The following is a 51,818-nucleotide window of genomic DNA, read 5'->3' as shown; positions in this document are numbered from 1 at the left end:
GCTTTGAATGTGAAAGCGTCGAGGCATTAATACGCTGGAACCACCCCACTCTTGGCCCCATAAGTCCGGCCGAGTTCATACCCCTGGCCGAAAAAACAGCATTGATGCATAGTTTAACTATATGGGTACTTGAAGCCGTTACAGCTCAAGCTAACCAATGGAAGAACCAAGGAATAAAACTGCGCATCGCTATGAATGTGACTGTTAGCGATCTTGAAAACTCAAAATTTGTCGACGCAATTGTTGCCCTCATAGAAAAAGGCGAACTCGATCCAAAAGCTTTAGAGCTCGAATTTACCGAGAGCATGCTTATGACTGACCCCAATACAGTTATAGCCCAGCTAGAGCGAGCTCAAGGATTGGGAATTGAGGTTTCAGTAGATGACTTCGGTACCGGATATAGTAACTGGTCGTACCTGAGACAACTCCCAGTTAACACGGTTAAAATCGACCAATCACTGATCAGCAACCTCCACGCAAATGAAAAAGACAAACGCCTAGTTAGAACTTTAATTGAACTTGCCAAAGGATTGGGATATCGGGTGGTAGCAGAGGGCGTTGAAACGGAAAAGACCCTTTCTCTGATTAGCCGATGGGGCTGCACAGAAGCCCAGGGTTACTTGATCACTAAACCACTGAGCGCAGCGCTACTGACTCAGTGGTTGGAAAAGGGAGGGTTTCACCCTTAATTTTGGCACGGCAAGAGAACCGAATATTGGCAACGGCGAGACACGGGCTTGCGATTTCTAAACCTGCTCTACGCAGCAACGGTGTCAATTAAACCTTCTGCGTCGAGCAGCTCCTGGACGGCAGTCAACGCCTCGTTGACCTGGTCGTCCAGTGCCCTACGAATACATGAGCGCCACCGGTACCGTGTCGACTCCGGCTTACCGTCGTTGCCCCAATTGGTGATGTCATACCAGGCTGCAGGTAGGACGGCCGCGGAACGCTTACCCTCGGCCCCGACAACCTGAGGAATGGCCCAAGTCAACACAGCACATTCACGAAAACGTTTCGGCGCGGGCGTCTTCACCGAATTCAACAGTTCCAGTATGGCGCCGTGCTTGCGCTCTTCGTGGGTAGAGTACTTTGCCACCAGGGCGCGCCAATGCGCAGGGGTCAAAGCTTTGTGCAGCCGCCCAAACACCCAGCAATCCTGAAGAAACGCAGCCTCCTTGCCAACGATCTCCCCCTTCTGCTTCGCACACTGCACCTTGGGCTCAAAGTCGCAGCCGCCGGCGGAAGTGATGGTCTCGGCCGCGAGAGCTCGAACTACTGCTGAAACAACGTTGCGATAGGTCATGCGGCCTTCTCCTTTAGCTTTCTGGTCTTCGCTCGATATTCGGCCTTGATGGCCTTGATCTCATCCACGGTGTACTTGCAGGCCGGGTGCAGCCCCTCCAGCCAGGCGACCTTCTCGGCGCCGATGCGCTGCACCAGGCGGATGCGGTACTCCACAGCGTTGCCGGATAGGTTGCGATTGCACTTCACACACTGGCGGTGGATGTTCAGCGGCTCGAAGCGCAGCTCTGGGCAGGCACCCACGGATCGGTAATGCCCAGCGTCCCACCGGCTGCCGGTCATGAGGTCGTTGTCGTTCGGAGTGGAGTCACAGCTAATGCAGGGCAGGTGCGCGTCACGCAGGCGCACGTACTCATTCACCGCAGCCTGAGCTTCGCGCAGGTGGTCCGCCCTGCTCTTCAGCTTCTCCTTGCGCACCTTGATGTCCCGGCGACCAACATCAGCTAGGGCCTTCTTGGCGCTCGCCTGCCCCTTCTCCGACCTGCCGTAAGCGATAGCGCACTCGATCTCGCCGCACACCGCCTGCGAGCCGCGGGCAGGCGTGAACATCACTCGGCACTCTGGGCAGCGTTTGCGGCGTGGCCCACCGGACGTGAGCGGGGTTTTGCGTTGTAATGGGGTGCGCTTCATGCGGCCTCCTTGAATGCTTCGAACTCTGCCATTTCGGTCAGGCGCTCTTCCGTGAGCGTCGGCCAGTCATGCAGCACCAGGTACGCGCAGCACTGGCGCCAAAAATCTTGGAATGTCTCCTCCCCCATCGAATCGTAGGAAAGGCTGCGGGGTGTCTTACGGGTGAGTTGGCCCAGGCCAGGGATGTCGAACTGCTCCTCGTCGCAGTACACGCCCGACTCCAGTTGCAGGGCCTTAATTGCGTCGTGGGACTGCTTGCCAGAGAACCGATCGATGTTCTGGCTCAGTACCCGACCCAGGCCGTGGACCAAACCGTTGAACCTTGGATTGCGTGGCTGCTTGAGTTCGGCGCGGATCTTGGTATTGATCCGGAAATCACGCTCACGAAGGATCGATCGGTCAGCGTCGGAGGACGGCACGAACGCGGCCACCTCCCTGCCGGTGGCAGGATCAATCAGGCGGCGCAGCACCAGATACACGGGCATTGGGCGAGGCTTAGCTGGCTTGGTCATTGCGCCGCCCTCTTCTCTTCCAGTTCCTGGACCTGTTTGATCAGCAGCGCCCGGCGATCCGCCAACTCGTTGGCCGCTGCAATCCGTATCTCATCCTTTCGCTCTGCGCTGGCCTTGCGCATTTCAAGCATCGAGCTCTTAACGATCTCAAGCTTTGCGCGAATAGCGGGTTCCGGCCGGGTGACGGTACCGGTGAGCAAGCCAGCGATCGCGCGACCGTCTTCGGTGACCGGCTCGACGCTCAGGTCTGCCAGGTACTTTTGGCCGTGCTCGCGGGGAATACGCTTCAGCTCCATGGCCTTGGTTACGGCCTGGATTCGACGGTTGGCGTCGAAACCCACGGACACATGCCAGTTGACCGGCTTCGCATCCTCACGGGCCTGACTCACGAACCGCTGGTAGGCGTCGATGAACGCCATGCGAGCACCGATCTTGTCGCCACCATCCAAGATGGGTTTCGCGGCAGCCAGGGCCAGTTGGATCTCATCGGTCAGCACCACAGTTTCGAATTCATCGTTGGTGGTCATGGCGATTGCCCAGGCCTCGTCCTTGCCCGGGCGCCCGTCAGAGGACTGGACGCGTTGCAGGATGTCAGCCATAGCCAGCTTGCCCTTAACCTCGAAACGGCAGGCCTTCAAGGCGGCTTTGACGACGGGTACCGGGTACGCGCAGAGGTCTTCGGCCATCATCGCGGCAGTGCCTGGGTTCATTTCCTGGCCCATGGCCTCGGCTGTGGCGCAGATGGCGGCGGCCAGCCCGGCAACCTGCTGGTCATTCATTTCAGAGGTATTCATTGCGGTCACCTGCTTGGCGTTTGGCCAGAACCATCTGAGCGGCCTGCTCCGCTGCGGACAGGTTGGCCTCGGTTCGTTCCATCTGGCGGGCGGTAGTGCCGTTGACGCGCTGCCCGGTCACCCACTGGGTGTGGTAGCTCTCGGCGTTGGCCAGCAGCTCGTTGAGGCTGTGGCACTTGCGCAAAACGGCGGCATCGTTGGTTTTCAGGTAATGCGCGGCGACGTGGTGAGCGACATCGGCGCCGAGTCGGTCGACCAATTGGCCGAGCTGACCACCAACCTTGGCGTTCCAAACAGGCCATGCGCCGAGGTAGCGTTTGCGGTAGGCCATTGCGTAGTTCGCCCAGACCTTGAACGTTTTGCAGGTCTGGTCTTTGGGGCCCGGCATGTCGGCAGGGATCTCAACCCGTGGGGCGTCGATACGATCAACCACGAGAACCAAGCCGCGGGATTGAGCCGGCTTGCCGGTGGCGTCCTGCAAGGACTGACTGGTGTCCTGATCTGTATCCTGATGATTGGTATCCTGATTTGTCGGAGATTTTTCCGACCCTTGCCCGGATTTTTTTCCGACCTTGCTCGGAGATTTATCCGAGGTAGATCGGATATTTTTCCGACCCTTGTTATTTGGCGGGGTCGGATATTTTTCCGACCCGTCGAGCTTCTGGTTCCACTCGATGGCCTTCTCTGTCAGCCTGAAAAGCGTGATGTTCGAAGTACTGGAAAGCTCAATCAAACCGGCTTCTTCCAGGGCCTTCAGCATGCGGTAAGCGGTGTCGGGCTTATCAGTGAGTAGCGGCAGCTCCTCAGTGATCTTGGCCTTGCTCAGCGCGAAGAAGATCCCGTCATCGGTCTTGATTGGCTTGGTCCAGCTCGGACAGCCGTAGACGAAAGCGAACAGTAGGGCCTGCTGAGCATTCAGCCCCCACTCCAGCGCCTTCACCTGGTTAATCGTGACGGTGTATTGCATGTCAGGCCGCCAAGGGGTCTGAATGTGAGCTAATACGCGCCACGTTTTCAGATTGCGGAAAACGTGGCGCGAGATCTGTAGCGCTATTGATATTTGGTTGGATTTGCATATAATCGGCCTCACAAAGTGTTATCGAATTAGCCGACCTCGACCGTCGGCTTTTTTGTGCGTGTAATTCAGCGCCGAAGCACCAACCTCCCCACCCTGCTCCCCGCTTCGCCTCTCTTAAAACCCACTGGATAAAACTCCAGCGACTTCAGGTTTCTTACTTCGCAGGCCGTCTGAGCCGATACTGGCAACATGGATTGGCGAATACGGATCTCACTAGCTCGCGAGTCGCTGAACCTGGCCTGGAAATGGCTTGATCTCTTCAGCCTTGTATTTCCCATTCCCTTGCTCGATCACATAAACCTCGCGACCAGCTCGCAGTGCTTTGCTGATTCCGCCTTGGGTCATGCCGAGCTCTTCGGCAGCCTTGATCTGCCCGACCCTTGTCACAAACTCTTTAAGTGGTGTGCGCTGCATACGTTTTCTCCTGCGCGATGCACACGCAAGTATTACTTGCGGTCTTTATTAAGTCAATATCGGCGGTCTTAGAATGTTAATACCTGAAGTCATACAGTTGCTCGATGAAAACAACTGACAAAAAGCCAGGCAAAAAGCGCCCCCTCACAGAAGTAGAGGCGGCGGAGTGCGCGGCGCTGAACGCTATTTACAAGGCAAAGAAGAAGGCCCTTGGCATCAGCCAAGAAAAAATCGCAATGGAAGGATTGAAGGCAAACAGCCAAAGCGCTGCGAGCCACTACCTAACCGGCAGAAACGCATTAAATATCGAGGCAGCAGCAGTCTTCGCCCGCTATTTACAAGTTCCAGTTTCTGATTTCAGTGAGCGCCTGGCGGCGGAAATAAAGGGGATCAGCAGTTCGTCTGACTCCAATGTCCGCGATGCACAACAGCCGACAAAATCATTCCGCTACCCAGTAATCAGCTGGGTTGCCGCCGGCGCCTGGGCGGAGGCCGTTGAGCCCTACCCGGCCGGCTTTTCTGATAGCTATGAGTTCTCGGAGTACGACTCAAAGGGGATGGCGTTCTGGTTGAAGGTGAAAGGCGACTCAATGACGGCGCCCGCCGGCCAGAGCATCACCGAGGGCACGCTGATCCTGGTGGACACAGAGGCTGAGGTTGCACCAGGTAAGCTGGTGGTGGCCAAGCTGCCGGATAGCAATGAGGCGACGTTCAAGAAGCTGGTCAGCGATGGCGGCCGGCTGTTCCTGAAGCCACTGAACCCGAGCTACCCAATTGAGGCGGTAGACGAGAATTGCCGGATCGTGGGCGTGGTTGTGCAGGCGCTGCAGAAGTTTTACTGATCAACGAAGTGTCTTGACTATGCCTCTTGGTATAGCGAGCTGACAGGAGGTCAGCATGGAACAGTTCACGAATACTGTAACAAAGCGCATAGGTATTGTTCTTTTGCTCGTTGGCCTGATTACCCTGTCAGTTGGTCTTTACGATATGGGTGGGCGCTATTTGAGCTCATCGCGTTTTTTCGATCGCTGGTTAGATGTGATCGCTTGGAATAAATATCGCATCAGGGAGTACCCTGCGGTCTTTTACGGTAGCTACCTTGTGATCATTGGACTCTTCTTGTCCGCCCTGTATGACAAGGTCACCGGACGACTAGTAAATTGGATTTTGACTGGCCGAGCTGAACGAGATAATTGATCATGCCTCTCAATAGGCCCAACCAGCATCTGCGCCGCGACCTCAAAGCTATCGCTTCAAACCTTGAGCAGTCCTGCGTAAGCCTGGGTAAGCTGGCGGAAAAGCTCAGCGACGCCGATGCCATAGCACTAATAGGCTTGGTCGGCACGCTCCATGAGGAAGCTGACAGGCTTGTGGGCTACGCAGATGAGGTGAAGGCCGGCCGGATAAGCCGGGCTTCGAAACAGACAAAATGACTGCATGGCGAGAGCAGAGCTTCTGGAGCAAGTTTTGGGTCTGGGCTTGGTTGGCGTTGCTCATGGTGCTTCCTTTTATTTCCGACGCGGGTCCTAGTTGTTGGGGTTCATCAGGTCGAAAGCGAGTCTTCAGCCCTGGCTTCGTTGTGCTCTGCACCATCGTGGCGGTGGTTGAGCTGATAGCGCTGAACCACTTCTATGGCGCGGGCGGATGAGGTGAAGGCGGGACAGATAAATCGCAGCAAGCCCGAGTAAGCGCATGGTTTGGCGCGGAGGGATGCATTGATGCGTAAATTCTCGAACTTTGGATAGCGGCGCCAAGAGGCATTCCTGACTCAAACGGAGTAACGATGAAACAGCTACCACCCGAAATCGCCAGTAAGAATGTCACCCATGGCGAACTGTTCGAGCTTTTCAGCCCATTGGAGGATGCAATCGTTAAGCTAACGAGCGCCGCGTTAGACCTTGCGGTTGTCCATAGGAACCACTCTGATGACGAGCAAATACAAGCCCTGGGCGAGTCCGCGTTTGAGGAGCTTAAGGGTGTCATTGAGTTGCTGAAAACGTACGGGGATACCAAAGGTCGTATACTCTTGAATGCTGGAGCGCAAAAAAATGAGTGACAATATTCACTACCTTGAAGAGCGCTTCAAAAATGCCGAAAAATTTCTTCCCCATCCAGACAGGCATGGCGGGAGCGGCGGCGGAGGCGGCGGTACTGGTGGCGGTGATTTTATGGAAAAGAGAATTGAGTCTATTGAGAAGTCACTCCCTGAAATAAAGGAGCGGTTGGCGCGCGTCGAGACAAAAATTGATTCGATTGAAAAGCATATGGTTACCAAGGCCGACCTTCTGGAAGAGACTGGCGGGCTGAACCAAGCCATAGCCAATTTCAGAACAGACATTCAATCGCTTGAAACCAGGCTTCTTAAGTGGTTTGTAGGCACTGCGGCCGCGCTTTCTGCGGTCGCCTTTGGAGTGGCGCGGCTGATCCACTGATCATTAAGACGCCATAGTAGGCCCGGCCCAGCGCCGGGCTTCTTGTATCTGGCGATCGCCCAGTTCTGCTACGGTGTCGCCCTCTGATAGCAATGGAAGCATCGAAGAATGAATTCATGGAAGGCTCTGGGGATTGCCCTGCTAGCATCGGTCAGCACGCAGGCCGTGTCAGGTGATGGCGCCAACCCTATCGCCGCTGCGATATTTCTCACAATCTCCGCGCCAACCATTTTAATTGGGGCGACGACATCTCTCACGACCGAGCCGCCTAAAATTTTCAAGTCAGCCAAGACTGACGCCCTGGCGTTCATAGGTTCGGACGGCGAAATTCGCGGCGCCCAGTTTGAGCAAGCCTCCAGGTACTACCGCTCGACCAGCCCGCCGCCGCTGATGTCAGACACCCAACTCGCCCGGGCGATCGCAACTTCGTTCTGATACCGACCGCGTCACCAAACCTTTCGTTTCTGCGACATCCTTTTCACCTGGCATTTACAGGGCCTGGGCAAAACTCCCCCTACTCCTTTGAAGAATTCCCTTTAGGTCCGCACACAAGCGGGCCTTTTTTTGCCCGCTGCTACGCTTTCCACGTCATCGAGTGGAGCGAACGCCATGCACTCCCACGAATACTGACTAGCCTGAGTAAACAGATAATCAGGCCCAGCGCCGGGCTTCTTGTTTCTGCCTTTTCACGCTCGGCTCCTCTGGTCATCTCAATTCCTAGTGAAACCGCTTAAGCCCGCCTTCAGCAGCCTGATCCATTACGGCATACCTTGTTACAACCATTCGCCCGTAGGCAGCCCCCGTAGAGAACTTCAAACTTTCACCCTAGTCCTAATGCTAGGCGTGCTTTAAACCGTGAGCGCCTGCTGACAACCCATAGAGGTTCACAAAATGAAAATGACACTACCCGCCCTAGCTTTGGGTGTCCTCATTTCGCAAGGAGCGATCGCAGCCGGAGATGGCACAGCCGCTCTTGGAGGCGGCGTTGGTGGTGCGCTAGGCAACATCGTAGGCCAACAGCTCGGAGGCTCGACAGGCGCAGCGGTAGGCGCAGGCGTAGGTGGTGCTGCCGGTAGTGCTGTTGGTGCTCAAAAAGGCAATAGAGCTGAAGCTGCATTAGGTGGCGGTATCGGCTCGGCTGGTGGCTCACTCATTGGTAATCGCCTGGGCGGCACAACTGGCTCGACTATCGGTGCAGGGCTCGGCGGCGCTGCGGGTGGTGCTCTAGGAAACAACCTGGCGGACGATGAGAGCAATCATCGATCGGATGGTAAGAAGCACAAAGGCAACAACAAGCATAAACACAAGAACAAACATCGTTAGTTTCTGACGCATTACATCGAAGCCCGGCCCAGCGCCGGGCTTCTTGTTTCTGTCCTTACCAGTTAGGATCGGTGATCGCATCCGTATGGAGGGGGCTGCATGAAACCCATCGCAACCAAGCTCGTCAAAATCACCGCACTCATGAGTGTGTGCGTCAGCGTGAGCTATGTGGCCCATGTCGTGAGCCGAGAAGTGGCTTACGTCCATGCGAAGGTGAACAGATCGACTAGCACTGACACGCCACGGCAAGAGCTTCGATGGCCGGAAGCCGTTGCTCTGCCAGAGTTGCGTGTCCCTCCATTGAAAGCTGACCAACTGGGCGCTGATGATTAATTAATCTCGCAGAGTTTGACGTCCGACATTTCACAAACCTTTCACAGCTGAACGCATATGGTTACCCCAGCTCCTAAAGAAAATCCCTTTAAGCCCGCTAATCCCCATCGCGGGCTTTTCTTTGCCTGCGATTTGGATCTAGATTGCGCTCGCCGATCGGGCTAGATCGCCTTCCACCTTTTTGCTTTGAGAAAGCTCAGGCAATTCCTCGCGTGCAGCAATACATGCCCAGCTTTTCCTAGCTCCGGATTTCCTTAGCAAATGGCTTATGCATTTATGCATAAAATCTGTTGCCGTCCTATTGCCAATGCATGCCAGCAGGAATACTGTTTATTTATACAGTTTTCGCAAGGAGCGAAGCATGAGCCAGGCACCCTACCCCGCATCGAAACCACGAAATTCCTACGAGCTTGTTGGCCGCCGCCTGCAAGGCTTGATCGCCTCTCCCCGGGTACAGCGGATTCAATTGGTCGAGGTATCCAGGCGCGACGATGAAAGCCCTGAAGCCTGGCGCCAGGTCATCCAGGATATCGGCGACACAGCCGGTATCAGGATCGATCATTTGGATGACGGTGCCGTCAGAATCGGCTGGCGTGAGTACTGCGATTCATAAATTAGCCCGCCAGTGAGCGGGATTTTTATTACCTGTGAATATTTTTATTACCCGCGGTCTTGACTGATAATATTATCGCTAGTAATGTTTATCTCAAGCCAGCAACGAACATTGCCGGCCAGCAGCGAGAGCTGCGCCGCTCTTTAACAGTCAGCGCAATACAGAAATACCAACAGACCGCATTGCCTCTACCGGCGACCGGCGATCAGACGGGTCAGATAGCCCGCCCACGACAGGAGAACCCTGTACGGCTGATCGAGAGCGAAACGCTCGAACCGTGCGAATGACCTGGCAAGCAATGCGCCCCGCGAATCCCAGCGGAAGAAGGGAGATTCAACTGAACAGAATTAGCGGTCCCGATAGCCTCGGCTGGGAACGCCGGACCTCATGCACCCTGCCCCACTCAACCAGGGCATTCAGAGCTGTAGCGTACATGTTGTAAGGACCTGTGATCCACGGCGAACAGATGCTGTTTGACGCCGTGAGTAGGAAGCTCGAAGCCCACCCACAGATAGCCAGCCCTGCAATCAGCAGCGGGCAACCGGCGCACATCACCGCTGACGCAACAACCCCGGCCTGTCGCCAGTAGCGAGGCCGGGGGTTTCACCGATAGGCCTTGGCAACAGGGCCTAACGGGAAACCAACCCGGGAGTCACGACGATGGAAGCAACAATCATCAACGGTTCATGGAAGGGTCACCTCGGACGTGGCCTGGCGCCGCGAGAACTTCAGTTCCTGCTTTGGATTGCCCAGGGCTTCACCTCGAAAGAGATCGCCCGCGAAGCAGGGATTGAGGCAGGCACCGTCAAGAAGCGCCTGACCAATGCGATGTTCAAGCTGGGCGTGACGAAGCGTACGGCGTTAGTGGCTGAGGCCATGAAGCGCCAGATCATCACGCCGGTTTGCTTTGTACTGGCGGCGCTGCTTGCCATGCACTCAATGATCAGTGACGACTCAATGCGTCGTGATCGCAGGGCACCGGAGAGGCGAATGGCTCAGGTTCGGATGGTGCGCCGGACGGAATGTCCTAGGTTGACCGCTTAACAGAGGCCACCAGGACAGCCTGTCGTTAACTGTCTGGTCAGCTGCGTGCGGGCCAGTTCCGGCACCTGCGGCCTTTCAAACATCAATGATGACAAGTGTCCCGTAGCTCCCAGACAAAACTGCATGCGGAACACCAGCTTCAGCCAGATAGATTTGTCCTTCTCCCACTCGCACGGATTCACCATCGACTCCCAGCAATAACTGCCCGGAGATGACTAACAATCCCTCAGTGTAGTCATGCACCTCTGCTTCAACGGACATTTCATCCATGCGCAGAACTTTGATATTGGAGCCGCCTACCCGTCCTAGAACGGTGGACTTCCAAGCTTGAGGCAAGGCCTTCGAGATCAAATCAAGATCCACCAGGGACATAGAAAACTCCTTATTTCGAACTTCCCTACTTATACCCCTCCCCACCTCTACCCGTCAGCACTTACCCCGCGCCCATCGGCAACCAGCGGAAGGCATGAGTGTTGACGAATACAGGTGAACAACCCGCCACTTTGGAGGCGACCATGTCAGCACTACGCAAGGCTCAGTTTGAGCACGACGAACAACTGCCGCCTCCGGTGAGCGAAACCTCTCAGCAATTGGCTCGCAGCGAATGGCTATACAACGCAGCCGAAGAGCTGGCCAGAGGTGGCAGCGTGGTGTTCAAGCGCCACCTGCACCCGCAGCAAGGCGTCACGGCCTACCAGTTCGCACTGGCTGTCGATGAGTACGCCAACAACCTTCTGGCCGACTGCGGCGTCGACGCTCCAGCCCTGGGCTACTTGCTGATCGCTGGGATGGCGGGCTCAAGGGTGAAGTCGGAAGCACTGGAGCTACTCGGCCGAAGCGACCACCCACTTGGGAAGCTCGGCGAGATTGCCGAACGCCTCCTTCAACCTCTGGCTGATGACGCTCTGATCGCCCAGGCCGAGGACAACGAACTGTGAGCCCCTACGTTGAGATCGATAAAGCGCTGTTTGCGCTTAAAGATCCAGATAAGCCCGCCCTCGACGAGATCTTGGCCGAGGGTTTGATCGTGCGTCACTTCACCTCGGGCGCCATCAACGCAGAAGAATTTCATTGGTATAGCGCACGCCTCCTGGATGTAAGCCGGCGGCGTAAGGAGAAGGCATGACTACCGCACCGGTTAAATCACTGGTCGACGAGCAGCTCGAAGATATCAGCGCTCATAACCTTCGCGAGGCCTACAGCCTGGCCGAACGCCGCGGCTTCTTCGGTGCGCCAGTTGAGCAGTACGCAGAGCCTGGTTATGGCGGTCGAGTGCTTCAGGTGCTCCGCTATAGAGTTCAACAGCAGAGCTAAACCTACGTCCGGCCCGCCCTTCAATATCCCCCAAGCACCCAATAATTTTGAACGCTGCGAACATCGCGGCAAGGAATCCCCATGTCCGCAGAGAGAAAGCCCAGCCCTATTGTGGAAGATGCTGAGTCGAGTGTGGTTACCACTATCGATCCCCGTCGCTCGCAAAGTGTGTCGACTGATATTTCAGCTCAAAGCAGTGATGCCGCCAGCATCATGTCCGTGATCATCCAGGTCGCCACCAATCCAAATGTCGATGTCGGAAACATGGAGCGGCTGATGCAAATGCACGAGCGTCACGTCGATCGACAGGCGTCAGTTGCATTCAGTATTGCGATGGTCAGCGCCCAGAAACGAATCAAGCCGGTGACACGTAATGCTCTCAACAAGCACACGGCCAGCACCTACGCCAGACTTGAAGATATCGACCGAGAGATCAGCCCGATTTTCACGGAGGAAGGCTTTTCGCTTTCCTTCGGAACTGCTGACTCTCGCCTGCCAGGCCATCTTCGCGTCACCTGTGAATGCATGCACGCAGGCGGCCATACGAAGCTATATCAGCTCGACCTTCCAATTGACGCTGCTGGATCAGGCGGAAAGACAAACAAGACCGGAGTGCAGGCGAACGGCTCAACTATCAGCTATGGCCGGCGATACCTGACCCAGATGATTTTCAACGTCACCACAACAGATGACGACGATGACGGGAACTCGGGAGCCCCCCTTCCCAAGGATTCGCCACCAGAGCCTGAGGCCCTTCCACCGTATCCAGCTGAAAAGTTCGCTGAAAACTTCCCTAAGTGGGTTGCCATGATTCTGGGCGGGCAAAAGACAGCGGAGCACATCGTCGTGATGCTTGGACTGAAAGCAACCCTGACCGAACACCAGAAAAAAACCATTCTCGCAATCATCGCCCCATCACAAGAAGGAGACGCGACATGAAAATTCATAACGTAGTTCAAGGCTCTGCCGAGTGGCACGCTCTGCGCGCGCAGCATTTCACAGCCTCTGAAGCTCCCGCCATGATGGGCGCATCGAAGTATCAAACGCGGACCGATCTGCTGGCGATTAAGAAGACCGGGATCACGCCCGACGTCACGCATTCCCAGCAGTTCATCTTCGACAAAGGCCACGCTACTGAAGCCCTGGCCCGCCCACTGACTGAGGCGTTGATCGGCGAAGAGCTGTATCCGATCGTTGCGACCGAGGGCAACCTGCTGGCCTCCATGGATGGCGCCACGATGCTCGGCGAGACACTGTTCGAGCACAAACTGTGGAATGAGTCAGTCGTGGCCCAGTTGAAAGCCGGCGACCTGGCTCCGCACTACTACTGGCAGCTTGAGCAGCAACTGCTGGTAAGCGGCGCTGAACGAGTGATCTTTGTTTGCTCGGACGGCACCCCGGAGAACTTCGTGCACATGGAATACCGGCCCGTCGCCGGGCGCGCGGCCCAGTTGATCGAAGGCTGGAAACAGTTCGAGGCAGACCTGTCCAACTTCGAAATGGCCGACGCTCCTTCAATCGTAGTCGGCAAGGCACCTGATGAACTGCCAGCCCTGCGCATCGAGCTGACCGGCATGGTCACCGCCAGCAACCTGAAGGTGTTTGAAGATTCGGCACTGGCCGTCATCGACTCGGTGAAAACCACGCTCTCCACCGACCAAGACTTCGCCGACGCCAAGAAGGCGGTCAAGTGGTGTGGCGATGTCGAGGAGGCTGTCGCTGTCGCCAAGAAACAGGCTCTGTCGCAGACCCAAAGCATCGACGAGCTGTTTTCGTCGTTGGATCGCATCAGTGCCCATGCTCGCGAGACTCGCCTGAAGGTCGACAAGCTGGTGAAGGCTCAAGAGCTGTTGGTGAAGACCAACATCAAGCAAAAAGCCGAGCTGGCACTGGCGGATCACATTGCCGCAATCAACAAGACCCTTGGCAAAGTCACGCTGCCTCCTGTCGTTTCGGACTTCGCCGGCGCCATGAAGAACAAACGCACAATTGCCAGCCTCCAGGACGCAGTTGATACCGAGCTGGCCCGGGCGAAGATCGATGCAAGTCAGGCAGCGGAAAGTATTCGCTTGAATCTGACCAGCCTGGCGGAGCTCGCCGTTGATTACGCCTTCCTGTTCAGCGACGTGCAGCAACTGGTGACCAAGGCCAATGATGACCTGGTGACGCTGATCAAATTCCGTATCTCGGAACACCAGAAGGCGGAACAGGATAAGGCCGACGCGAAGCGAATCGCCGACGAACAAGAGGCCCAGCGCCTGGCAGCCTTCAAGTCAGATCCGGTCGTGGAGAAAGTTTCGACATCAGAGCCCGTCCGCACCGCTCCTGTCCAGACGGCGGCCCCCGTAGCCCAGGCCACAACGTCAGTAACGAGCCATGCGGTCGAGCAGGTAGCGCTGCAGGCCAACGTGACGGACTTCGAGGTTCTGGTGAAAGCCGTGGCATATGGTCAGGCGCCAATCACCGTCCTCCTGGTCAACTGGGAAGCGCTCGACACGATGGTCGCAGAGCAGGGATCAAGCTTCAGCATGGCCGGGGTGACGCTGGCCAAGGCGGCAGCATGATTAGCAACCACCTCAGCCTGGTTAAGCAGCAGCGTCAGCACGCAGAATCAATATCGGTGCGCACGGCGCAGTTCCTGGCAGCCGGCGGAACGATCTACCTGGGCGAAAGCCCGGCGATCAACCCTCCACCGCCGAAGCGCTCCACCAAGATCGATCCCGAAACCATCCTCAAGCGCCGCAAGCCGCCTATCACAGCGGCAGAACGTAAGGCGCTGCGCAAACTCGCGGAGGCATTGTGAGCAAACGCAAGGCGCATAACCTGCAGGCCCGCATTGCCCGGTCGTGCCGGTCGTTGCTGGCATCCAACCGCGTCGCCGTCGTGAACATCGACCCCTGCGGCCGCCAGGGCATGATCAATTACAAGTCGCTGAAGAACATTGCGCCGGGGAAGATTGGCCAGGCCGTCTGCAGCATTCCCCACCGGTGGACGATCTACCTCAGCGCGCTTTGCATCGACGCCCGCGGCGACCGCTACAGCAAATCGGTGGAGGTGGCGCCCGATGGCGTTTATCTCTCCGACCACCTGGAAGACGTGATCGAGCACTGCTACAAGAAGCTGCGCGACGAGGCGAATCAAAGCCAGATGGTGGCTTCAGGTTGGATTGCCATTCCCGAGGCTTTATCACTGGAAGAGGCGCACGCCGCGCGGATCTTCGAAGCGGTCGGCGCGTGGAATCAGCAGAAGGTCGCTACATGCGCCGAATAGCCTGCACCCAGCAACGCAAACATCAAACCTGGCTCGCACTGCCGGCCAGCGGAATAGAAGAGGCAGGCCATGGCAGCCGAACAGAAGGAGCGCACGGCAAAGCTTGCCGAGAAGCGGCAGGAACTGGGCGAGCAGGAGTTGCGGCACACGGTACCGCACGGCACCCGGCAGATGCTCGACGAGTTGATGCTCTGGCATAAGGTCGAGGAAGTCAGCGAGGCGGTGCAACTGCTGGTGCTGAATGGCCGGGCCGAGGATCTGCCGCCGGCGCCGCCGAAGGTCAAAGGCACCTCCGACATCATTCGCCATTACTTCCGTCAGGGGATGCGCGACCGCCTTGCAGCACTCACCGCAGACCTGGGCGAAAAGAAGGACCGCGCGACGATCTGGCGACTGATCGTGCATGCACACTCACTGGGCGCCGAGAGGTCCGCATCAATGTTCGAGATTAAGCGCCACGGAATCGACATAACTCAAAACGTGGCGCGTAAATTACGGCAGGCTGGCTTTGCCGAATCACTCCAAATGAACGCCGAAGAAGAAGGCGACGAATAGTCCAGCCCGCTCACCGCACAAGGTCATGCATCCTCGGCAAACAAACGATCTTTAATCAGCTGAACGGCCTTGTGAAAGCCCCGTTCCTCTTTGGCCTCATGAAGAGGCACGGTTCGCTCGCTGTGATCGCCCTTACGGGTTATGTATTCGATCACGTAGCTGAACTGATGAGTCTCTTCATCGAACTCCAAATAAAAGAACTGCTCATCACCCATTTTATCCAGATAACCGACCTGCTTTCGCATGTTCACTCCTTGATCCGACCCAGTGCCAGACATCTGTCATACCCCAACCAAAACCAAATTGCCACCACCGGAAGCCGGAGGGCGGCGCCTGACTGGAGATAATCCATGAGCCACAACTGCGCATACGTTCGGCAGCACTATCAGGTGCCCGCCGAAGTCGGCCGCCGCGTCATCGCCAACGGTGAGCCTGGCGTGATCATGGCCGACCGTGGCCACTACATCGGAGTCATCCTCGACAGCGACCCGAAGAAGCGCATTCGAAACTACCACCCAACTTGGGAGATGCAGTACGGCGAGATGGCAGAGAAGCTGCCACTGAAGCGCTACCAGGTTTTGGTCGCTGGCTGGGACTGGTGGGACATCACCAACCGAACAATTGTTGATATGTTCGCCAGCACGCCTTCACAGGCCAAGTACAAGGCCTACGAGAGCTGCGAGTACCACGACATCGAGTGCATCTTCGGCTTCAAGGTTCGCCGGGCCTGACCCTCCGGCGCTGCCAACCCCAGCTATTTTCCCAGCAAGTGCTTGTCGATGGCCTCTGCCGCCAGAGTTCTCGCAGCGGTCATGGCATCGCTCTCTGTCTCCCAGCCCTGGATCGATGCTCCAATTTTTTCCTCTTTCTGAGACAGTGCGGCGGACACGTCAAACCGAAGAACGGCGCCCGAAGAGCTCAGGAAATAGGTAACTTCAACGTTCATACCTCGATATGCGAAGTCTGCTTTTTTTAGTTCTAGGTTGACCAACTCTTTCTCCTTTATCCGGCTCCATGCCGGTCACCCGTAATACCCCATCTCAACGAATCACGCCAGCCGCCTTGGCCCTAACGCTTTTTGTTCGTATCGGGAATAAAGCTACCCAAGAAAAAGACAGTCGCAGGCCCTATGAGCCAAGCGGCGGTCGTTCCCGGACTGACAATAGGTAAGGCGATAGCAATTGCAAACAAGCCTACCCCTGTCCATAGCCGCTTACGCGGCGTGAACCACTCGCGGAACACTTCAAGCTTTTTACTGGCCATTGCCACTCTCCCCGACAACTCACTCGAAAAGATTATCACTTCTATCAACGAATCACGCCAGCCGGCGAGGCAGGCGCACACCTGGAGATAACCCATGAGCACCTTTGCAGTGTTTGGAATGACCCTCGATGTCGCCAAGACAGAGGCCCGCAAGAAGACGGCTGGCACCAGGAAGAACGCCAAAGCTCCTGGCGGCGTCGAGCCGATACCGGAAGCCGAGTGGCTGGAGCTGGTCGCCAAGCGTACCGAGAAGATTATGGGGGGGGTACGGTCCGCCAGCTCTCACCGCTCTTCGATGCCCCGCAGTACGCCGAGCAGTTCATTGAGTTGGCCCGCAAGACGCTGAGATGCCGCGACATGCAGATCAGAGCCAAGGCTGTGCTGGTGGACGCCAAGGGCAAGCCGATCATCAACCCCAAAACAAAGGCGCCCCGCGTGGGGTTTTCGGAGTGGCCGCCGAAGCAACAAGACCAGGCCGCATAGCCGGCATCAATGTGGCTACATATCAAAAAATCCACGCGGGGACGAATGGCGCGTGATAGTCCATAGCCCATCCTCTTTTCCGGTAGACAGATGAATGTTTTTTGACCTGCCGCACAAGTCGGAAACGCGCTCAGGGCTCATGCATACGCCTCTACTGATCGCCTTGGTCGTTCTAAAGGATACCGCATCCGGCTTTACCGATTCCGCAACCAGCCATTTGTAGATCTTCCGCGCATCCCAAACATCTACGACCTTGAGCCGGAGGCTGTTGGCAAAAAAACCGATTAACGCACAGCCAATGTTAATGGCAACGCTGGTCAGGGTTGACTCATCCATAAGTAATTCCTTTTGAGTCTGCAAAAATTGAACAGAGAATGCCTCATGGCCATCACTTACGGAAGCGTGTGCAGCGGCATCGAAGCCGCGACACAAGCGTGGCACCCGCTGGGCATGCGCGCCGCCTGGTTCGCCGAGATTGAGCCATTCCCCTCGGCGGTCCTGGCCCACCACTACCCGGACGTGCCGAACCACGGCGACATGACCAAGCTGGCCGCTCTGGTGCTGGCCGGCAAGATCCCGGCGCCGGACGTCTTGGTCGGCGGCACCCCATGCCAGGCCTTCTCGGTCGCAGGTATGCGGGAAGGCCTCACCGACCCGCGCGGCGCCCTCACCATCAAATACGTGGAGCTTGCAGATGCAGTTGACTATGTTCGAGCAGGCCAGCGAAAGCCCGCCAGCGTTATCGTCTGGGAGAACGTCCCCGGCGTCCTCAGCGACAAAGGGAACGCCTTCGGATGCTTTCTTGGCGCGCTTGCTGGGGAGGACTGCGAGCTGCAGCCTCCAAGGAAGAAATGGCAGGACGCTGGTTGTGTGTATGGACCCAAAAGAACAATCGCGTGGCGGGTCCTGGACGCCCAATATTTCGGCCTGGCCCAACGACGCCGTCGTGTGTTCGTTGTCGCAAGTGCTCGAGACGGGTTCGATCCCGCCGAGGTACTTTTTGAGCGCGAAGGCGTGCGCCGGGATACTGCGCCGCGCCGAAGCGAGAAAGCGGACTCTCCCGCCGGCACTCTTAGAAGCACTGACGGCGGCAGCGATGTCGATCACGCAGTAGCAGGTCATCTCCAGCCAACCGCATTCGGCGGCGGCGCCAACTGCGAACAGACCGAAGTAGCTACGGCTCTCAGCGCGCACCCTGGCGGTACAAGGATGGATGCTGAAACCGAAACGTTCGTTGTGACCGCACCGCTCACAACAAACCAGTACGGCGACCATGAAAGTCGGGAAAGCCTGCTGGTCGTGGCCGGCACGCTTCAGGCCGGCGGTAAGGCGGCCGGCAGCGCAACCCAACAGGATGCCGAATCAGGCTTGCTGGTGGTGCATGGCACGCAAGACCCTGGTGTCAGCGAAAGGCTTGCCTTTGCCCTGGGCCGGAACAACGGGCAGGAAAACGCAGTACTCGCGTTCTCCTGCAAGGATCATGGCGCAGATGCTGGAGTAATCGCACCTACGCTGCGCGCAATGAATCACTCAGGCAGCCACGCCAACGCCGGCGGCCAGGTGGCCGTGTGTATCACCGGTGATGTCACACACACCCTGAAGGCTGAGGGTTTCGACGGCAGCGAGGACGGTACCGGGCGCGGCCAGCCGATTGTTGCATGTCGAGAAGTGGCCCAGACGCTGACCTGCAACTACGGGAAGCAGGTCGACAACACTGATTCAGCCCTGGGCCCCAACGTAGTGTCCTTTACCAGCTCAGTGCGCCGCCTCACGCCGAGGGAGTGCGAACGCCTTCAGGGCTTCCCCGACGACTACACGCGCATCCATTGGCGAGGAAGGGTTTTGGGTTTGTGCCCAGACGGTCCCCGCTACAAGGCAATCGGTAACAGCAAGGCCGTAACCGTGGTTCGCTGGATTGGCCGGCGCCTGCTGCAACAGCTGGCGGTCAACTAGAAAAGAGCTGGTAGTAGGCGATTTCAGCCCTGGAAATTACTGCAGGCAGTCCAGCTGCAATGAAGCCATTGATGCACGCCCTAGTAGCTGGCACGTTGAATCGATTGCCTCGTTCCCTCATCTCGGCCAGCACCGTTGATGAAATTAGGTACTTCCCACAGCCCGGGCATTCGACATCCCTGAACTCGCCTACTGAATACCGCTCCTTGCCCTTTCCGCCGCAGATAACACATACGTAATTATCCATCACCACCTCCGTTTGGCTTGTAGCAGAACTTTAGCTCATCCCCTATCAAACTCCACCGCCCGGGCATGGCCCGGCAAGGATTCCCGATGCCTACAGAAAACCAAACCCCCAAGCCCGCGCTGAGCCTTGCTACCGGCTGCGACCTGGATGCTGCTACCTGGGCCGACTTCGTGACCCGCCTTCGCCATGACTGCGTTGGTGCTGGCGTGCATGATCACTGCACCTCTGAAGCGACCTTCATCGTCCAGGCCAGACGAATCGTCTACGGGATAGACACCGACTACAGCGACAAACGCGTGCTTATCAATCACTGCAATGAGGGTGAGTGGTTCTCGCCAAAGGATTACTGGGACGAACAAGACGAAGATGAGCGGGCCTCCTTGAACAAGGCTATGCAGGCTTGGTCAGGATGCCAGTTCATGAAGGCGGACGAGTCGGATCAGTGGTACGTCCTCGGCGAGCTGGAAGGACATGCGGTCACTGGCTGGTGCGAAAACTGGGAGTACATCAACGCGCACTTCACCAAAGACGCCGCCGAGGCATTCATCCGGCGCAAGAAGCACGACTATGGCAAAGGCATGCGGGTCTACGTCGAATCCCAGTATTACGCCTGGGAGTTCAACGCCATCAAGGAAGCGATCCTTGACGGCACGCTAACTTATATACCGAAAGTAATTGAGTAATTCTAGAAAAAGAAAATCGATGGATAATTAATACTGTTCCAAATCATCCAGCTCAGTAATCCATTTCTGCAAAGAAATTATGTTTGCATCTAACTGTTGGAGCATGCCAGGCGTGAGAACCGAATGGGTGCTGTCCATTATTGCAGCTGAAAACTCTCCATAACTGGCAACTTCTCGCATCCCCACGACGAAATGAACCATTTCAACACTCAGCGCCACCACTGAAAGTTCTCTAAGCATTGCAGCAGCCTGCTTGGCATCGTGAGCAGAAGCCCTGGCGCCGTCGAGTGGGGTAAATGAGCCTCTACGAAGTTGAAAATCCATAAGCCCCTTACGCAATCGCTTCTGAACGCCCAGCAAATGATCCATGAGAGCCCTTGTGGCTTGCAACCCGTCAGATCGAACCTTCAAATCTTTATCTTGAAGTTGCTTCTGCTGTTGGTAGCCCTGATAAGCAGGCACAGATATTGCCACGATCACCGCTAACAACCCACCGATTGCCTGGGCCCATCCCGCACTATCTGGCGGCAACCACCCATTTTTTACCCAGTAGGCAACAGAGCCGACAAGAACCCAGCTGCTTGAGCTAAGAAATATAAGGGCCCAAATCAATGTCACCGCGTAACGGGCTACCGTCCCTGAAAAATGATTACTCAATCTACGACGTTCCAAACGACCAAAATTATCCGGTGAGAATACCTCTGTAAATATGCGGGTAACTAGTTTTTTTAGTTAGTGCAAAAACCTGTAACCCCTACTCCCTTCAAAGTCAGCCGCTATAGCAGCAAGGAATCCGCATGTCTCAAGCGAAGGAACGCCCCATTCTGTTCTCGGCGCCGATAGTGCGCGCCATCCTGGAAGGCCGGAAGACGGTCACGCGCCGGGCAATGAAGTGCCAGCCCGACGCGGATGCCAGCATCACGGTTGAGTCGTACAACGTGGCAGTAACCAATCGTCGCGGCTACCAAGAGGCAGGGCCAGAGATATTTGGCGCCTGGTGGCGTGATGGCGAGTCTGGGTGCAAGTGCCCCTACGGCAAGCCAGGCGACCGGCTGTGGGTGCGCGAGACTTTCATCGATCTGCGCGGCACCGGTGTTGAGCATCGCCCAGACCCGGACGGCCCGCTCCAGCGCTACGCCTACGCTGCCGACTGCCGCCCTGGGTCACACAGCGACGAGGCAAGGAAAGACTTCGGCCTGAAGTACAAGCCCAGCATCCACATGCCTCGCGCTGCCTGCCGCATCCTGCTGGAGATCACCGACGTGCGCGTCGAGCGGTTGCAGGACATCACCTACGAGCAGGCGGCTGCCGAGGGCGTTCACCGAGGCCCGCTACGCGAGTGGTGCGCGAGCGACGAAGGTGGCGCCTGCCACAAGTACCCGGTGCCCGCCTTCCGCGATCTCTGGCAATCCGTCGGCGGCAACTGGGACGCCAACCCGTGGGTCTGGGTGGTCGAGTTCAAGCGGGTGACGCCATGAGCGATTCCCCGAAGAGTCTCGGCTGGATGGACCACGGAAAGACAGATTGCGGCCTCTTGGTAATGAGTCGATGGGATAGCCCGGATCGCGATGACAACGCCAAAGACCTGCAGCGCTTTGTGAAAGATGTGAAGCGAAGCGGGCTCAACCACTCCCGCATTGAGCGCTGCGAAGGCGATCAATTCCCGGAATGGGTTGGCGAGCTCCATTGCGACGATACGCAATGCCAGTGCCGACGTTTCCTTCGCATCAAACAAGCCTAACCCCAATCCCCCTACATGCCTGCCGGTGAGCGAACTCACGGTAACTGGCTGTCGATCCATCGCTCCGCAGCTGCCATCGCATCACCCAGTGCCGACGGATAGTCAGGCCATGGACCCGTCAACTCGGCGGCAACTTCGCCCAATCCTTCAACGGCTGCCGGCTCGATGATTCTCGCAAATGCGGGTACGTCATCGTTTGGTCGCCTCCATTCGAACTTGAGAAACAACGTATGCCCCCGATAGGCGTGAACGACTGGAACATCAAGATTGTGTGGCACGCGCCCTCCCTGACACAGAAACCAAATTGAGCCGTGTTTGTAGCCCTTATCCGTCCCCATTTCCATCGAGGCAATTTGCTATCAACTTCTGCTGCCCAGCGTGGCGAGGACACCCCATGTACGCAACGAAACTCACCCTGCTCATCACGGCCATCGTGTTGTACGTGGCGGGGTCCATCTTCTGGTTTTTCTGGCAGGTGCCGGAGCTGCTCTCCACCGGTACCGACCAACACCTGATCGCAGCATTCGCCGGCACCGTCGCCTGGATGCTACTCACCTTCGGTTTCATCATCCACATCATCAAGACAGCGCGGCCTACTGGCCCGCATGACAGTCCCCGGGCATAGAGGTGCACACCATGGAAATGCAAAGCGAAACGCTTGCCGAGGAAGAGATCGCGGCAATAACGGGCTACATGATCCCGTCCAGGCAGATCGAGTGGCTCAACAAAAACGGCTGGAAATACGTACTGACTCGCTCGCGCCGACCAGTGGTGGGCCGCGTTTACGCCCGGATGAAGTTGGCCGGAGTGAAGCCATCAGCAGAAAACGTCGCGGCCGAAGCCTGGTCACTGAATCTTTCAAACGTAGGATAAAGACATGCGAGCAAAAAAGGCGGCAAACAGGGACCTGCCGCCGCGAATGATTCGGCGTGTACGCACGCTGAAAGGCGGAAAAGAGTGGGTTGGGTATTACTACGACGGGAGGAATGAAGACGGGAAGCGGGTGGAGATTCCGCTCGGGGGTGACCTGGAAATTGCAAAGGCTGAATGGGCAAAGCTCGACTGCAAGCCGGTACCGAAGAAAGGAGCCCTGCTGGGCCAGGTGTTTGACCGTTACGAGCGCGAGATCATCCCAGGCAAGGCACCCAAGACGCAGAGCGATAATCTCCTGAGCCTGAAGCAACTGCGCAAAGCGTTCAGCGACGCCCCTATTGATGCGGTTACACCACAGATCATCGCGCAGTACAGGGATAGCCGGAGCGCCAAGGTAAGAGCCAATCGGGAAATATCACTGTTGTCGCACATCTACAACATTGCGCGGGAGTGGGGGCTCACCGAGAACAACCCTGCCGCCGGCGTGCGCAAGAACAAGGAGGCGCCTCGAGACTTCTACGCAACTGAGGAGATCTGGAGCGCCGTTTACGCAGTCGCAGCCTCGGAGCTTCGCGATGCTATGGACTTGGCCTACCTGACCGGACAGCGCCCCGCAGATGTGCTTTCGATGCGCGAGGCTGATGCGGTAAATGAATTCCTGCAGGTGTCGCAAGGCAAGACGGCCAAGAAGCTCCGGATCCGCCTTACCGCTGCCGGAAACCTTAATGACCTGGGCACACTGGTCGAGCGACTGATAGAGCAGCGGCGCTCGCGTGGAGTACGGACTCCATACCTAATAATCACTGAAGATGGCCGGCAGGTGACCAAGCCGATGCTACGCCTACGCTTTGACGATGCCAGGAACAAGGCAATTGCCATTGCTAACGAGGCGGGAGACGGCGTGCTTGCGGCGAGCATCCGGCAGTTCCAGTTCCGCGACATCCGACCAAAAGCAGCCAGTGAGATATTGGACCTTGGCGATGCCAGTCGCCTGCTTGGGCACACGGATAAGCGGATAACCGAGACGGTTTATAGGCGCGTTGGCGAGATCGTGAAACCGACACGTTGATAGAGCATCTGACAGTAGTTGCGGAAAGCGTCGTAAACGATGCGGAAACTGTTAGTTTAAAACCCAGTCCAATTATCGAACGCCAGAAACACAAAAGCCCCGCATAAGCGGGGCTTTCGTATGAATCTTGGCGGGAAACCAGGGATTCGAACCCTGGGAACGCTATTAACGTTCGCCGGTTTTCAAGACCGGTGCATTCAACCACTCTGCCAATTTCCCTTGTGCAACACAGGATTATAGTAGCCCATCCTGTCTCAGCGGGCGCCATAATACCCGAATGAAACACACTGTCAAACTCTCTTCATAGCTTGTTACAGAGCGTCTGTTATGATCTTTGCGACTGAACGTTTCAAAACTGAAGGAGTGTCGCCATGCGCGAACAGGATTACGCAGTTAATAGCAACGTGCAGGCTGAGCAGCTAGAGGTTAGCCGCGTCCTGCGCAATACATACGGCCTGCTCGCCCTCACCCTCGCATTTAGCGGCGTGATGGCGTATGTGGCGCAGCAGATGCGTGTTGGCTACCCGAATATCTTCGTGGTGTTGATCGGCTTCTACGGCCTGTTTTTCCTCACCAACAAGCTGCGCGACTCGGCCTGGGGCCTGGTGTCGGCGTTTGCCCTGACCGGTTTCATGGGGTTCCTGCTGGGCCCGATCCTTAACCGTTACCTGGGCATGCAGGGCGGCGCGGAAGTGGTCAGCTCGGCGTTTGCCATGACGGCATTGGTGTTTGGTGGCCTGTCGGCCTATGTACTGATCACCCGTAAGGACATGAGCTTCCTCGGCGGTTTCATCACGGCTGGCTTCTTCGTGTTGCTGGCGGCGGTGTTGGCAAGCATGTTCTTCCAGATCAGCGGCCTGCAGTTGGCGATCAGCGCCGGTTTTGTGCTGTTTTCCTCGGTCTGCATCCTGTTCCAGACCAGCGCCATCATCCATGGCGGCGAGCGTAACTACATCATGGCGACCATCAGCCTGTATGTATCGATCTACAACCTGTTTGTCAGCCTGTTGCAGATCTTCGGCATCATGAGCCGCGACGACTGATCCCAGCCCCATCAAAAAGCCCGCTTCGGCGGGCTTTTTGTTGCCTGCGGCTTTATCATTGGCACAGGTTTACCTACAGAGTGTTCCATGAAGTTCGCAATTGCGCTGTTTTCCGCCGCCCATGCGCCCTCCTCGCGCCGTGCCCTGCTGTTTACCCAGGCTGCACTGGCCGGCGGGCATGAGATTGTGCGGCTGTTTTTCTATCAGGATGGCGTCTACAGCGCCGCCAATTCGGTGGTCACGCCGCAGGATGAGCAGGACATCGCCCAACAATGGCGCGCCCTGGTCAGCGAGCATCAACTCGATGGCGTGGTATGCATCGCTGCTGCGTTACGGCGCGGCGTGCTCAATGCCGAGGAAGCTGCGCGCTACCAGCGCAGTGCGGTGAACCTCGATGCGCCCTGGGCGTTGTCGGGCCTTGGGCAATTGCACGATGCAATCCAGGACGCCGACCGCCTGATTTGCTTTGGAGGGCCATGAAATGTCCAGATCCTTGCTGGTAATCAGTCGCCAGGCGCCGTGGTCCGGGCCCAGTGCGCGGGAAGCGCTGGATGTGGTACTGGCCGGTGGCGCATTCGACTTGCCGATTGGGCTGCTGTTTCTCGATGACGGGGTGTTTCAACTGGCACCTGCACAGAATGCCAAAGCCGTGCAGCAGAAGGATGTGACTGCCAACCTGCAGGCACTCTCGCTGTTCGGCATCGATGAGGTGTTTGCGTGCAGCCACAGCTTGGCCGAGCGTGGATTGAGCGCCCCTGATAGCGCGCAGCCACTGAGCAGCGAACAGATTTCCCAGATGATTGACCGTTACGATCAGGTGATGACCCTCTGATGTCGACTTTGCATGTATTGTCCCACTCACCCTTTTCCGACAGCCGACTGGACAGTTGCCTACGGCTGTGTGGTGCACAAGATGCGATCCTGCTGTGCGGCGATGCAACCTATGCCCTGCAAGCCGGTAGCGCGCCCTTCAAGGCCCTGGAGGTCAGTGCCTTGGTCATCTTCGTGCTTGCCGAAGACGCCCAGGCCCGGGGCCTGTCATTTCCGGAGTGGGCCAAGAGTGTTGACTACCCAGGTTTTGTGCAGTTGTCGATCGACCATGACAAGGTCAACAGTTGGTTATGAATACGCTGACCGTAGGCGCGCGCGCATTAGAACTGGACAAAGACGGTTACCTGGCTGACCTCAATGACTGGTCAACCGAGGTGGCCAACGCTTTGGCAAGCGCTGAAGAACTGGAATTGACCGACGAACACTGGGAAATCCTCGAGCTGCTCAGGGGTTTTTACCAGGAGTTCCAGTTATCACCGGCCACCCGCCCGCTGATCAAGTACACCGCCTTGAAGCTGGGCCCGGAAAAGGGCAACAGCCTGCACCTCAACCGACTGTTCAAAGGCACTCCCGCCAAACTTGCCGCCAAGCTGGCGGGCCTGCCCAGACCGACGAATTGTTTATGACCGACTTCGCCCCGTTGATCACCGAAACTCCCGCCGAACATCCCTTTGCGCCGTTTGTGCGCATCCTCGGCAAAGGCAAGCGCGGTGCCCGCAGCCTGACGCGCGAAGAAGCGCGGGAAGCCATGGGCATGCTGCTCGACGAGAAGGTCGAGGAGTCCCAGCTCGGCGCGTTCCTGATGCTGCTGCGCCACAAAGAAGAGAGCCCAGAGGAACTCGCCGGCTTCACCGAGGCCCTGCGCGAACGCCTGAACCCGCCGGCACTGCAGGTGGATGTCGATTGGCCTACCTACGCCGGGAAAAAACGCCACCTGCCGTGGTACCTGCTGGCCGCCAAGTGCCTGGCGCAAAACGGCGTGCGAATTTTCATGCATGGCGGCGGCGCCCACACAGCCGGCCGGCTGTACACCGAACAGTTGCTGCGTGAGCTGCAGATTCCACTGTGCCGCAACTGGCAACAGGTCGAGACCGCCCTTGCGCAAGGCAACCTGGCGTTTATGCCGCTGGGCGACTGGGCCCCGCAACTGCAACGCATGATTGACCTGCGCAACATCCTTGGCCTGCGCTCACCTATCCATTCCCTGGCGCGCATCCTCAACCCACTGGGCGCACGCTGCGGCCTGCAAAGCATCTTCCATCCCGGTTACCAGGGTGTACATCGCGATGCCAGTGGCCTGCTGGGTGACAACACCATTGTGATCAAGGGCGATGGCGGCGAGATCGAGATCAATCCCGACTCCGCCAGCCACTTATATGGCACCACCGGTGGCGCAAGCTGGGATGAGGAGTGGCCTGCCCTCTCCGCCCAGCGCCACGTCAAGCCGGCCAGCCTCGACCCCGAGCATTTGAAAGCCCTGTGGCGCGGCGAAGTGCAGGATAGCTACCCACAGTTGGCGTTGATCGCCACCATGGCCCTGGCCCTGCGCGGCCTTGGGCACCCACGGGAGCAGGCTTTTGAACTGGCCCAGCAGTATTGGGATGCGCGGGACAAATCGATTTAATCGATCATTAACCCCGAGCCTTTGCGCTATTTGTTCGAACCCAGACGATTAGACTGCACTCCAACGCTTAATAGCCAAGGAGTCAGTCATGGGTTTGCTGATTGAAGGACACTGGCATGACCAGTGGTACGAAAGTAGCGCAGATGGCGCCTTCCAACGGGAACAGGCGCAACGCCGGCACTGGGTCACCGCAGATGGCCAAGCTGGCCCAAGCGGCGACAGCGGCTTCAAAGCCGAAGCCGGCCGCTACCACCTCTATGTCTCCCTCGCCTGCCCCTGGGCGCACCGCACCCTGATCCTGCGCAAGCTCAAGGGTCTGGAGAGCCTGATCGACGTTTCAGTGGTCAGTTGGCTGATGCTGGAAAATGGCTGGACCTTCGACAAGGCCCATGGCTCTACCGGCGACAGGCTCGACGACTTTGCCTTCATGCACCAGCGCTACACCGCCGATACCGCCGACTACACCGGGCGCGTCACGGTGCCGGTGCTGTGGGACAAGAAGCTCAATCGCATCGTCAGCAATGAATCGGCGGAGATCATCCGCATGTTCAATAGCGCGTTCAACGAGCTGACGGGCAACACCCTGGACTTCTACCCCGAGCCATTGCGCCCGACCATCGACGCGTGGAACGAGCGGATCTATCCCGCCGTGAACAATGGCGTGTATCGCGCAGGCTTTGCCACTTCGCAGCAGGCGTACGAAAGTGCCTTTGATGATGTATTTGCCGAGTTGGATCACCTGGAGCAGCACTTGGGTGGTCACCGCTACTTGGCAGGTGAATACCTGACCGAGGCTGATGTACGCCTGTTTACGACGCTGATCCGGTTTGATGCGGTTTATTACAGCCACTTCAAATGCAACCTACGGCGGATTGCGGATTATCCGAACCTGTCGAATTGGTTGCGCGAGCTGTATCAATGGCCGGGGGTGGCCGAGACAGTGGATTTTGCCCATATCAAGGGGCATTACTACGCTAGCCACCGCACGATCAATCCGACAGGGATTGTGCCGAAGGGACCGTCGCAGGCGTTTGACAGCAAACATGACCGGCAGAAGATGAGCAGCAAGGGCGTCTGGAGCTGAAGCAAAAACTGTAGGAGCGAGCTTGCCCGCGAAGATCGTCAACGATAACGCGGGCATTCTGGAGGCACGCGGCGCAGTTGATTTTTTCGCGAGCAGGCTCGCTTCTACAATTGATATGAGTGCCGGTGATCACACCTGGGACTGAGCACCTTCGAACCACTTCAGTTTCTCACGCAACACCACTACTTCTCCTACGATCACCAGTGTCGGCGCATGCACTTCATGCTCCGCCACCAGGCGTGGCAGGTCAGCCAGGGTGCCCGTAAACACACGCTGGTTGGACGTGGTGCCTTGTTGGATCAGCGCTGCCGGGGTGTCTGCCGAACGACCATGGCGGATCAGTTGCTCGCAGATGATCGGCAAGCCGATCAAGCCCATGTAGAACACCAGGGTCTGCGACGGCCCGACCAAGTCATTCCAAGGCAAATCCGAAGTCCCGTCTTTCAAGTGCCCGGTGATGAAACGCACGGATTGCGCATAATCACGATGGGTCAAGGGAATACCGGCGTAAGCCGCACAACCGCTGGCCGCGGTAATCCCCGGCACCACCTGGAACGGGATGCCAGTGGCCGCCAGTTCCTCGATCTCTTCACCGCCACGCCCAAAAATAAACGGGTCGCCGCCTTTGAGGCGCAGCACGCGCTTGCCCTGCTTGGCCAGTTTCACCAATTGCTGGTTGATCTGGTCCTGCGGCACCGCATGATCGGCGCGGCGCTTGCCGACATATACCCGCTCGGCGTCGCGACGGCACAACTCAAGAATCGCTGGCGCCACCAGGCGGTCATATAGCACTACGTCGGCTTGCTGCATCAAGCGCAGGGCGCGAAAGGTCAGGAGGTCCGGATCACCGGGGCCCGCACCGACCAAATACACTTCACCCGGCGCATGGGGCGGCTTGCCATTGACCTTCTCTACCAGCAAACGCTCAGCTTCATCGCCTTGCCCAGCCAGTTGCCGATCGGCAATCGGCCCTTGGAAAACCTCTTCCCAGAAAGCCCGGCGCTGTTGCACATCGGGATACAAACCTTTGACCTGCGCCCGAAAGCGCGCAGCCAGCCCGGCCAACTGGCCGTAGGTGGACGGGATCCAGGTTTCCAGCTTGGCACGGATCAAGCGCGCCAGCACCGGCGCGTCGCCGCCACTGGACACTGCAATCACCAAGGGCGAGCGGTCGACAATCGCCGGGAAGATCACGCTGCACAAGGCCGGCGCATCCACCACATTGACCGGCACACACCGGCGTCGGGCATCGCTGGACACTTGCGCGTTCAGCGGCTCGTCGTCGGTCGCCGCGATGATCAGGGTGCAACCATCAAGGTCCGCCTCCTGATAACCACGCACAATCAGTTCACCGCCACTGCCCTGCACCAATTCCCGTAACTGATCTTCGATCAGGGGAGCAACCACCCGCAACAACGCGCCGGCATCGGCCAGCAGCCGGGATTTGCGCAAGGCAATCTCCCCGCCACCGACGACCAACACACGACTGCCGCGCAGGTTATGAAACAGCGGCAGAAATTCCATTTAGCCGATGACCTCAACGCCCGCCATGTACGGCTTGAGCACTTCAGGCACGCGGATCGAACCGTCAGCCTGTTGGTAGTTTTCCAGCACCGCGACCAGGGTGCGGCCTACGGCCAGACCCGAACCGTTGAGGGTATGGACCAATTCCGGCTTGCCGGTTTCCGGGTTGCGGAAACGCGCCTGCATGCGCCGGGCCTGGAAATCACCGCAGTTGGAGCACGAAGAAATCTCACGGTATTTGTCCTGGCTCGGCACCCATACTTCCAGGTCGTAGGTCTTCACCGCGCTGAACCCCATATCGCCAGTGCACAGCGCCAATACGCGATACGGCAGCTCCAGCAGTTGCAGGACGCGCTCGGCGTTGGCGGTCAGGCCTTCCAGGGCTTCCATGGAGGTCGACGGCTCGACCACTTGCACCATCTCGACCTTGTCGAACTGGTGCTGGCGGATCATGCCGCGGGTGTCACGGCCCGAGGCGCCGGCTTCACTACGGAAGCACGGGCTGTGGGCGACGAACTTGATCGGCAGTTGCTTGGCGTCGAGGATCTCGCCGGCCACGATGTTGGTCAGCGACACTTCGGCGGTCGGGATCAGGTACAGATCGGCTTCGCCATCGCGGCTGATCTTGAACAGGTCTTCCTCGAATTTCGGCAGTTGGCTGGTGCCCATCAGTGCCGGCGCCTGCACCAGGTACGGGGTGTAAGCCTCTTCGTAACCGTGTTCGCCGGTGTGCAGGTTGATCATGAACTGCGCCAGGGCACGGTGCATGCGCGCGATCGGGCCGCGCAGCAAGGCAAAGCGCGCGCCGGACATTTTGGCGGCAGTTTCAAAATCCAGGCCACCGGTCAATTCGCCCAGGGCGACGTGGTCCTTGATCTCGAAATCAAAAGCTTTTGGCGTACCCCAGCGGCGCACTTCGACGTTACCGTCTTCGTCTTCGCCAACCGGCACCGACTCGTGCGGCAGGTTGGGAATGCCCAGAAGGATCGAATCCAACTCGGACTGAATCTTGTCCAGCTCAACTTTGCCGTCGGACAGCTCGCTGCCCATGCGCTCGACGTCCGCCATCAGCGGCGCGATGTCTTCACCACGCTGCTTGGCCTGACCGATGGATTTGGAACGTGCATTGCGTTCAGCCTGCAGTGCTTCGGTGCGGGTCTGGACGGTCTTGCGCTGTTCTTCCAGCGCTTCGATGCGCGCAACATCCAGGGCAAAGCCGCGGGATGCCAGGCGGTCCGCTACGTCCTGAAGGTTGCTACGTAACAGTTTGGAATCGAGCATGTCGGTCTCTCGTTTATCAAAGTTTGGTCAAGGACAGGCCAGCCCAGGTGGCAAGCAGCCCGCCGAATACACTGATGGCCACATAGCTTAATGCCAGCGGCACTTGCCCGCTTTCCAGCAGGCGCACGGTATCCAGTGAAAAGGATGAAAAGGTAGTCAGGCCGCCAAGGAAGCCCACCATCAACCCGGCGCGCACTTCAACAGGCACCTCCGGGCGTAACAGAAACAGGCCGTACAACACGCCGATCAGCAGGCAGCCCACGATATTAACGGCCAGCGTCGCGCTATAGAAGTGTTTCGGCCAATTGGCGTTGATCCAATTGCCCGTGGCAAAGCGCAACAAGGTCCCGGCTACACCGCCAACGGAGACTGCGACGACCAAGGGAATCATGGTTTTCTCCGCTGTTTCGGGCTCAGGCGGTCAAGTTGCGCCAAGTGGTTGAGCTTTTCCCCGATCTTCAGCTCCAGACCACGAGGTACCGGCTGATAGAACGGCTGAGGGTCCAGATCGTCGGGAAAGTAGTCTTCCCCGGCGGCATAGGCATCCGGCTCATCGTGGGCGTAGCGATATTCGTCACCATAACCCAATTGCTTCATCAGCTTGGTGGGCGCGTTGCGCAGATGCAGCGGGACCTCAAGCGAGCCGTGCTCGGCCGCTGCACGCAATGCCGATTTGAAGCCCATGTACACCGCATTGCTTTTCGGCGCACAGGCAAGGTAAGTGATGGCCTGCGCTACCGCCAACTCGCCTTCCGGGCTGCCCAGGCGCTCCTGGACCTCCCATGCCGCCAGGCACAGGCTCAGGGCGCGGGGATCGGCGTTGCCGATGTCCTCGCTGGCCATGCGCACCACGCGCCGGGCCAGGTACAGTGGATCGCAACCGCCGTCGATCATGCGCGCAAACCAATACAACGCGCCGTCCGGGTTGGAGCCGCGTACAGATTTGTGCAACGCGGAAATCTGGTCGTAAAAGGCTTCGCCGCCCTTGTCGAAGCGCCGCCGGGTATCACCCAGCAGGCTTTGCAGCAGGTCGACGCCAATCTCACTGTTGTCTTCGGCCAGGTCAGAGGCGTTCTCCAGCAGGTTGAGGAAACGTCGACCGTCACCGTCAGCCGCCGCCAGCAGAATCTTGAAACCCTCCTCCCCCAGGCTCAGATGGCGTTTGCCCAGCCCCTTGTCCTCGCCCAGCGCCCGCTGCAACAGCTTCTGCATTGCGGCTTCATCGAGGCTCTTGAGCACATACACTCGCGCCCGCGAGAGCAAGGCGTTGTTCAGTTCAAACGAGGGGTTTTCCGTGGTGGCGCCGATGAAAATCAGTGTGCCATCTTCCACGTAAGGCAGGAATGCATCCTGCTGGGATTTGTTGAAGCGATGCACTTCGTCGACAAACAGGATGGTGCGCCGACCGTACTGCCCGGCCTGCTGCTTGGCGACCTCCACTGCCTGGCGGATCTCCTTGACCCCGGCCAACACTGCCGAGACCGTTTCAAAGTGTGCATCCGAGACTTTCGCCAACAGCCGCGCCAGGGTGGTCTTGCCCACGCCCGGCGGCCCCCAGAAAATCATCGAGTGCAGGGCACCCTGCTCCAGGGCCTCGCGCAGGGGCTTGCCGCGGGCCAGCAGGTGCTCTTGCCCGACATACTCATCCAGGTTGGTCGAGCGCAAACGCGCGGCCAAAGGCTGGGCAATCGGGTCACTTCGAAACAGGTCCATGGGCAGCGATTTACTCCTGGATCACATCGGCACCCTTGGGGATGTCGAACTTGAACGTGGAGGCTGGGACCGGCTCATTGGCCTTGACCCCGGTGAACAGGATATTGGTGCGCTGGCCGACACTGTCGACCAACTGCATATCGTTGATCACGCCGTTGCGGAACGACAGGCGCAGGCTGTCGAACAGCGTGTCCTTGGACTTGGGCTTGAGGGTGAAGTCGATCACATTGCTCTGTTGCTTGGAGGTGATCTCGAAACTCTCGCTGATCTGCGACACATCACCGGACAGCAGCAAGGCCGGGGTCTGGCTCAGGCGCGGGTCGAGGGTCTTGATGGTCGCCTGCTCCAGGTCCGGGTCCCACAGCGTGACTTTCTTGCCATCAGAAACGATGGTCTGCTCGTTGGGCGCGTCGGTTTTCCAGAAGAACAGGCCTGGGCGCTGCACCGCCATTTCACCGGCCGTTTCCTGCAACTGCGTGCCGCCGCCGTCCAGGGTCAACTGGGAGAAGCGCGCGGTCAGGGTCTTGGATTTGTCCAGCAGGTTGGTCAGGCTCGCGACGGAGGCCTGGTCAGCGTGGGCCGAAAACGCGGTCAAGGCCAATGCCGGCAACAACAGCATGCGGATAAGACGCATGGGAGTCCTCATAGAATGATGTGAAAGGCGCGCCGCGTGCTGCCACGCGGCACGAGGTCAGTCGCGCATCGGCCCTGGCGCGATCACTTCGCGCGAGCCGTTGGTGTTCATTGCCGTGACGACGCCGGCCATTTCCATGGATTCGATCATACGCGCGGCGCGGTTGTAGCCGATCTTCAGTTTACGTTGCACCGCAGAGATCGAGGCGCGACGGCTTTCCAGCACGAACGCTACCGCTTCGTCATACAGCGCGTCGGTCTCGGCATCATCGTCGCCGCCACCGCTGCCACCGTCGAAGCCGCTGCCGGCCTCCTCGACACCCGCCAGGATATCGTCGTTGTATTCCGGCGCACCGCGCAGTTTCCAGGCCTCGACCACGCGGTGCACCTCGTCATCGGAAACGAAGGCGCCGTGAACGCGGATCGGCAGGCTGGTGCCGGGCGGCATGTAGAGCATGTCACCATGGCCCAGCAGTTGCTCGGCGCCGCCCTGGTCGATGATGGTCCGCGAGTCGATCTTGCTCGACACCTGGAACGCCATACGCGTCGGGATGTTGGCCTTGATCAGACCGGTGATCACATCCACCGATGGCCGCTGGGTCGCAAGGATCAAGTGGATCCCGGCGGCACGGGCCTTCTGCGCGATACGGGCGATCAGTTCTTCGACCTTCTTGCCGACGATCATCATCATGTCGGCAAATTCGTCGACCACGACGACGATGGTCGGCAGCTTGGTCAGCAACGGCGCTTCATCGTGAATGCTTTCACGCTTGTACAGCGGGTCGGTCAGCGGCGTACCGGCGTCCTGGGCTTCCTTGACCTTGGCGTTGAAGCCGGACAGGTTACGCACACCCATCTTCGCCATCAGCTTGTAGCGTCGCTCCATCTCGGCAACGCTCCAGCGCAAGGCGTTGGCGGCGTCCTTCATGTCGGTCACCACCGGGCACAGCAGGTGCGGAATGCCTTCGTAGATCGACAGCTCAAGCATCTTCGGGTCGATCATGATCAGCTTGGCGTCTTCCGGGCCGGACTTGAACAGGATCGACAGGATCATCGCGTTGACCCCCACCGACTTACCGGAACCGGTGGTACCGGCCACCAGCAGGTGAGGCATTTTCGCAAGATCTGTGATCACCGGCTTGCCGCCAATGTCGTGACCCAGGGCCAGGGTGACCGGCGACTTGAAGTTGTCGTATTCCGGGGTCGACAGCACTTCGGAGAAACGCACGATCTGACGATCTTCGTTGGGAATCTCAATGCCCACGGTGGTCTTGCCGGGGATCACTTCCACCACGCGCACGCTGGTCACGGCCAGTGAGCGCGCAAGGTCTTTGGCCAGGTTGGCGATACGGCTGACCTTGACCCCAGCGGCCGGCTGGATCTCGTAACGGGTAATCACCGGGCCTGGGTGGATCGAATCCACCGACACTTCGACACCAAACTCCTTGAGCTTGATTTCCAGCAGATGGCCAACGGCCGCCAGGGATTCCGGGGAATAGTTGAGTTGTTTCTTTTCCGCCGGATCAAGGATCGAGATCGGCGGCAAGGTGCCTTCGACGGCGCTGTCGATAAACAGCGGCGCCTGCTTTTCCTTCTGCACACGATGACTTGGCTCGGGCGCCTTGACCGGTGCGGGAGCGATGACCGGCGGCACTTGTTTCTCGCGATCAGACATGTGCTTGGTCAGCGCCTGCTCACGCTCGATCAAGCGCTCCTTGACCTTGGCCTGCTCACGGCGGTCAGGCGTACTCGGAGCCACCACTTCGTTGACCCGTGTATCGACTTCACGCAGTTGCGCAACCATGCGTTTGCGGTCCACGCGGGCTGCCCACCAGCGGTTGGCAGCGCCCTGGAACAGCTCGAACAGATCGAGGGTGATCTTGCCGGTCACATCCATGACCTTGAACCAGGACAAGTCGGTAAACACCGTCAAGCCAAACAGGAACAGGGCAATGAACATCAGCGTGCTGCCCTGGATATTCAGGGTCTTGCGGGCCAGGTCACCCAGGCTTTCGCCCAGGGCGCCGCCCGCACCCGCCGGCAGGCCGGTCGGTGCATGGAAATGGATATGTGCCAGCGCCGCGCCCGACAACACCAAAAACACCAGGCCGATCAGGCGCCAGGAAAACAGCCAGCCGCTCCACTGCCACGGCTCGTGGCGCTGGCGGAAGATCTGCCAGGTCTTGATCGCCAGCAACAGCGGGAAGATATAGGCGAAATAACCGAGGATCATGAACAGGATATCGGCGCTGTAGGAGCCCACAGGCCCGCCGAAGTTCTGCACATCATCGATCTTGCTGTTATGGCTCCAGCCCGGATCATCCTTGCCATAGGTCAGCAAGGCCATCATCAGGAACAGGCATAAAGCACCGATGGCAATCAGCGCGCCTTCCTTGAGCCGATAGTGCAGGTGCTGGCGCCAGGCCGGTACCACTGCTGTTTTGGGTGCTGCGGCGGATTTCTTCAAAACGGGTCTTTTCCTGCGCCTTAAGCGCGTCCAACAGTTGAATGACTATAAAAATACTGCCCAACCCGGGCAGGTGAAAAGTGAACGAGCGTCGTCAAGCGTCCTATAACACTCCGTGACTGCGTCATGAACAGGCGTTAACGCCGGCCCACAAGGACATAGTGCCGCCATTGTACGGGTTTGTGTGCCCGTTGCCACGCTGCCGGCCTTGCTCCTGAAGCATACACAAGCGCATTGCCCATACGTTTCAATTTGAGCATGCATTGTCTTTACTGACAAAGGCTTATGAGCTGTTTTTATCAGACTGGACAAGCTTTACCCAGCATTCCCGCCCAACGGATGGCGACATGACGCGATTACGACCGCATCACCGCTATAGAGTTGCAGAAACACTCGCTCATGCATCTGGGCACTGATTGCGCGATCGCGCTGGCCGAGTGGCGCTGGGTCGACAATAATCACTGCCTACGCGGCGGGCCTTGGCCTGTCACCGCCCTCCCCTTCCGTAAGCCTGACTACCCATGCTCACCTGGTTGCAACGCAATACCCTGACTTTCCCACCGCTGGCAAAAGCCATGCGTGAACCCAACGGCCTACTCGCCGCCGGTGGCGACCTGTCCGCCGACCGCCTGGTCCAGGCCTATCGCCATGGCTGCTTCCCCTGGTTCTCGGAAGGCCAGCCCATCCTGTGGTGGTCGCCCGACCCGCGCACGGTATTGTTCCCCGCAGAGCTGCACGTATCCCGCAGCCTCGCCAAGCTGCTGCGTCAGCAACGCTACGAGGTGACCTTCGACCAGGACTTCGCCGCCGTCATACAGGCCTGCGCTGCACCTCGCAGCTATGCAGACGGCACCTGGATCACCGACGCCATGCAGAACGCCTACCTGCAACTGCACCAACGGGGCTATGCCCATTCTGTCGAGGTGTGGGACCAGGGCACGCTGGTTGGCGGCCTGTACGGCCTGGCCATGGGCCAGTTGTTCTTTGGCGAATCAATGTTCAGCCGCGCAGACAACGCCTCGAAATTCGGCTTTGCCACGCTCGTCAGGCAATTGCAGGCCTGGGGGTTTGTCCTGATCGACTGCCAGATGCCCACCGATCACCTGCACAGCCTCGGCGCCCGCGCCATCCCCCGCAGCGACTTTGCCGGTTACCTGCGCGACCATCTTGATCAAGCCAGCAGTGGGCCGTGGGTTTCTTAGGCGACATGCGCACACCTGGCTTACACTTATTTCAAAGCTTATCCGAGGGTTGATCATGACCGAGTTGGCGCGCTTGAAGTTTTATGCCACTCAACCCCACTCTTGCAGCTACCTGCCCGAGGAACAGGCGACGACGCTGTTCCTCGACCCCAGCCAGCCGATGGACGTGCACGTGTATGCGGATCTGTCAGAGATGGGCTTTCGGCGCAGTGGCGACCACCTGTATCGGCCGCACTGCCAGAACTGCAACGCGTGTGTGCCGGCGCGCATACCTGTGGCGCAATTTTTGGCGGACCGTAATCAAAAACGCATCCTCAAACGTAATGCCGACCTGATCGTGACCGCAGCCAAGCCCGGTTTCAGCGAGGAATATTTCGATCTTTACCAGCGCTACATCGAACAGCGCCACGCAGACGGCGACATGTTCCCACCCAGTCGCGACCAGTTTTCCACGTTTCTGGTGCGCGACCTGCCGTTCTCGCGCTTCTACGAATTCCGGCTTGAAGGAAGGCTGCTGGCGGTCGCGGTCACCGACCTGCTGCCCAATGGCTTGTCGGCGGTCTACACCTTTTACGAGCCCGCTGAAGAGCGCCGTAGCCTGGGGCGCTTCGCAATCCTGTGGCAGATCAGTGAAGCATCCAGGCAAAATCTGGAAGCGGTTTACCTCGGATACTGGATCAAAAACTGCAAAAAGATGAACTACAAGACCCAATATCGGCCCATTGAGCTGCTAATTAATCAAAGATGGGTCACGCTTAACTAGAACCCCTTGGCTTAAACACCCTTTTTCGGGCACAATGCACGCCGCTTTTGCCTGGCGCAGTTGCACCGGGCCATTCACTGGATACCGAGGGCTTTACTGCATGTCGAAAGAAGACAGCTTCGAAATGGAAGGCACTGTCGTCGACACCCTGCCCAACACCATGTTTCGTGTGGAGTTGGAAAATGGGCACGTCGTAACCGCGCATATCTCCGGCAAGATGCGCAAGAACTACATTCGTATTCTTACCGGTGACAAAGTGCGCGTCGAGCTGACGCCCTATGACTTGAGCAAAGGGCGCATCACTTACCGCGCTCGCTAAACAAGTCAATACAAAACGCCCGGTTATGCCGGGCGTTTTTGTGCGTGTGGGATTTATAGAGGTCGCAAAACAACTGTAGGAGCGAGCTTGCTCGCGAAGAACCCCAGGACAACGCACCGAATCAGGAAGCATGCGTTATCGTTGGCGATCTTCGCGAGCAAGCTCGCTCCTACAGGTTTACAGCGGTCAGGCCATTTCGGCCGTGGTCTCGAACTCGAAGGTCAGCTCGCCATCCTTCAGGTCGATATGCACCACGCCACCATGGTCCGAGAGCTCGCCAAACAGGATCTCTTCGGCCAGTGGCCGCTTGATCTTGTCCTGGATCAGACGCGCCATTGGGCGAGCACCCATTGCCGCGTCGTAGCCACCCTCGGCGATCCAGCTGCGTGCAGCTTCCGTCACTTCCAGCTGCACGCGCTTGTCTTCCAACTGCGCCTGAAGCTCGGTAAGGAACTTGTCCACCACGCTCTTGATAACCTCATGACTGAGGCGACCAAACTGGATAATGGTGTCCAGGCGGTTACGGAATTCCGGCGTGAAGCTCTTCTTGATCACTTCCATGGCGTCGGAAGAGTGATCCTGATGAGTAAAGCCAATGGAAGCCCGCGCGGCCGTCTCGGCACCGGCGTTGGTGGTCATGATCACAATCACGTTGCGGAAGTCCGCCTTGCGCCCGTTGTTGTCGGTCAGGGTCCCGTGGTCCATGACCTGCAGCAGCAGGTTGAAGACTTCCGGGTGGGCCTTTTCGATTTCATCGAGCAACAGTACGCAGTGAGGCTGCTTGGTGATCGCCTCCGTCAACAGGCCGCCCTGGTCGAAGCCGACATAGCCCGGAGGCGCACCGATCAGGCGCGACACGGTGTGCCGCTCCATGTATTCGGACATGTCGAACCGCACCAACTCAATGCCCATGGCCTTGGCCAACTGGCGTGCTGCTTCGGTCTTGCCGACGCCGGTAGGCCCGGCGAACAGGAACGAACCCACCGGTTTGTCCGGCGACTTGAGACCGGCACGGGACAGCTTGATCGCCGTCGACAGCGAATCAATCGCCGCATCCTGGCCAAACACCGTCAGCTTGAGGTCGCGCTCCAGGTTACGCAGCAGCTCCTTGTCGGAACTGGTGACGTGTTTTGGCGGAATACGCGCGATTTTCGCCACGATATCCTCGACCTGGGCCACTTCGATGCGCTTCACACGCTTCTCTACCGGCTGCAGGCGCTGGTAGGCCCCCGCTTCGTCGATCACATCGATGGCCTTGTCCGGCATGTGCCGGTCATTGATGTAGCGCGATGCCAGCTCAGCGGCCGCACGCAGTGCCTCATCACTGTATTCGATGCCGTGGTGCGCTTCGAAACGGCCTTTGAGCCCACGCAGGATACCAATGGTGTCCTCGACCGAAGGCTCGGACACGTCGACTTTCTGGAAGCGACGCGCCAGGGCACGATCTTTTTCGAAGATCCCGCGAAACTCCTGGAACGTGGTCGAGCCGATGCAGCGGATATCACCCGAAGACAGCAGCGGCTTGAGCAGGTTGGAAGCGTCCATCACCCCACCGGACGCCGCACCGGCGCCAATGATGGTGTGGATTTCATCGATAAACAGGATCGCCTGCGGACGCTTTTTCAGCTCGCCAAGCAACGCCTTGAAACGCTTTTCAAAGTCGCCACGGTACTTGGTCCCGGCGAGCAACGCCCCCAGGTCAAGGGAGTAGACGACACTGTTGGCCAGCAGGTCAGGCACCTGATTGTCCACAATACGCTTGGCCAGGCCTTCGGCAATCGCGGTCTTGCCCACGCCCGCCTCGCCCACCAGCAGCGGGTTGTTCTTGCGACGACGAGCCAGGATCTGCGCAACACGCTCAACTTCCATCTCGCGCCCAACCAGCGGATCGATCCGCCCCTGGCGCGCCAACTCGTTGAGATTGCTGGCATAGGCATCCAGCGGGTTGCTTGAAGAAGAAGACTCGCCGCCCTCGTCGTCCTGCATATCCTGCTCACCCTCGGAGTGATCGCCATGCCCTGGCACTTTCGAGATGCCATGGGCGATGTAGTTGACGACATCGATACGGGCAACGCTCTGCTGCTTGAGCAGGAACACCGCCTGGCTTTCCTGCTCGCTGAAGATGGCAACCAATACATTGGCGCCCGTCACTTCACGCTTGCCGGAGCTCTGCACGTGGAAGACAGCACGCTGCAACACCCGCTGGAAGCCCAGGGTTGGCTGGGTCTCACGGTCCTCGTCATGCACGGGGATCAGTGGCGTGGTGGAGTCAATAAACTCTTGCAGGTCATGCTTGAGTTTGTCGAGGTTGGCGCCGCACGCACGCAGAACGGTGGCGGCAGCTTCGTTATCCAAAAGTGCCAGCAGCAGGTGTTCGACGGTCATGAATTCATGACGCTTCGAACGGGCCTCCTTGAAGGCAAGATTGAGGGTGACTTCGAGCTCGCGGTTTAACATAGCTTCACCTCATACCCAAGTGGTCGGAGTTAACCGTCCTTCTCGATTTCACAGAGTAGCGGATGCTGGCTTTCCCTGGCGTACTGGTTGACCTGCATGGCCTTGGTCTCGGCGATGTCGCGGGTAAACACTCCACATACTGCCCGTCCTTCTGTGTGAACGGCCAGCATTACCTTGGTCGCCAACTCGCGGTTCAGATTAAAAAACACCTCGAGTACTTCGACGACGAAATCCATCGGCGTGTAGTCATCATTGAACAAAACCACCTTGTACATCGGCGGCGCCTGTAAAGCAGGCTTGGCCTCCTGAACAGCGATGCCTGCAGAACCGTCATCGTCTTCTAGATGATCCGGGCGATCCTGATTGAATGTTAGTCGAATCTGGCTGAATGCATGCATGGAAAGAAAGGTTCGTCTGTTGTGCATTTACAGTGATGGGGGCGACCTGTCAGAAATTCAACTCCGACCGACTGGTCACCTTGACTATCGGCAAAACGGTGTTACAACCAATAGAACCCACAGTGGGTAAAAAAGGTCCGCGCAGTCAACCTTATTTATTCGGGTTAGGACGGATAAACTGGATGATACTCCAGTGATGGAGTCTGGTGCAGAGGGATATGGGTATGTCTGGCAGCAAGATCAGTGGCAAGGTCAAATGGTTCAACAATGCCAAGGGGTACGGCTTCATTAATGAAGACGGTAAGGATGAGGACCTCTTTGCACATTACTCGGCGATTACCATGGAGGGTTACAAAACGTTGAAAGCCGGTCAATTGGTGTCCTTTAAGATCATCCAGGGACCTAAAGGCCTGCACGCTGTCGAAATCTGCGCAGCTGCAACTGGCACTCCCCACGAAGACCACGACAACGCAGATAGATCCGCTCAGTCGAAAAAGAAACAAACGGCCTAATCAGCCACTGAGTAGATACCCTGCATAAAAAACGGCCATCCTGATCAGTCAGGATGGCCGTTTTTTTTATCGCCTTCGACTTATTACATATGCGAAATCAACGCATCGCCAAAGCCCGACGACGACACCAGCTTGGCGCCATCCATCAAGCGCTCGAAGTCATACGTCACGGTTTTGGCCGAGATTGCCCCATTCGTGCCCTTGATGATCAAGTCGGCAGCCTCGGTCCAGCCCATATGGCGCAACATCATTTCCGCCGACAGAATCAATGAACCCGGGTTGACCTGGTCTTTGCCGGCGTATTTGGGTGCAGTACCGTGAGTGGCTTCGAACATCGCCACGGTATCAGACAGGTTGGCGCCCGGCGCAATACCGATACCGCCCACTTCTGCCGCCAGGGCGTCAGAGAGATAATCACCGTTGAGGTTCAGGGTGGCGATCACATCATATTCGGCCGGACGCAGCAGGATCTGCTGGAGCATGGCGTCGGCAATCGCATCCTTGACCACCACATTGCGGCCGGTGCGCGGGTTCTTCAATTGCATCCACGGCCCACCGTCGAGCAGGGTCGCGCCGAATTCTTCGGCGGCCACTTCATAGGCCCATTCCTTGAAGGCACCCTCGGTGAACTTCATGATGTTGCCTTTATGCACGATGGTCAGCGACTCACGGTCGTTATCCACTACATATTGCAGGGCCTTGCGCGCCAGGCGCTTGGTGCCCTCCTTGGAAACCGGCTTGACGCCAATCCCGCAATCCTGGTCAAAACGGATCTTGGTGACGCCCATTTCTTCCTTGAGGAACTTGATGACCTTGATGGCTTCCGGCGAGCCGGCCTTCCATTCGATGCCGGCGTAAATATCCTCGGAGTTCTCACGGAAGATGGTCATGTCCACATCGCCAGGCTTCTTGACCGGGCTTGGCACACCTTCGAACCAACGCACCGGGCGCAGGCAGACATACAGGTCCAGTTGCTGGCGCAGGGCCACGTTCAGCGAACGGATGCCGCCACCGACCGGCGTGGTCAGCGGGCCCTTGATGGAAACCACGTAGTCCTTGACCGCGTCCAGGGTTTCCTGGGGCAGCCAGGTGTCCTGGTCGTAAACTTGAGTGGCCTTCTCGCCGGCATACACCTCCATCCAGGAGATTTTGCGCTTGCCGCCGTAAGCCCTGTTAACAGCTGCATCGACCACCTTGATCATCACCGGGCTGATGTCGACGCCAATACCGTCACCTTCGATGAAGGGAATGATCGGGTTGTCAGGAACATTGAGAGAATGGTCTGCGTTGACGGTGATTTTGTCGCCGACTGCCGGAACCTGAATCTTCTTGTATCCCATGCTGAACTCCGTTTGTGGATTGAACATCTGGCTGTGCCCGAGCCTACTCCAGTTGAATGTGGACTGGAACCTTGCGCCCGGTACATTTGCTGCGAAAACCGTAGATTCGGTCGCCTACAACCTTGAAACAAAAGGGAAAAACGCCAAACTTGAGCATTACGTGCGACTTTAGGCGCAATCCGGTACCTGCGACCTTTAGACCAATGGACGACCCACCTTTTGTATGAAGGCTCGGCGTAAGCATAGCGACCTATGTATAATGCCGCCGCTGACCAAAGAGTCACGACGGCCGACCGCTCTATATCGAGCACCTGCGCCCGAAAAAGCCGGGTTGCCACAGCAGCCCACCCGCTTGACGCTCGACTGATGCAACCCAACATCACCGCGAAGAAACATCGACATTCGGCTCATGGATGACTTTGAACGAACGCGCTTTACCCGGCGCATCTCGAGTTTCCGCGCACGCTTTTAGCAAAGAAGAGAGTTAATCCGAATATGCCCACCCGCTCGAAGATCATCTATACCTTCACCGACGAAGCTCCAGCCCTCGCCACCTATTCACTGCTGCCTATCGTAGAGGCCTTCACCGCTTCCGCTGATATTGAAGTGGAAACCCGCGATATCTCCCTCGCAGGGCGCATCCTCGCAAGCTTCCCCGAGCAACTGGGCACCAAGGCTGTTGCGGACCACCTCGCCGAACTGGGCGCCCTGGCCGTAACCCCCGAAGCCAATATCATCAAGCTGCCGAACATCAGCGCCTCGACCCCGCAGCTGCAAGCCGCGATCAAGGAACTGCAGGCCCAGGGCTACGCCCTGCCGGACTATCCGGAAACCGTAACCACCGACGCGGAAAAAGAAACCCGTGCACGTTACGACAAGGTCAAGGGCAGCGCCGTGAACCCGGTCCTGCGCGAAGGCAACTCTGACCGCCGCGCCCCACTGTCGGTCAAGAACTACGCCCGCAAGCACCCACACAAAATGGGCGCCTGGGCCGCTGACTCCAAGTCCCACGTGGCTCACATGAGCAACGGCGACTTCTACGGCAGCGAAAAAGCCGTGCAGATCGAAGCCGCCGATGCTGTCAAAATCGAGCTGGTCGGCAAGGATGGCAGCACCACCGTCCTGAAAGAAAAAACCTCCGCACTGGCTGGCGAGATCCTCGACAGCGCCGTGCTGAGCAAGAACGCCCTGCGTGCGTTCATTGCCGCCGAAATCGAAGACGCCAAGAAACAAGGCGTGCTGCTGTCGGTCCACCTCAAAGCCACCATGATGAAGGTCTCCGACCCGATCATGTTCGGCCAGATCGTTGCCGAGTTCTATAAAGATGCCCTGGCCAAGCACGCCACCGTGCTGGAACAGATCGGCTTCAACCTGAACAACGGCATCGGCGACCTGTACGCTCGCATCAAGGCCCTGCCTGGCGACCAGCAAGCGCAGATCGAAGCTGACATCCAGGCGGTCTACGCCGCTCGCCCATCGCTTGCGATGGTCAACTCCGACAAAGGCATCACCAACCTGCACGTGCCGAGCGACGTGATCGTCGACGCCTCGATGCCAGCCATGATCCGTGATTCCGGCAAGATGTGGGGCACCGACGGTCAATTGCACGACACCAAGGCCGTGATTCCGGATCGCTGCTACGCCACCATCTACCAGGCGGTCATTGAAGACTGCAAGGCCAATGGTGCCTTCGACCCAACCACCATGGGCAGCGTGCCAAACGTTGGCCTGATGGCGAAGAAAGCCGAAGAGTACGGCTCCCACGACAAGACTTTCCAGATCAAGGCTGACGGCGTAGTTCGCGTCACCGACAGCAAGGGCAACCTGCTGATGGAACAGTCGGTCGAAGCCGGCGATATCTTCCGCATGTGCCAGACCAAAGACGCGCCGATCCAGGATTGGGTCAAACTGGCCGTCAACCGCGCCCGCGCCAGCAACACCCCGGCCATTTTCTGGCTGGACCCGCTGCGCGCCCACGACGGCGTAGTGGTCGAGAAAGTTCAGGCCTACCTGAAAGACCACAACACCGACGGCCTGGACATCCGCATCATGTCGCCAGTCGACGCGATGAAGTTCACCCTGGAACGCACCCGCAAGGGCCTGGACACCATCTCGGTGACCGGCAACGTACTGCGCGACTACCTGACTGACCTGTTCCCGATCATGGAACTGGGCACCAGCGCCAAGATGCTGTCGATCGTACCGCTGATGAACGGCGGCGGCCTGTTCGAAACCGGCGCCGGCGGCTCTGCGCCAAAGCACGTGCAGCAACTGCTGGAAGAAAACTTCCTGCGTTGGGACTCCCTGGGCGAGTTCCTGGCCCTGGCCGCCTCCCTTGAGCATTTGGGTGTGAACTACAACAACCCGAAAGCCCTGGTACTGTCCAAGACCCTGGACCAGGCCACCGGCCAGTTCCTCGACAACAACAAGTCGCCATCGCGCAAAGTCGGCAACATCGACAACCGCGGCAGCCACTTCTACCTGGCGCTGTACTGGGCACAAGCCCTGGCCGCCCAGACTGAAGATACCGCGCTGCAGGCGCAGTTCGCTCAACTGGCAAAAACCCTGGCCGAGAACGAAGCAACCATCGTTGCCGAACTCAACGCCGTACAGGGCAAGCCAGTGGACATCGGCGGCTACTACGCGCCGAACCCAGAGCTGACCAGCAAGGCTATGCGTCCGAGCGCTACCCTCAATGCCGCGATTGCTGCATTGAAGTAAGGCTGTAAGGATATAAAGAAACCCCGGCCCCGCGCCGGGGTTTCTCTTTGTGCCAGCACCGTTCTCACTGAAGAAACCCAATCAAAGTGTGGGAGCATCGCGGTCGTTGGTAATGGCTTGAGTGGCGTTGAGGTCTTCGCGGTAGGCAACGATTTCGGCCTTGGCCACATCGATACCCACAACCGTTGGTGAAGTAAGGATTGTCATAACTAATCCTCGGAGCTAGGGTTTAAGGGCTTGTCGGGGTCTATCCCAGCGCTGGCTTGCCTCTATTGTCGGTTTTTTTCCCGATGAATTCCTTATCGGCGCTTAGGGTAGAAAGGGCGGGACGAGAAGTCTCCCACGGTCCGTACTGGCTAGAGTCGGAATCGGGCTTTTAGTCGCCGCCCACCCCTTCAAGTCTAAACATACAAGCGGGCTTGCTCGCGAAAGCGCTAGCTCAGCCAATACATTCGGCGGCTCAAATACCGCCATCGCGAGCAAGCCCGCTCCCACACTGACCGCGTCACACCCTGAATCGAGGCGTTCAAATGACCTGGCAACCCCACATCACCGTCGCCACCATCGTCGAAGACAACGGTCGCTTCCTGATGGTCGAAGAGCTCAAGGGCGGCCGCGCCGTGCTCAACCAGCCCGCCGGGCACCTCGACCCGCACGAAACCCTGACCGAAGCCGCCGTGCGCGAAACCCTTGAAGAAACCGGCTGGGACGTCGAAGCCACCGGCATCGTCGGTATCTACCTGTACACCGCCCCCAGTAATGGCGTGACTTACCAACGGGTCTGCTTCATTGCCAAAGCCCTGCAACACCACCCGAACTATCAGCTCGACGAAGGCATCGTGCGCGCCCGCTGGCTGACCCGTGACGAGCTGATGGCGGTACGCGACGACTGGCGCAGCGAGCTGATCATCCGCTGTATCGATGACTATTTGGCCGGCCAGTGCCACAGTCTCGACCTGATCCGGCCTTCTCTTTAGCCTTGAGGGCGCGAGCCTGCTAGAATCGCGTCCTTTTTCAAGACACCCGTTGAAATCCTATGCGTGATCCAGCCCCTTCTGACACACAAAAGAAGCGCGTCATCGTCGGTATGTCCGGCGGCGTGGATTCTTCCGTTTCCGCCGTTCTGCTCATGGAGCAGGGTTATGAGGTGGAAGGCCTGTTCATGAAGAACTGGGAAGAAGACGATGGAACGGAATACTGCACTGCCATGGACGACCTGGCCGATGCCCAGGCCGTGTGCGACAAGATTGGCATCAAGCTGCACACCGCCAACTTCGCCGCCGAGTACTGGGACAATGTGTTCGAGCACTTCCTGGCCGAATACAAGGCCGGCCGCACGCCGAACCCGGACATCCTGTGTAACCGTGAAATCAAGTTCAAGGCGTTCCTCGACTACGCCATGATCCTCGGCGCCGACCTGATTGCCACAGGCCACTACGTGCGCCGTCGCGATATCGATGGCCGTACCGAGCTGCTCAAGGGCCTGGACCCGAACAAGGACCAGAGCTACTTTCTGCACGCCGTCGGTGGTGAACAGATCGCCAAGACCCTGTTCCCGGTGGGCGAACTGGAAAAGCCCGAAGTGCGCAAGATCGCCGAGAAACACGGCCTGGCTACCGCGAAGAAGAAGGACTCTACGGGGATCTGCTTTATCGGCGAACGCCGCTTCAGCGACTTCCTCAAGCAGTACCTGCCGGCCCAGCCGGGCGAGATCAAGACCACCGAAGGCGAAGTCATCGGCCGTCACCACGGCCTGATGTACCACACCATCGGCCAGCGCCAGGGCCTGGGCATCGGCGGCCTGAAGGACGCCGGTGAAGAGCCGTGGTACGTGCTGGTCAAGGACCTGGAAAACAACGTGCTGATTGTCGGCCAGGGCAACGAGCATCCGTTGTTGTTCTCCGGCGCGCTGCTGGCCTCGGAGATCTATTGGGTCAACCCGATCGACCTGAGCACCCCGCGCCGCCTGACTGCCAAGGTGCGCTATCGCCAGAGCGACCAGCCCTGCACCCTGGAAAAGATCGCCAGCGGCTACCGCGCCACGTTCGACGACCCGCAGCGCGCGGTCACGCCTGGCCAATCCGTGGTGTTCTACGACGGTGAAATCTGCCTGGGGGGCGGCGTGATTGAAGTCGCCGAACCCTGGAGCAACCCGGCATGAGCCCGACCCAGGAGCAATTGACGGCACTGGGCGGGGTCTTCCTCGCGGCCGTGCTGGTGGACAAGATCGCCAAGACCGGCCAGGTGACCGAAGCAGGCCTGACGTGCATGCTCGGCAGCCTGCTGGTGGTGGATCCAAAGGACACCCTGGACGTGTACGGCGGCGACGACTTGAGCCTGCGCGAAGGTTATCGCGCCCTGATCGGCGCCCTCGAACGCGACCCCAGCACGTTGCAGCGCGAGCCATTGCGCTACGCCCTGTCGATGCTCGGCCTGGAGCGGCAGTTGGCCAAGCGCGACGACTTGCTGGAAACCATTGGCAAGCGCCTGCCGCAGATCCAGTCCCAGGTCGAGCACTTCGGCCCGGCCCACGAAAACGTGATCGCCGCCTGTGGCGCCTTGTACCAGGACACCTTGAGCACCTTGCGCCAGCGGATCCAGGTCCATGGCGACATGCGCAACCTGCAACAACCCAACAACGCCTCGAAAATCCGCGCCCTGCTTCTGGCCGGTATTCGTTCGGCGCGCTTGTGGCGCCAGTTGGGCGGTCATCGTTGGCAGTTGGTCATCAGCCGTCGCAAATTGCTCAAAGAGCTTTACCCGTTGATGCGCAACGAATAAGTCGCAGCCACGGGCTATTTTCAAGCCGTTACGCGTAATACGCCGGTCAGTTGGCGACGGACCGGCGGATTTTTTCATGTATGATACGCGCCCCATTTCGTTGCCCGACTGTCCGAGAACACCCCATGCAGCTCTCTTCGCTCACTGCGGTTTCCCCTGTTGACGGCCGCTACGCCGGCAAAACCCAGGCCCTGCGCCCTATTTTCAGCGAATACGGCTTGATCCGTGCTCGTGTACTGGTTGAAGTGCGCTGGCTCCAGCGCCTGGCCGCTCACCCTGCCATCAGCGAAGTGCCGGCGTTCTCCGCCGAGGCTAACGCTGTACTGAACACCCTGGCGGAAAACTTCTCCCTGGAGCACGCCGAGCGTGTGAAAGAGATCGAGCGCACCACCAACCACGACGTCAAAGCCATCGAATACCTGCTCAAAGAGCAAGCGGCGAAACTGCCGGAACTGGCCCAGGTCAGCGAATTCATCCACTTTGCCTGCACCAGCGAGGACATCAACAACCTGTCCCACGCCCTGATGCTGCGCGAAGGCCGTGATGACGTGATGCTGCCGTTGATGCGCCAGACCGCCAATGCCATCCGCGAGCTGGCCATCCGCTTCGCCGACGTGCCGATGCTGTCGCGCACCCACGGCCAACCGGCTTCGCCGACCACCCTGGGCAAAGAACTGGCCAACGTGGTGTACCGCCTGGAGCGTCAGATCGCTCAAGTGGCCGCCGTGCCATTGCTGGGCAAGATCAACGGTGCCGTGGGCAACTACAACGCCCACCTGTCGGCCTACCCTGAGATCGACTGGGAAGCCAATGCCCGCGCCTTCATCGAAGACGAGCTGGGCCTGGGCTTCAACCCGTACACCACGCAGATCGAACCCCACGACTACATCGCCGAGCTGTTCGACGCCATTGCGCGCTTCAACACCATCCTGATCGACTTCGATCGCGATATCTGGGGCTACATCTCCCTGGGCTACTTCAAGCAGCGCACCATCGCTGGCGAAATCGGCTCCTCGACCATGCCGCACAAGGTCAACCCGATCGACTTCGAAAACTCCGAAGGCAACCTGGGCATCGCCAACGCCTTGTTCCAGCACCTGGCCAGCAAGTTGCCGATCTCCCGCTGGCAGCGCGACCTGACCGACTCCACCGTATTGCGCAACCTCGGCGTGGGCTTTGCCCATAGCGTGATCGCGTACGAAGCCAGCCTCAAAGGCATCAGCAAACTGGAACTCAACGCGCAGAAAATCGCCGCTGACCTGGACGCTTGCTGGGAAGTCCTGGCCGAGCCGATCCAGACCGTAATGCGCCGCTACAACATCGAAAACCCGTACGAAAAGCTGAAAGAGTTGACACGCGGCAAGGGCATCAGCCCCGAGGCGCTGCAAACTTTCATCGACGGCCTGGACATGCCAGCCGCGGCCAAGGCCGAGCTGAAACTGCTGACCCCGGCCAACTACATCGGCAACGCTGTAGACCAAGCCAAACGCATCTGATTGCAGCTTGACCCCTTGAGACGCCCGGCAGCGCCGGGCGTTTTTATTCCCGTCTGAAAAGTGCTTTTTTTCAATAGGTTACACATGAATCCTGATATTCCTCTTCAACTTCTAGGCGGCATCACTGCACGGGAATTCCTGCGCGACTACTGGCAGAAAAAACCGCTGCTGATCCGCCAGGCCATTCCTGATTTCGAAAGCCCGATCGATGCCGACGAACTGGCCGGCCTGGCGCTGGAAGAAGAAGTCGAGTCGCGCCTGGTGATCGAGCACGGCGAGCGCCCTTGGGAGCTGCGTCGCGGCCCGTTTGCCGAAGACGCCTTCAGCACCCTGCCCGAGCGCGAGTGGACCCTGCTGGTGCAGGCGGTCGACCAGTTCGTGCCGGAAGTGGCCGAGTTGCTGGAGCAGTTCCGCTTCCTGCCAAGCTGGCGCATCGATGACGTGATGATCAGCTTTGCCGCCCCCGGTGGCAGCGTCGGTCCACATTTCGATAACTACGACGTGTTCCTGCTGCAAGCCCAGGGCAAGCGCAACTGGAAGATCGGCCAGATGTGCAGCTCGCAAAGCCCGCTGCTGCAGCACGCCGACCTGCGCATCCTCGCCGAATTCGAAGAGAGCGCCGAATGGGTGCTGGAACCGGGCGACATGCTTTACCTGCCGCCGCGCCTGGCGCACTTCGGCATCGCTGAAGATGACTGCATGACCTACTCGGTAGGTTTCCGCGCGCCAAGCGCCGCCGAAGTGCTGACCCACTTCACCGACTTCCTCAGCCAGTACCTGACCGATGAAGAGCGCTACACCGACGCAGATGCCCAGCCCGTCAGCGATCCGCACCAGATCCAGAGCGACGCCCTCGACCGCCTGAAAAGCCTGCTGGCCGAGCACATGAGCGACGAGCGCATGCTGCTGACCTGGTTCGGCCAATTCATGACCGAGCCACGCTACCCGGAACTGGTCGCAGGCCCAGAAGAGCTGGCGCAGGACGAAGTGATCAGCAGCCTGGAAGACGGCGCAGTACTGATCCGCAACCCAAGCGCGCGCCTGGCCTGGTCGGAAGTGGACGACGACGTATTGCTGTTCGCCAGCGGCCAGAGCCGTTACCTGCCAGGCAAACTGCGCGAACTGCTGAAGTTGATCTGCGCGGCCGACGCCCTGCATGTCGACAACCTGGGTCCATGGCTGGCTGATGAAGACGGCCGCGACCTGCTGTGCGAACTGGTCAAGCAAGGAAGCCTGGGGTTTGCCGATGAATAAAATTCACGTAAGTGTCGCAGACTGGCAAAAGGATATCGCCGAGATCCGGCGCATTCGTGAAGCGGTATTTATCGCTGAGCAATCGGTTCCACCTGAGCTGGAGTGGGACGCAGACGACGCTGGAGCCATGCACTTCCTCGCGTTCGAAGGCGACTTTCCCATTGGTACTGCACGCCTGCTGCCCAGCGGCGAGATCGGTCGCGTGTCGGTCCTCAAGGACTGGCGCGGGCTGAAGGTTGGCGACAAGCTGATGGAAGCGGTGATTGGCGAGGCCGAGAAACGCGGCCAGACCCGGCAGTTCCTCAGCGCGCAGGTGTATGCCGCACCGTTCTATGAGCGGCTAGGGTTCAAGATTGTCAGCGGGGAATTCCTGGAAGTCGGGATTCCTCATGTTGATATGGAGCGCGAGGGCTGATCCGAGTCCGAGTCGTTCCCATCGCAGGCAAGCC

General features: G+C 58.4%; 70 protein-coding genes and 1 tRNA gene (1 of these 71 running past the window's edge). 47 read left to right on the top strand and 24 right to left on the bottom strand.

Annotated features, from left to right (window positions below):
• Positions 1-689, top strand: the final stretch of a protein-coding gene (locus BHC62_RS21085) for a GGDEF and EAL domain-containing protein (RefSeq protein WP_070996027.1). It extends 1,081 nt beyond the left edge of the window; 689 of the gene's 1,770 nt are visible here — the last part of the coding sequence; its start codon lies beyond the left edge, outside the window; its stop codon occupies positions 687-689.
• A 68-nt stretch (positions 690-757) separates the two neighbouring features.
• Here the strand turns inward: BHC62_RS21085 and BHC62_RS21080 are convergent, their stop codons facing one another.
• The 6 genes from BHC62_RS21080 to BHC62_RS21055 all read right to left on the bottom strand — a co-directional run bounded on the left by BHC62_RS21080 (position 758) and on the right by BHC62_RS21055 (position 4,730).
• Positions 758-1,303 (bottom strand): hypothetical protein, encoded by a 546-nt coding sequence (locus tag BHC62_RS21080; RefSeq protein WP_070996026.1) that lies wholly within the window; start codon positions 1,301-1,303, stop codon positions 758-760.
• Positions 1,300-1,932, bottom strand: a complete 633-nt coding sequence (locus tag BHC62_RS21075) for a recombination protein NinG (RefSeq protein ID WP_070996025.1) — start codon at positions 1,930-1,932, stop codon at positions 1,300-1,302. Before BHC62_RS21075 ends, BHC62_RS21080 begins: the two co-directional genes overlap by 4 nt.
• Positions 1,929-2,444 carry a hypothetical protein gene (locus tag BHC62_RS21070; protein WP_070996024.1) on the bottom strand — a complete coding sequence of 172 codons (516 nt, stop codon included), beginning with the start codon at positions 2,442-2,444 and terminating at the stop codon, positions 1,929-1,931. Before BHC62_RS21070 ends, BHC62_RS21075 begins: the two co-directional genes overlap by 4 nt.
• Entirely contained in the window at positions 2,441-3,238 is a 798-nt protein-coding gene (locus BHC62_RS21065) for a hypothetical protein (RefSeq protein ID WP_070996023.1), read from the bottom strand. The genes BHC62_RS21070 and BHC62_RS21065 overlap by 4 nt, the downstream gene beginning before the upstream one ends.
• The gene (locus BHC62_RS21060) at positions 3,225-4,205 is read right to left on the bottom strand and encodes a phage replication protein (RefSeq protein WP_070996022.1); all 981 of its coding nucleotides are present in this window, start codon (positions 4,203-4,205) and stop codon (positions 3,225-3,227) included. Before BHC62_RS21060 ends, BHC62_RS21065 begins: the two co-directional genes overlap by 14 nt.
• 324 nt (positions 4,206-4,529) lie before the next feature.
• Positions 4,530-4,730 carry a Cro/CI family transcriptional regulator gene (locus BHC62_RS21055; protein ID WP_070996021.1) on the bottom strand — a complete coding sequence of 67 codons (201 nt, stop codon included), beginning with the start codon at positions 4,728-4,730 and terminating at the stop codon, positions 4,530-4,532.
• Between the two features lie 104 nt (positions 4,731-4,834).
• Between BHC62_RS21055 and BHC62_RS21050 the strand changes: the two genes are divergently transcribed.
• From BHC62_RS21050 to BHC62_RS21005, 11 genes are all read left to right on the top strand, one after another.
• A complete protein-coding gene (locus BHC62_RS21050; protein WP_070996020.1) occupies positions 4,835-5,572 on the top strand; it encodes a S24 family peptidase in 738 nt (245 codons plus the stop codon).
• A gap of 55 nt (positions 5,573-5,627) precedes the next feature.
• Positions 5,628-5,927 (top strand): hypothetical protein, encoded by a 300-nt coding sequence (locus BHC62_RS21045; protein ID WP_070996019.1) that lies wholly within the window; start codon positions 5,628-5,630, stop codon positions 5,925-5,927.
• A 2-nt stretch (positions 5,928-5,929) separates the two neighbouring features.
• The gene (locus tag BHC62_RS21040) at positions 5,930-6,163 is read left to right on the top strand and encodes a hypothetical protein (RefSeq protein WP_070996018.1); all 234 of its coding nucleotides are present in this window, start codon (positions 5,930-5,932) and stop codon (positions 6,161-6,163) included.
• Positions 6,160-6,378, top strand: a complete 219-nt coding sequence (locus BHC62_RS29050; protein WP_071610056.1) for a hypothetical protein — start codon at positions 6,160-6,162, stop codon at positions 6,376-6,378. The genes BHC62_RS21040 and BHC62_RS29050 overlap by 4 nt, the downstream gene beginning before the upstream one ends.
• 135 nt (positions 6,379-6,513) lie before the next feature.
• A complete protein-coding gene (locus BHC62_RS21035) occupies positions 6,514-6,786 on the top strand; it encodes a hypothetical protein (protein WP_070996017.1) in 273 nt (90 codons plus the stop codon).
• Entirely contained in the window at positions 6,779-7,162 is a 384-nt protein-coding gene (locus BHC62_RS21030; RefSeq protein ID WP_070996016.1) for a hypothetical protein, read from the top strand. Before BHC62_RS21035 ends, BHC62_RS21030 begins: the two co-directional genes overlap by 8 nt.
• A gap of 108 nt (positions 7,163-7,270) precedes the next feature.
• Positions 7,271-7,597 (top strand): DUF2388 domain-containing protein, encoded by a 327-nt coding sequence (locus BHC62_RS21025; protein ID WP_070996015.1) that lies wholly within the window; start codon positions 7,271-7,273, stop codon positions 7,595-7,597.
• Between the two features lie 456 nt (positions 7,598-8,053).
• Positions 8,054-8,485, top strand: a complete 432-nt coding sequence (locus tag BHC62_RS27530) for a hypothetical protein (RefSeq protein WP_071610055.1) — start codon at positions 8,054-8,056, stop codon at positions 8,483-8,485.
• A gap of 99 nt (positions 8,486-8,584) precedes the next feature.
• Complete coding sequence (locus BHC62_RS21015) at positions 8,585-8,818, top strand: hypothetical protein (protein WP_070996014.1); 234 nt, start codon at positions 8,585-8,587, stop codon at positions 8,816-8,818.
• A 361-nt stretch (positions 8,819-9,179) separates the two neighbouring features.
• Complete coding sequence (locus tag BHC62_RS21010; RefSeq protein ID WP_070996013.1) at positions 9,180-9,431, top strand: DUF1654 domain-containing protein; 252 nt, start codon at positions 9,180-9,182, stop codon at positions 9,429-9,431.
• Positions 9,432-10,091: 660 nt separating this feature from the next.
• The gene (locus BHC62_RS21005; protein ID WP_070996012.1) at positions 10,092-10,475 is read left to right on the top strand and encodes a response regulator transcription factor; all 384 of its coding nucleotides are present in this window, start codon (positions 10,092-10,094) and stop codon (positions 10,473-10,475) included.
• Between the two features lie 75 nt (positions 10,476-10,550).
• Here the strand turns inward: BHC62_RS21005 and BHC62_RS21000 are convergent, their stop codons facing one another.
• Positions 10,551-10,847 (bottom strand): cupin domain-containing protein, encoded by a 297-nt coding sequence (locus tag BHC62_RS21000; protein ID WP_070996011.1) that lies wholly within the window; start codon positions 10,845-10,847, stop codon positions 10,551-10,553.
• A 143-nt stretch (positions 10,848-10,990) separates the two neighbouring features.
• Here BHC62_RS21000 and BHC62_RS20995 point away from each other — a divergent pair, with 143 nt between their 5' ends.
• From BHC62_RS20995 to BHC62_RS20960, 8 genes are all read left to right on the top strand, one after another.
• Complete coding sequence (locus tag BHC62_RS20995; RefSeq protein WP_070996010.1) at positions 10,991-11,413, top strand: hypothetical protein; 423 nt, start codon at positions 10,991-10,993, stop codon at positions 11,411-11,413.
• On the top strand, positions 11,410-11,601 hold the full coding sequence (locus BHC62_RS20990) for a hypothetical protein (RefSeq protein WP_070996009.1): 192 nt from the start codon (positions 11,410-11,412) through the stop codon (positions 11,599-11,601). Before BHC62_RS20995 ends, BHC62_RS20990 begins: the two co-directional genes overlap by 4 nt.
• Complete coding sequence (locus tag BHC62_RS20985) at positions 11,598-11,789, top strand: hypothetical protein (RefSeq protein WP_057959986.1); 192 nt, start codon at positions 11,598-11,600, stop codon at positions 11,787-11,789. The genes BHC62_RS20990 and BHC62_RS20985 overlap by 4 nt, the downstream gene beginning before the upstream one ends.
• 81 nt (positions 11,790-11,870) lie before the next feature.
• A complete protein-coding gene (locus BHC62_RS20980; RefSeq protein ID WP_070996008.1) occupies positions 11,871-12,728 on the top strand; it encodes an ERF family protein in 858 nt (285 codons plus the stop codon).
• A complete protein-coding gene (locus tag BHC62_RS20975; RefSeq protein WP_070996007.1) occupies positions 12,725-14,353 on the top strand; it encodes a YqaJ viral recombinase family protein in 1,629 nt (542 codons plus the stop codon). Before BHC62_RS20980 ends, BHC62_RS20975 begins: the two co-directional genes overlap by 4 nt.
• On the top strand, positions 14,350-14,592 hold the full coding sequence (locus tag BHC62_RS20970) for a hypothetical protein (protein ID WP_070996006.1): 243 nt from the start codon (positions 14,350-14,352) through the stop codon (positions 14,590-14,592). The genes BHC62_RS20975 and BHC62_RS20970 overlap by 4 nt, the downstream gene beginning before the upstream one ends.
• A complete protein-coding gene (locus BHC62_RS20965; RefSeq protein ID WP_070996005.1) occupies positions 14,589-15,059 on the top strand; it encodes a hypothetical protein in 471 nt (156 codons plus the stop codon). Before BHC62_RS20970 ends, BHC62_RS20965 begins: the two co-directional genes overlap by 4 nt.
• A 69-nt stretch (positions 15,060-15,128) precedes the next feature.
• Positions 15,129-15,614, top strand: a complete 486-nt coding sequence (locus BHC62_RS20960; protein ID WP_070996004.1) for a hypothetical protein — start codon at positions 15,129-15,131, stop codon at positions 15,612-15,614.
• A gap of 23 nt (positions 15,615-15,637) precedes the next feature.
• Here BHC62_RS20960 and BHC62_RS20955 read toward each other — a convergent pair whose 3' ends face one another.
• Entirely contained in the window at positions 15,638-15,859 is a 222-nt protein-coding gene (locus BHC62_RS20955) for a hypothetical protein (RefSeq protein ID WP_070996003.1), read from the bottom strand.
• Between the two features lie 105 nt (positions 15,860-15,964).
• Here BHC62_RS20955 and BHC62_RS20950 point away from each other — a divergent pair, with 105 nt between their 5' ends.
• Positions 15,965-16,345 (top strand): hypothetical protein, encoded by a 381-nt coding sequence (locus BHC62_RS20950; RefSeq protein WP_070996002.1) that lies wholly within the window; start codon positions 15,965-15,967, stop codon positions 16,343-16,345.
• Positions 16,346-16,368: 23 nt separating this feature from the next.
• Here the strand turns inward: BHC62_RS20950 and BHC62_RS20945 are convergent, their stop codons facing one another.
• Both BHC62_RS20945 and BHC62_RS20940 read right to left on the bottom strand, forming a co-directional pair.
• Complete coding sequence (locus BHC62_RS20945) at positions 16,369-16,605, bottom strand: hypothetical protein (protein ID WP_070996001.1); 237 nt, start codon at positions 16,603-16,605, stop codon at positions 16,369-16,371.
• Between the two features lie 77 nt (positions 16,606-16,682).
• Positions 16,683-16,877: a hypothetical protein gene (locus tag BHC62_RS20940; RefSeq protein WP_133714888.1), complete on the bottom strand. Its 195-nt coding sequence runs from the start codon at positions 16,875-16,877 to the stop codon at positions 16,683-16,685.
• 94 nt (positions 16,878-16,971) lie between these two features.
• Here BHC62_RS20940 and BHC62_RS27525 point away from each other — a divergent pair, with 94 nt between their 5' ends.
• Positions 16,972-17,223, top strand: coding sequence for a hypothetical protein (locus tag BHC62_RS27525; RefSeq protein WP_071610053.1), 252 nt, complete (start codon positions 16,972-16,974; stop codon positions 17,221-17,223).
• Between the two features lie 152 nt (positions 17,224-17,375).
• Here the strand turns inward: BHC62_RS27525 and BHC62_RS20930 are convergent, their stop codons facing one another.
• Positions 17,376-17,696: a hypothetical protein gene (locus tag BHC62_RS20930; protein WP_070995998.1), complete on the bottom strand. Its 321-nt coding sequence runs from the start codon at positions 17,694-17,696 to the stop codon at positions 17,376-17,378.
• A gap of 45 nt (positions 17,697-17,741) precedes the next feature.
• On the opposite strand from BHC62_RS20930, the gene BHC62_RS20925 reads away from it, so the two are divergent.
• Entirely contained in the window at positions 17,742-19,313 is a 1,572-nt protein-coding gene (locus tag BHC62_RS20925) for a DNA cytosine methyltransferase (protein ID WP_070995997.1), read from the top strand.
• Here BHC62_RS20925 and BHC62_RS28310 read toward each other — a convergent pair.
• Positions 19,306-19,560, bottom strand: a complete 255-nt coding sequence (locus BHC62_RS28310) for a hypothetical protein (RefSeq protein ID WP_143007570.1) — start codon at positions 19,558-19,560, stop codon at positions 19,306-19,308. The genes BHC62_RS20925 and BHC62_RS28310 overlap by 8 nt on opposite strands.
• An 86-nt stretch (positions 19,561-19,646) precedes the next feature.
• Between BHC62_RS28310 and BHC62_RS20920 the strand changes: the two genes are divergently transcribed.
• Positions 19,647-20,243 carry a hypothetical protein gene (locus tag BHC62_RS20920; RefSeq protein ID WP_070995996.1) on the top strand — a complete coding sequence of 199 codons (597 nt, stop codon included), beginning with the start codon at positions 19,647-19,649 and terminating at the stop codon, positions 20,241-20,243.
• 27 nt (positions 20,244-20,270) lie between these two features.
• Here BHC62_RS20920 and BHC62_RS20915 read toward each other — a convergent pair whose 3' ends face one another.
• Positions 20,271-20,900 (bottom strand): hypothetical protein, encoded by a 630-nt coding sequence (locus tag BHC62_RS20915; protein WP_143007569.1) that lies wholly within the window; start codon positions 20,898-20,900, stop codon positions 20,271-20,273.
• A gap of 140 nt (positions 20,901-21,040) precedes the next feature.
• Here BHC62_RS20915 and BHC62_RS20910 point away from each other — a divergent pair, with 140 nt between their 5' ends.
• The 5 genes from BHC62_RS20910 to BHC62_RS20885 all read left to right on the top strand — a co-directional run bounded on the left by BHC62_RS20910 (position 21,041) and on the right by BHC62_RS20885 (position 23,926).
• Positions 21,041-21,721 carry a hypothetical protein gene (locus BHC62_RS20910; protein WP_070995994.1) on the top strand — a complete coding sequence of 227 codons (681 nt, stop codon included), beginning with the start codon at positions 21,041-21,043 and terminating at the stop codon, positions 21,719-21,721.
• Positions 21,718-21,984, top strand: a complete 267-nt coding sequence (locus BHC62_RS20905; protein WP_143007568.1) for a hypothetical protein — start codon at positions 21,718-21,720, stop codon at positions 21,982-21,984. The genes BHC62_RS20910 and BHC62_RS20905 overlap by 4 nt, the downstream gene beginning before the upstream one ends.
• A 394-nt stretch (positions 21,985-22,378) precedes the next feature.
• Positions 22,379-22,609 (top strand): hypothetical protein, encoded by a 231-nt coding sequence (locus BHC62_RS20895; protein ID WP_070995992.1) that lies wholly within the window; start codon positions 22,379-22,381, stop codon positions 22,607-22,609.
• Between the two features lie 11 nt (positions 22,610-22,620).
• The gene (locus BHC62_RS20890; RefSeq protein WP_057441436.1) at positions 22,621-22,857 is read left to right on the top strand and encodes a DUF4224 domain-containing protein; all 237 of its coding nucleotides are present in this window, start codon (positions 22,621-22,623) and stop codon (positions 22,855-22,857) included.
• Positions 22,858-22,861: 4 nt separating this feature from the next.
• On the top strand, positions 22,862-23,926 hold the full coding sequence (locus tag BHC62_RS20885; RefSeq protein WP_070995991.1) for a tyrosine-type recombinase/integrase: 1,065 nt from the start codon (positions 22,862-22,864) through the stop codon (positions 23,924-23,926).
• A gap of 128 nt (positions 23,927-24,054) precedes the next feature.
• Here the strand turns inward: BHC62_RS20885 and BHC62_RS20880 are convergent.
• Positions 24,055-24,145: transfer RNA gene (locus BHC62_RS20880), tRNA-Ser, on the bottom strand.
• A 152-nt stretch (positions 24,146-24,297) separates the two neighbouring features.
• Between BHC62_RS20880 and BHC62_RS20875 the strand changes: the two genes are divergently transcribed.
• The 7 genes from BHC62_RS20875 to BHC62_RS20845 all read left to right on the top strand — a co-directional run bounded on the left by BHC62_RS20875 (position 24,298) and on the right by BHC62_RS20845 (position 28,508).
• On the top strand, positions 24,298-24,969 hold the full coding sequence (locus BHC62_RS20875) for a Bax inhibitor-1/YccA family protein (RefSeq protein ID WP_029293588.1): 672 nt from the start codon (positions 24,298-24,300) through the stop codon (positions 24,967-24,969).
• A gap of 87 nt (positions 24,970-25,056) precedes the next feature.
• Positions 25,057-25,449: a sulfurtransferase complex subunit TusD gene (gene tusD, locus BHC62_RS20870; protein ID WP_070995990.1), complete on the top strand. Its 393-nt coding sequence runs from the start codon at positions 25,057-25,059 to the stop codon at positions 25,447-25,449.
• Between the two features lies 1 nt (position 25,450).
• Positions 25,451-25,801 (top strand): sulfurtransferase complex subunit TusC, encoded by a 351-nt coding sequence (tusC, locus tag BHC62_RS20865; protein ID WP_070995989.1) that lies wholly within the window; start codon positions 25,451-25,453, stop codon positions 25,799-25,801.
• A complete protein-coding gene (gene tusB, locus BHC62_RS20860; RefSeq protein ID WP_070995988.1) occupies positions 25,801-26,094 on the top strand; it encodes a sulfurtransferase complex subunit TusB in 294 nt (97 codons plus the stop codon). Before tusC ends, tusB begins: the two co-directional genes overlap by 1 nt.
• On the top strand, positions 26,091-26,426 hold the full coding sequence (locus BHC62_RS20855; RefSeq protein WP_029293579.1) for a TusE/DsrC/DsvC family sulfur relay protein: 336 nt from the start codon (positions 26,091-26,093) through the stop codon (positions 26,424-26,426). Before tusB ends, BHC62_RS20855 begins: the two co-directional genes overlap by 4 nt.
• Positions 26,423-27,424, top strand: a complete 1,002-nt coding sequence (locus tag BHC62_RS20850) for a glycosyl transferase family protein (protein WP_070995987.1) — start codon at positions 26,423-26,425, stop codon at positions 27,422-27,424. The genes BHC62_RS20855 and BHC62_RS20850 overlap by 4 nt, the downstream gene beginning before the upstream one ends.
• An 88-nt stretch (positions 27,425-27,512) precedes the next feature.
• Positions 27,513-28,508 carry a glutathione S-transferase family protein gene (locus BHC62_RS20845; protein ID WP_070995986.1) on the top strand — a complete coding sequence of 332 codons (996 nt, stop codon included), beginning with the start codon at positions 27,513-27,515 and terminating at the stop codon, positions 28,506-28,508.
• Positions 28,509-28,637: 129 nt separating this feature from the next.
• On the opposite strand, the gene cysG is transcribed toward BHC62_RS20845, so the two are convergent.
• From cysG to BHC62_RS20815, 6 genes are read right to left on the bottom strand one after another with little or no spacing between them, the layout of a single operon-like run.
• Positions 28,638-30,032 (bottom strand): siroheme synthase CysG, encoded by a 1,395-nt coding sequence (cysG, locus tag BHC62_RS20840; RefSeq protein WP_070995985.1) that lies wholly within the window; start codon positions 30,030-30,032, stop codon positions 28,638-28,640.
• Complete coding sequence (gene serS, locus BHC62_RS20835; protein WP_029293570.1) at positions 30,033-31,313, bottom strand: serine--tRNA ligase; 1,281 nt, start codon at positions 31,311-31,313, stop codon at positions 30,033-30,035. It lies immediately after the preceding gene.
• Positions 31,314-31,329: 16 nt separating this feature from the next.
• Positions 31,330-31,704, bottom strand: a complete 375-nt coding sequence (crcB, locus tag BHC62_RS20830; protein ID WP_029293568.1) for a fluoride efflux transporter CrcB — start codon at positions 31,702-31,704, stop codon at positions 31,330-31,332.
• On the bottom strand, positions 31,701-33,026 hold the full coding sequence (locus BHC62_RS20825) for a replication-associated recombination protein A (protein ID WP_070995984.1): 1,326 nt from the start codon (positions 33,024-33,026) through the stop codon (positions 31,701-31,703). Before BHC62_RS20825 ends, crcB begins: the two co-directional genes overlap by 4 nt.
• 10 nt (positions 33,027-33,036) lie before the next feature.
• Entirely contained in the window at positions 33,037-33,660 is a 624-nt protein-coding gene (lolA, locus tag BHC62_RS20820; protein WP_029293564.1) for an outer membrane lipoprotein chaperone LolA, read from the bottom strand.
• Between the two features lie 57 nt (positions 33,661-33,717).
• A complete protein-coding gene (locus BHC62_RS20815) occupies positions 33,718-36,126 on the bottom strand; it encodes a DNA translocase FtsK (protein WP_029293562.1) in 2,409 nt (802 codons plus the stop codon).
• 521 nt (positions 36,127-36,647) lie between these two features.
• On the opposite strand from BHC62_RS20815, the gene aat reads away from it, so the two are divergent.
• The 3 genes from aat to infA all read left to right on the top strand — a co-directional run bounded on the left by aat (position 36,648) and on the right by infA (position 38,410).
• Positions 36,648-37,328, top strand: coding sequence for a leucyl/phenylalanyl-tRNA--protein transferase (gene aat / locus BHC62_RS20810; protein WP_029293560.1), 681 nt, complete (start codon positions 36,648-36,650; stop codon positions 37,326-37,328).
• A 55-nt stretch (positions 37,329-37,383) separates the two neighbouring features.
• A complete protein-coding gene (locus BHC62_RS20805; protein ID WP_029293558.1) occupies positions 37,384-38,091 on the top strand; it encodes an arginyltransferase in 708 nt (235 codons plus the stop codon).
• 100 nt (positions 38,092-38,191) lie between these two features.
• A complete protein-coding gene (infA, locus tag BHC62_RS20800; protein WP_002553999.1) occupies positions 38,192-38,410 on the top strand; it encodes a translation initiation factor IF-1 in 219 nt (72 codons plus the stop codon).
• A gap of 186 nt (positions 38,411-38,596) precedes the next feature.
• Here infA and clpA read toward each other — a convergent pair whose 3' ends face one another.
• Together clpA and clpS are read right to left on the bottom strand one after the other, a co-directional pair.
• Positions 38,597-40,867 carry an ATP-dependent Clp protease ATP-binding subunit ClpA gene (gene clpA, locus BHC62_RS20795; RefSeq protein ID WP_070995983.1) on the bottom strand — a complete coding sequence of 757 codons (2,271 nt, stop codon included), beginning with the start codon at positions 40,865-40,867 and terminating at the stop codon, positions 38,597-38,599.
• Positions 40,868-40,896: 29 nt separating this feature from the next.
• A complete protein-coding gene (clpS, locus tag BHC62_RS20790; protein WP_029293391.1) occupies positions 40,897-41,265 on the bottom strand; it encodes an ATP-dependent Clp protease adapter ClpS in 369 nt (122 codons plus the stop codon).
• A gap of 224 nt (positions 41,266-41,489) precedes the next feature.
• On the opposite strand from clpS, the gene cspD reads away from it, so the two are divergent.
• Complete coding sequence (cspD, locus tag BHC62_RS20785; RefSeq protein WP_032866679.1) at positions 41,490-41,777, top strand: cold shock domain-containing protein CspD; 288 nt, start codon at positions 41,490-41,492, stop codon at positions 41,775-41,777.
• 83 nt (positions 41,778-41,860) lie between these two features.
• Here the strand turns inward: cspD and icd are convergent, their stop codons facing one another.
• On the bottom strand, positions 41,861-43,117 hold the full coding sequence (gene icd / locus BHC62_RS20780; protein WP_070996129.1) for an NADP-dependent isocitrate dehydrogenase: 1,257 nt from the start codon (positions 43,115-43,117) through the stop codon (positions 41,861-41,863).
• 495 nt (positions 43,118-43,612) lie between these two features.
• On the opposite strand from icd, the gene BHC62_RS20775 reads away from it, so the two are divergent.
• Positions 43,613-45,838 carry an NADP-dependent isocitrate dehydrogenase gene (locus tag BHC62_RS20775; RefSeq protein WP_070995982.1) on the top strand — a complete coding sequence of 742 codons (2,226 nt, stop codon included), beginning with the start codon at positions 43,613-43,615 and terminating at the stop codon, positions 45,836-45,838.
• An 81-nt stretch (positions 45,839-45,919) separates the two neighbouring features.
• On the opposite strand, the gene BHC62_RS28305 is transcribed toward BHC62_RS20775, so the two are convergent.
• A complete protein-coding gene (locus tag BHC62_RS28305; RefSeq protein ID WP_256324403.1) occupies positions 45,920-46,045 on the bottom strand; it encodes a hypothetical protein in 126 nt (41 codons plus the stop codon).
• Between the two features lie 323 nt (positions 46,046-46,368).
• Between BHC62_RS28305 and BHC62_RS20770 the strand changes: the two genes are divergently transcribed.
• The 6 genes from BHC62_RS20770 to BHC62_RS20745 all read left to right on the top strand — a co-directional run bounded on the left by BHC62_RS20770 (position 46,369) and on the right by BHC62_RS20745 (position 51,784).
• Positions 46,369-46,815, top strand: a complete 447-nt coding sequence (locus BHC62_RS20770) for an NUDIX hydrolase (RefSeq protein WP_070995981.1) — start codon at positions 46,369-46,371, stop codon at positions 46,813-46,815.
• A 59-nt stretch (positions 46,816-46,874) separates the two neighbouring features.
• Positions 46,875-47,999: a tRNA 2-thiouridine(34) synthase MnmA gene (mnmA, locus tag BHC62_RS20765; RefSeq protein ID WP_070995980.1), complete on the top strand. Its 1,125-nt coding sequence runs from the start codon at positions 46,875-46,877 to the stop codon at positions 47,997-47,999.
• On the top strand, positions 47,996-48,619 hold the full coding sequence (gene hflD, locus BHC62_RS20760; RefSeq protein WP_005789104.1) for a high frequency lysogenization protein HflD: 624 nt from the start codon (positions 47,996-47,998) through the stop codon (positions 48,617-48,619). The genes mnmA and hflD overlap by 4 nt, the downstream gene beginning before the upstream one ends.
• A 125-nt stretch (positions 48,620-48,744) precedes the next feature.
• Positions 48,745-50,115, top strand: coding sequence for an adenylosuccinate lyase (gene purB, locus BHC62_RS20755; protein ID WP_029293372.1), 1,371 nt, complete (start codon positions 48,745-48,747; stop codon positions 50,113-50,115).
• An 84-nt stretch (positions 50,116-50,199) separates the two neighbouring features.
• Positions 50,200-51,369 carry a cupin domain-containing protein gene (locus BHC62_RS20750; RefSeq protein WP_070995979.1) on the top strand — a complete coding sequence of 390 codons (1,170 nt, stop codon included), beginning with the start codon at positions 50,200-50,202 and terminating at the stop codon, positions 51,367-51,369.
• Positions 51,362-51,784 (top strand): GNAT family N-acetyltransferase, encoded by a 423-nt coding sequence (locus tag BHC62_RS20745; RefSeq protein ID WP_029293368.1) that lies wholly within the window; start codon positions 51,362-51,364, stop codon positions 51,782-51,784. The genes BHC62_RS20750 and BHC62_RS20745 overlap by 8 nt, the downstream gene beginning before the upstream one ends.
• Positions 51,785-51,818: the final 34 nt, after the last annotated feature.

The organism is Pseudomonas sp. 06C 126 (genome assembly GCF_001855215.1).
Lineage (GTDB): Bacteria > Pseudomonadota > Gammaproteobacteria > Pseudomonadales > Pseudomonadaceae > Aquipseudomonas > Aquipseudomonas proteolytica.
Note: the sequence above shows the minus strand (reverse complement) of the source record. Positions and strands in the feature narration are given on the sequence as shown.

Excerpts from the sequence above, each read along its gene's own strand:
- BHC62_RS21080 (WP_070996026.1), bottom strand. The coding sequence starts at position 1,303 with ATGACCTATCGCAACGTTGTTTCAGCAGTAGTTCGAGCTCTCGCGGCC.
- BHC62_RS21075 (WP_070996025.1), bottom strand. The coding sequence starts at position 1,932 with ATGAAGCGCACCCCATTACAACGCAAAACCCCGCTCACGTCCGGTGGG.
- BHC62_RS21070 (WP_070996024.1), bottom strand. The coding sequence starts at position 2,444 with ATGACCAAGCCAGCTAAGCCTCGCCCAATGCCCGTGTATCTGGTGCTG.
- BHC62_RS21065 (WP_070996023.1), bottom strand. The coding sequence starts at position 3,238 with ATGAATACCTCTGAAATGAATGACCAGCAGGTTGCCGGGCTGGCCGCC.
- BHC62_RS21060 (WP_070996022.1), bottom strand. The coding sequence starts at position 4,205 with ATGCAATACACCGTCACGATTAACCAGGTGAAGGCGCTGGAGTGGGGG.
- BHC62_RS21055 (WP_070996021.1), bottom strand. The coding sequence starts at position 4,730 with ATGCAGCGCACACCACTTAAAGAGTTTGTGACAAGGGTCGGGCAGATC.
- BHC62_RS21050 (WP_070996020.1), top strand. The coding sequence starts at position 4,835 with ATGAAAACAACTGACAAAAAGCCAGGCAAAAAGCGCCCCCTCACAGAA.
- BHC62_RS21045 (WP_070996019.1), top strand. The coding sequence starts at position 5,628 with ATGGAACAGTTCACGAATACTGTAACAAAGCGCATAGGTATTGTTCTT.
- BHC62_RS21040 (WP_070996018.1), top strand. The coding sequence starts at position 5,930 with ATGCCTCTCAATAGGCCCAACCAGCATCTGCGCCGCGACCTCAAAGCT.
- BHC62_RS29050 (WP_071610056.1), top strand. The coding sequence starts at position 6,160 with ATGACTGCATGGCGAGAGCAGAGCTTCTGGAGCAAGTTTTGGGTCTGG.
- BHC62_RS21035 (WP_070996017.1), top strand. The coding sequence starts at position 6,514 with ATGAAACAGCTACCACCCGAAATCGCCAGTAAGAATGTCACCCATGGC.
- BHC62_RS21030 (WP_070996016.1), top strand. The coding sequence starts at position 6,779 with ATGAGTGACAATATTCACTACCTTGAAGAGCGCTTCAAAAATGCCGAA.
- BHC62_RS21025 (WP_070996015.1), top strand. The coding sequence starts at position 7,271 with ATGAATTCATGGAAGGCTCTGGGGATTGCCCTGCTAGCATCGGTCAGC.
- BHC62_RS27530 (WP_071610055.1), top strand. The coding sequence starts at position 8,054 with ATGAAAATGACACTACCCGCCCTAGCTTTGGGTGTCCTCATTTCGCAA.
- BHC62_RS21015 (WP_070996014.1), top strand. The coding sequence starts at position 8,585 with ATGAAACCCATCGCAACCAAGCTCGTCAAAATCACCGCACTCATGAGT.
- BHC62_RS21010 (WP_070996013.1), top strand. The coding sequence starts at position 9,180 with ATGAGCCAGGCACCCTACCCCGCATCGAAACCACGAAATTCCTACGAG.
- BHC62_RS21005 (WP_070996012.1), top strand. The coding sequence starts at position 10,092 with ATGGAAGCAACAATCATCAACGGTTCATGGAAGGGTCACCTCGGACGT.
- BHC62_RS21000 (WP_070996011.1), bottom strand. The coding sequence starts at position 10,847 with ATGTCCCTGGTGGATCTTGATTTGATCTCGAAGGCCTTGCCTCAAGCT.
- BHC62_RS20995 (WP_070996010.1), top strand. The coding sequence starts at position 10,991 with ATGTCAGCACTACGCAAGGCTCAGTTTGAGCACGACGAACAACTGCCG.
- BHC62_RS20985 (WP_057959986.1), top strand. The coding sequence starts at position 11,598 with ATGACTACCGCACCGGTTAAATCACTGGTCGACGAGCAGCTCGAAGAT.
- BHC62_RS20980 (WP_070996008.1), top strand. The coding sequence starts at position 11,871 with ATGTCCGCAGAGAGAAAGCCCAGCCCTATTGTGGAAGATGCTGAGTCG.
- BHC62_RS20975 (WP_070996007.1), top strand. The coding sequence starts at position 12,725 with ATGAAAATTCATAACGTAGTTCAAGGCTCTGCCGAGTGGCACGCTCTG.
- BHC62_RS20970 (WP_070996006.1), top strand. The coding sequence starts at position 14,350 with ATGATTAGCAACCACCTCAGCCTGGTTAAGCAGCAGCGTCAGCACGCA.
- BHC62_RS20960 (WP_070996004.1), top strand. The coding sequence starts at position 15,129 with ATGGCAGCCGAACAGAAGGAGCGCACGGCAAAGCTTGCCGAGAAGCGG.
- BHC62_RS20955 (WP_070996003.1), bottom strand. The coding sequence starts at position 15,859 with ATGCGAAAGCAGGTCGGTTATCTGGATAAAATGGGTGATGAGCAGTTC.
- BHC62_RS20950 (WP_070996002.1), top strand. The coding sequence starts at position 15,965 with ATGAGCCACAACTGCGCATACGTTCGGCAGCACTATCAGGTGCCCGCC.
- BHC62_RS20940 (WP_133714888.1), bottom strand. The coding sequence starts at position 16,877 with ATGGCCAGTAAAAAGCTTGAAGTGTTCCGCGAGTGGTTCACGCCGCGT.
- BHC62_RS27525 (WP_071610053.1), top strand. The coding sequence starts at position 16,972 with ATGAGCACCTTTGCAGTGTTTGGAATGACCCTCGATGTCGCCAAGACA.
- BHC62_RS20930 (WP_070995998.1), bottom strand. The coding sequence starts at position 17,696 with ATGGATGAGTCAACCCTGACCAGCGTTGCCATTAACATTGGCTGTGCG.
- BHC62_RS20925 (WP_070995997.1), top strand. The coding sequence starts at position 17,742 with ATGGCCATCACTTACGGAAGCGTGTGCAGCGGCATCGAAGCCGCGACA.
- BHC62_RS28310 (WP_143007570.1), bottom strand. The coding sequence starts at position 19,560 with ATGGATAATTACGTATGTGTTATCTGCGGCGGAAAGGGCAAGGAGCGG.
- BHC62_RS20920 (WP_070995996.1), top strand. The coding sequence starts at position 19,647 with ATGCCTACAGAAAACCAAACCCCCAAGCCCGCGCTGAGCCTTGCTACC.
- BHC62_RS20910 (WP_070995994.1), top strand. The coding sequence starts at position 21,041 with ATGTCTCAAGCGAAGGAACGCCCCATTCTGTTCTCGGCGCCGATAGTG.
- BHC62_RS20905 (WP_143007568.1), top strand. The coding sequence starts at position 21,718 with ATGAGCGATTCCCCGAAGAGTCTCGGCTGGATGGACCACGGAAAGACA.
- BHC62_RS20895 (WP_070995992.1), top strand. The coding sequence starts at position 22,379 with ATGTACGCAACGAAACTCACCCTGCTCATCACGGCCATCGTGTTGTAC.
- BHC62_RS20890 (WP_057441436.1), top strand. The coding sequence starts at position 22,621 with ATGGAAATGCAAAGCGAAACGCTTGCCGAGGAAGAGATCGCGGCAATA.
- BHC62_RS20885 (WP_070995991.1), top strand. The coding sequence starts at position 22,862 with ATGCGAGCAAAAAAGGCGGCAAACAGGGACCTGCCGCCGCGAATGATT.
- BHC62_RS20875 (WP_029293588.1), top strand. The coding sequence starts at position 24,298 with ATGCGCGAACAGGATTACGCAGTTAATAGCAACGTGCAGGCTGAGCAG.
- tusD (WP_070995990.1), top strand. The coding sequence starts at position 25,057 with ATGAAGTTCGCAATTGCGCTGTTTTCCGCCGCCCATGCGCCCTCCTCG.
- tusC (WP_070995989.1), top strand. The coding sequence starts at position 25,451 with ATGTCCAGATCCTTGCTGGTAATCAGTCGCCAGGCGCCGTGGTCCGGG.
- tusB (WP_070995988.1), top strand. The coding sequence starts at position 25,801 with ATGTCGACTTTGCATGTATTGTCCCACTCACCCTTTTCCGACAGCCGA.
- BHC62_RS20855 (WP_029293579.1), top strand. The coding sequence starts at position 26,091 with ATGAATACGCTGACCGTAGGCGCGCGCGCATTAGAACTGGACAAAGAC.
- BHC62_RS20850 (WP_070995987.1), top strand. The coding sequence starts at position 26,423 with ATGACCGACTTCGCCCCGTTGATCACCGAAACTCCCGCCGAACATCCC.
- BHC62_RS20845 (WP_070995986.1), top strand. The coding sequence starts at position 27,513 with ATGGGTTTGCTGATTGAAGGACACTGGCATGACCAGTGGTACGAAAGT.
- cysG (WP_070995985.1), bottom strand. The coding sequence starts at position 30,032 with ATGGAATTTCTGCCGCTGTTTCATAACCTGCGCGGCAGTCGTGTGTTG.
- serS (WP_029293570.1), bottom strand. The coding sequence starts at position 31,313 with ATGCTCGATTCCAAACTGTTACGTAGCAACCTTCAGGACGTAGCGGAC.
- crcB (WP_029293568.1), bottom strand. The coding sequence starts at position 31,704 with ATGATTCCCTTGGTCGTCGCAGTCTCCGTTGGCGGTGTAGCCGGGACC.
- BHC62_RS20825 (WP_070995984.1), bottom strand. The coding sequence starts at position 33,026 with ATGGACCTGTTTCGAAGTGACCCGATTGCCCAGCCTTTGGCCGCGCGT.
- lolA (WP_029293564.1), bottom strand. The coding sequence starts at position 33,660 with ATGCGTCTTATCCGCATGCTGTTGTTGCCGGCATTGGCCTTGACCGCG.
- aat (WP_029293560.1), top strand. The coding sequence starts at position 36,648 with ATGCTCACCTGGTTGCAACGCAATACCCTGACTTTCCCACCGCTGGCA.
- BHC62_RS20805 (WP_029293558.1), top strand. The coding sequence starts at position 37,384 with ATGACCGAGTTGGCGCGCTTGAAGTTTTATGCCACTCAACCCCACTCT.
- infA (WP_002553999.1), top strand. The coding sequence starts at position 38,192 with ATGTCGAAAGAAGACAGCTTCGAAATGGAAGGCACTGTCGTCGACACC.
- clpA (WP_070995983.1), bottom strand. The coding sequence starts at position 40,867 with ATGTTAAACCGCGAGCTCGAAGTCACCCTCAATCTTGCCTTCAAGGAG.
- clpS (WP_029293391.1), bottom strand. The coding sequence starts at position 41,265 with ATGCATGCATTCAGCCAGATTCGACTAACATTCAATCAGGATCGCCCG.
- cspD (WP_032866679.1), top strand. The coding sequence starts at position 41,490 with ATGTCTGGCAGCAAGATCAGTGGCAAGGTCAAATGGTTCAACAATGCC.
- icd (WP_070996129.1), bottom strand. The coding sequence starts at position 43,117 with ATGGGATACAAGAAGATTCAGGTTCCGGCAGTCGGCGACAAAATCACC.
- BHC62_RS20775 (WP_070995982.1), top strand. The coding sequence starts at position 43,613 with ATGCCCACCCGCTCGAAGATCATCTATACCTTCACCGACGAAGCTCCA.
- BHC62_RS28305 (WP_256324403.1), bottom strand. The coding sequence starts at position 46,045 with ATGACAATCCTTACTTCACCAACGGTTGTGGGTATCGATGTGGCCAAG.
- BHC62_RS20770 (WP_070995981.1), top strand. The coding sequence starts at position 46,369 with ATGACCTGGCAACCCCACATCACCGTCGCCACCATCGTCGAAGACAAC.
- mnmA (WP_070995980.1), top strand. The coding sequence starts at position 46,875 with ATGCGTGATCCAGCCCCTTCTGACACACAAAAGAAGCGCGTCATCGTC.
- hflD (WP_005789104.1), top strand. The coding sequence starts at position 47,996 with ATGAGCCCGACCCAGGAGCAATTGACGGCACTGGGCGGGGTCTTCCTC.
- purB (WP_029293372.1), top strand. The coding sequence starts at position 48,745 with ATGCAGCTCTCTTCGCTCACTGCGGTTTCCCCTGTTGACGGCCGCTAC.
- BHC62_RS20750 (WP_070995979.1), top strand. The coding sequence starts at position 50,200 with ATGAATCCTGATATTCCTCTTCAACTTCTAGGCGGCATCACTGCACGG.
- BHC62_RS20745 (WP_029293368.1), top strand. The coding sequence starts at position 51,362 with ATGAATAAAATTCACGTAAGTGTCGCAGACTGGCAAAAGGATATCGCC.